The sequence below is a fragment of the Oscillospiraceae bacterium genome, from assembly GCA_031265355.1.
Taxonomy (GTDB): Bacteria; Bacillota; Clostridia; order Oscillospirales; family UBA929; genus JAIRTA01.
Window position 1 is genome coordinate 1 of the sequence record JAISCT010000049.1, and the last position, 57,671, is coordinate 57,671.

A 57,671-nucleotide genomic window follows, 5' to 3' on the forward strand; every position below is an offset into this window, starting at 1 on the left:
CCTGAGCGCGTTCCCGGACGCCACGTCCGTCTCCGGGTACGAGGACGCCCGCGCGTCCGCCGCGTGGGCCGTAGGCGCGGAGCTGCTCCGCGGCCGCGCGAGCGGCGTGCTGGACCCGCTCGGCACCGCCACCCGCGCCGAACTGGCCGCCCTGCTCCACCGCTTCCACCTCGCATTTGCCACGCCAGCAACTGACGAAGGGGGGTAAGGATTTATACAGTGTTTATAGTACACGGTGTGCCTTCGCAACATCCGCAGCAGACAAAGGGAAGTAAGGTGTTTGCAATGAAAAAGCTCATACTGCCGTTTTCCATTCTCGTCGCGGGCGGTTTGGCCGTGCTGCTCTATCTGGTTTTGAGCGGCGCTGCTTTCGCGCCCGCCGCGCCGGCCAAAACCGGGTCGGAAAGCGGTTACGCGCGCGCCGCGTTCGAGGGCGTTTCCGAAGATCCGGCGAAGGGTGAATCATTCCTTGTTTGCGGGACGGGCGGGAGACTCGACAGAATTTACGCCGACAAAAGCGTCAGCACTTTGTCGTCCGGCGTCGAAACGGATCTGACAAGCATCCTGGCCGGTTCGGGTATAACGATTGTCGGCGGCGAAAGAGGCGCCTTGCTTTACAGCCGCGACGGGGAGACGTTCGCGCGCGGCGCGTCGGGCGTTAAATCAGACATATTGGGGCTTGCCGCCTTTAAAGGCACGTACTACGCCTGTACGAGCGGCGGAGAGGTGCTGTCGTCTCCCGACGGGGTGAAGTGGAAAGTCCGGAGAGGGCTGGCGGCGAATCCGCTCATATCGATTGAGGCCAATGACGACTATATGATGGCAATTACGGCCGAAACCGATATCCTTGTTACATATGATGGCGAAGAGTGGACAGTAAGCAACTTTAATACGCAATACGACGGGTTCTATGAAAAGTACCTCTTTACAAACATGCGGAACCTTGGGCCGACGTTCTTCGTGCTCGGCCAAATTATGGAAAACCCAGGAACGCCCATCATTATGTTTACCGACAACGCGGGCGAGGTTTGGATGTTCAAGACGCTGATGGAGATCGACCAAAAACCGCCCGAGACGTATTATCCCCTGCACATCAACGACATAAGCGTTTTCACAGATCAGCTTATCGCCGTCTGCAACGGCGGACGCGTGCTGACCGTGACCGAATGCCCCGTGTGCAACACGGTACTGAGCGCTTCGGGCGCGGATTTGCGCGCATTGGCGATAGGCGACACGTTTATGATAGCGGCGGGCGGCGGCTTCGAATTCGCCGTGCTGAACAATCTGGAAACGCGTCAGGACACAATCAAGGCCGAACAGGCCCTGACCGATTTTACGAACGGCGCGGTGATCATTGATGTGCGCACGAAGGAGGAATATGATGAGGGACATATAAAAGGCTGCCTGCATATTCCGGTTGACGAGATAGAAAGCAGGCTGGCGGCGGAGGTACCCGACCGGCAGACCGAACTGATCTTCTACTGCAAAGCGGGTACCAGAGCGCAGGCCGCTGTGGAAAAAGCGCAGCAACTCGGATATCAAAAGGTGTTCAATCTGGGGGGGCTCAGTGATTGGCCGTATGATACCGAGTGAGGGGATGTAATGGGTAAGCGGGCGCGTGGATTTCGCGGCGCTTCCGGTGTCTGATGTAAGGGGGTGAGGCGGCTCAAAATATGAGCAGTAGGGGGAACGCAGTGATTTTAGGAGATGATTTGATTGAGGAAGTCGAAGTTTTTTGGAAGTGTATGCATACTCAGCTGCCTACTTGCGATGGTGATGCAGTCAGTTGTGTTTTCCGTGGCGGAAAGCGATGCTGCTGAACCTGTAACCGTCCATTTTAACTACAATTACACTGGCGCGCCTGCCGCCCCTGCTTCGTTTACAAAAACAACTGGCAATGATGGCAAGCTGGCCTCTTTCCCGGTTGAGCAGACGCTTCCGCAGGTTGGCGCACGGGCGGGCGGCAACGGAAGCACCGCCGATTACGGATTCGCGGGCTGGTACCGGAACCTTGACGGAACAGGCGAAAAAGTAACCCTTGACACGGTATTTATAGAGGATACCGAGCTGTACGCCAAATGGGAGAATGTCCCATCTCTGTACAAAGAGTATCAGGATTATTTCCTTTTCGGGCAGTTCGGCGCTTACAGCGCCGCAGGCCAAGTCGGAACGCAATATAACATCAACTGCCCGGCGAACGAGTTCAAGTTGTCAGGTCAGCTCGACACAAATAACTCCCGCAGTGATTTTACGGCTGCCAGGACAAGGATCAGCGCCGACGACTCGCTGACTGAGGAACAGAAAGAAGCGGCCCTTATCGAGGCGGCAGGGAAAGTCCGCATCAATGCCCAGGTGAACACCGGCGTAATGGCGACATTAAACAATATGCGCACCTGGAACAACACGCACCCCGATGACAAGAGATATGCCCGTTTCCACTGTGTGGCGTGGCACGGCGGGCAGCAGCCGAACCAGTTCTTCACGATGGGATATTCATATTCCAACGACGCGAACGGTTTGTCGCGGCCGCAGGACATTACGCTCGCTACGAACGACGACGCTTTCGCGACGCGTGAAATCATGAAGGCGCGCCTGGACGACTACATCAGGCAGCTTGTCGATAAGCTCGCCCCTTACAGTGATATTATCGTAAGCTGGGATATTATCAATGAACCAGTTGACGACTTCACCGGGCAGATCAGAAACGGTTCGGACTCCAATTCTCAGCGCGGCCAGTGGGGCCTTGTCTGGCACGACAAGAACCCGGCAAAAAATCCTGATGGCTCAAACAAATTCGGCACCGCGCCGGACGAGATGGGCGTCATTTACAACCAAGACAGGCTGTACGACGAGTCCGAATGGATGAGGCAGGCGTTTACTTCTATCGCTTATTATTCAGATAAGTGGAACCGGGAGCATCCAACTTCTCCTCAGCTTGCGTGGGGTTTTTATGTGAACGATTATATGGACAGCAACAAGCTGTATACAAAGCTTGAGCCAACGTTTGATATCCTCCGCTGGATCAGGCGCGACGTCGATCTGAAAGGCTTTAAACTTGGCTACGGGTTCCAGGGAAGGCTTGCGTGGGCATACCCGACAATCGACATGCTCAAGAAGCAGGCTGAAGACGCTCTTGAGATATGCGATGAGATCGCCGTCACAGAAGGCGATATCAGAAGCGATTTCGAGCCAAACCCGTTCTTTGACCCGACACAGCAAACCCGCCCCGTCCGCGCGGGCGATACGCCGAAATGGACGGCAGGCGACCTGAACAGCGGTTCGGGCAGCACGTCCAATCCGACCGCCAGCACCCTCACAAACACGTTCGACACACACAATTCGCCTGTGCGCCGGATTCCTGAGTGGGGTACGGGCAGCGGCATGACCGCAACCACCGACAGCAGCAGATATGACTGCACGGGCTGGCTGCCCATCAGTGAGGCTGTCATGAAAAAGCAGGCTGATTTCGCCGCCGACTGGATGGATATCCTGCTTTCGCACCCGGGTAAGGTGGAACTGTTCCAGTGGGACGGAACCAGGGACAATAGTACGTTTAACTCAAACAAAGGCGCGCATCTGTGGGTCAGCGGAATCACCGGCCGCACGGGAACCTTTGAGAAATATTCGTTCTACGCTGTGGCCGGCGCGCCGAACCGCTATAAGCTCAGCCAGGCGCTGCTCGCGGCACCGCAGGAATCTGAGGCCGGTCTTTACATCAAACCAGGCTGGAACGCTTACGTGGCGGCCCGCAAAGCGGCAGAGCCACTCGTGACCAAGCGCATTTATACGCTTGAAGGCGTAAATGACGTCAAAGCCGCGCTGGCTGACCTTAACGCCGCGGTCGCCGCGCTGAGGCGCAGAGACGGTACAATCAGCCTGGCCGCAGGGGGCAATACGGCGCAACTCATCAACGGCACGGATGGCACGGTTTCCGCCACATTGATTTTGGCCGGATACGACACCGCCGGCAGGCTTGCCTATCTTGAGCGCGTCGCCTGCTCCGCCGACGCGGCCGACCATGGCTATGTGACGTTTGCGATCGACAGAGCGAACTTCGCCGACGCCACGTTTACAGTGTTTGGATGGGATGATCTCGTCCCGCTTGCGCTTCCCGCAAGCAGTTTGTTATAGCGTTCAGTTGCCCTCTGACGGCGTACGGCGTAACAAGTCGATTCATCCAGCGCAAGCAGTACTCTGATCCTTGCGATCCGCGGCAATCAGATGCAGGAATCTCGGTTGTGGGCAAAGCCCACAGTTATTTGAGGAGGATGTAGTATGCTAAAAAACAAGGCTCTCAAAACTGTCTCCATGTTCCTTGCGGTGACTGTGGTAATCAGCACTGTCTTTAGTTTTTCTGCGACGTATTATGCGGCGCCTGTGGTTTCCAAAACACCCATTTACCGCGACTTCGAGAACTACAGTTTTGCTGAACGCGCGGCTGATATGGTCGCCCGTATGACTCTGGCGCAAAAGACCGCGAATATGGTATCCAGCACGACGACCGCCGTACCCGTAGGCGACGACGATCAAGGCACACTGTCGACTGGGATCAAGCAGTACGGATGGTGGGGCGAAGCGCTGCACGGATTGAACAGAAATGAAGGCAGCAATAGTCCCAACAACACGACATCGTATCCGATGCCTTACGCCATGGCCCAATCCTGGGACCCAAATCTGATATATGAAGTGTACTCCCAGGTATCAAACGAGGCGCGCGAACGGGTGGCCGATTTTTACCGCGGCCTTAACTTCTATTCACCTGTGGTCATGGAGCCGGCCCGTGATCCGCGTTGGGGCCGTGTCACCGAGGGGCTCGGGGAAGACCCTGTTTTAGGGGGCCTTTTGGGCGCACAAGTCTTTAACGGCTTCCAAGGGTTTGAGATGGACGGCAAAACGCTCATCGACCCCAATGGCTACTGGAAAGCCAACACCACGGCGAAGCACTATTTGGCCAATAGCAGCGAGGTCAATCGCTTAAACGGCGTGGCCAACCTCACCGAACAAGAGCACCGCGAATACTATGGCCGCCCTTATCGGGAACTCCTTCGGAGAGCCCAGCCGGCTTCGGTCATGTCGTCGTATAACCGCATCCAGATCAAACACACGGCTTACAGCCCGTTTTTGGAGATGCCCGGCGGGATCAATCATTATACGCTGGACACGCTGCTGCGCCAGACGTATGGCTTCACCGGCTACGTGACCAGCGACTGTGACTCCGTCAGGGTAGCCGGCCAAAACAGCAACCAGACCCGAGATACCAGGGAAGGACAAGGCGCGGACGGATACAGCGAAACAAACCACGGCTGGCGTGCACCTTCCTACAAATGGTACGGCGCCACGACGAATACAGCGGAAGCCATGTCTGCGTATATTCCAGACAACGCTTTGGCGGCATGGGCTGTTATGGGAGGCGCTGAACTCGAATGCAGCGGGGGTGTCAGCGGAGGCTTCCCCTATCGGGATCAACGTCCGGCTGCGGATGAAAACGCTGAGACAGCCCTCATTACGCCTCTTGGCCGCTATACCGAATCGGCTGTGGACGTCGCCATCGCCAAGCTGATGGAAGCTCGTCTCAGAGTCGGTGAATGGGACAGCACGGACAATTATACAGCGGCCCCGAGTGTTGCCCAATCAACGAATCGGGTTTCTTGGTATGACAATGCCAGAAACGGCGTGGCGGCGCTGGGAATTTCCATGCCGACGGGGGTTTCGCTCACGGCTTCGGCCATTGCTTCCACAGACGCGACGATGACGCCGGAACGCCTAGCGCTTGTCGGCAAAGCCGCAGGGGAATCGCTTGTGCTCTTGCGAAACGACATAGACGCCGTCGTCAATGGCGGAAAACCGCTCCTTCCGATGACGTTCCCGGAGGAAGGCGACATAACGATCGGCGTTTACGGTTCCATGCGCACCAACAACAGCCTGGGACTTTACTCTTCCGGCCGCAACGGCGGCGGTTCAGCCAAACAGGTCAACCCGCTCGCCGGGATAACCGCAGTGCTCCAAGCCAAATACCCGGGCAGAGTCACTGTGAATCAACATGCCACCGTTGGTGCGGAAGCCGCCGACTATGATTACGTCGTCGCTGTCGTGGGCGACGCCGGCCCCTCCAACCTCGCGTCGGAACAGTACGACAGAAGAACCTTTGCGCTCGGCCAAGGAGCAAGCAACGGCACGACCACCGACATCGCGACGGTTAAAAACCTATACGCCGCCAATAAGAAGCTGGTTGTGGTAGCGATCACGTCCGGTACGATCGGTGAGGCCACAACGGCCACGACTGTCGACAATCTATACGACAGCATCCCTGCCATGCTCTACGCCCCCTATCTCGGTGACCGCCCCGGCACGGGCATAGGCGATGTGCTTGTCGGCAATGTGAACCCCAGCGCGCGCACGGTATCGACCTGGTATCCGAAAAGCTCGCATTACGGTTCGCCCGTGGCCTTGGGCGCGGAGACGGACAACAGCAACATAAGAGACAGCTGGGGTTCGTTGAACCAAATCAGAAGCTACAGACTTTCGGCCGGCGTGGACGGGCCGTGGCAGAGCCCGTACGGAGACGCGATGACGACGCCGTACACATTCAATCCCAACGGGCCGAATCTGGGCCGCTCGTACATGTATTATACCGGAACAGGGGACAACGCCATACGCTTCCCCTTTGGGTTCGGACTTAGCTACACTACGTTTGCATACAGTGCGCCGAGCGTGAAAATCAATGGCGTCGTGCAGTTGGGCGACACGGCCATCCGTGTTGCACCCAACGACAAGGTAGAGTTTACCTTTACAGTCACGAATACCGGAAACGTAGCCGGCGCCGACGTCGCTCAGTTCTACGTAAAGACCCCGGACGATATTGTTGCCTTGAGCGACAAGGGGTCCTACGGCCAGGCGTACGCCTTCAAACGCCTGAAGGACTTCCAAAAAACAAAGATTCTCGCGCCTGCCGAATCCGACACCCTTACGTTGCGTGTTGAAATCCCGGATCTCGCCTTCTGGAGCAACACAGGTAAAAAGTTTGAGATTCTGCAAGGTTCCAATCCCTATTCGCTTCAAATCAGCCGTTCGAGTGCCGATGCATGGACGTATCAGGGACAGTCCTACGGTGTGATGCTCTCGCGTGAGATGTACGTTGACAACGCTGCTGGCTGGACGCCCAAGGTTTCTGTCGTGTCATTCAAAGCCAACACCCCGCGGGACGCGCTGAACGACATCCCGGAAAGGCTCCTTTTCGAAGCCGGCGATACGATCAACCCGAACCCGACGGTCAGCATGGCCAATGACGTGCTTTACGGGTATATCAACAGAATGTACAGCTCGGCGGACGCGCAGATGTATCCGATGCCTTCCAACATCACATTGTCGTATGTATCGAACAGACCCGCCGTCGTCGGAACCACTGACAGCGGGGAGCTCAAAGCCCTGAGCGGCGGCGTGGCCACCATTACCGGAACGGCGACCGACAGCATAACCGGCAGCTCGGTTTCGAGCGAGTTTGTCGTCTATGTACAAGGCTTGCCTGCGGATATTGACCATGATACAAAGCTAAAAGAGTTCAGCTATAACGGCGATACGTTCGAAGCCACTGACGACGGCGTGAAGGAGTTCGACGTGTATGTGCCGGGCGACATTACGAATGTCAACTTCACAGCCGAAAACATAACAGCCCGCTATCCGGACGACGTCACTGTGAGTGTCTCCTTACGCCCTGAAAACGGCGCGGTTGCTCCGGGCAGCCCCTGCGTTGCGACGGTGAAGATATCGAGCAATGAAGTCGTGTGGAGCGACACCTATACAATCAGCTTCGGGAGAATGACCCTCGCGTGGATGCCGGATGAGAACTATATGGGGTACAACACGCACGCCGATGTCCGCTTCAGCGACGGAGCGACAGGGATTCGGCTGATTCAGGCATGGTACGCGCAGAGAACCGGTTCTTTGGATACCCTCGTCACGAACACATTCGACGCCTTGCCGAAACATGGCGGGGGCAGGTTGGAATTCTTCTATCGTCCCGAAGGCCAGTCAGATACGATTCCCATGGAATGGCTGTCACAGAGGACGCTCAGCAAATTTATGTGGGATGACAACAACAACCCGCTTGCCGAGGCGGTCAGTACGGACTGGACGCCACCGGTATTGACCGACATTCGGGTTGCCGGCGCCAGCCTCCCCGATTTTTCCCCAGAAAAGCTGGAGTATGACTATGTTGTCCCGTTCGGAAGCGCTACCCCAACCGTGGCCGCGTCCTTCGACACCGCCAAAGCGAGAGCGAACATAGTGCAAGCGTCCGCCGTTCCGGGGTCCGCAACCATCACGCTGACCAGCACAACCGGGACGGCAACCAACGTATACAGAGTCAACTTCGCGCAAGGTGTAAACCCAAGCCGGGCGGTAGCCTATCGCGCCACACCCAGCGATTACCTGGATCCGAATGACTCCGTTTGGGCCGGCGCGCAGGAGATTGCCTTCAACAAACGTTCCACGACGAATCAATCGCCCACTATGCAAGCCGCGGGCAAAGCAAAGCTTTTGTGGGATGATGGATATCTCTACGCGCGTGTGGAAGTAACCAAGAACTACCCGCTCAATTCCACAGCCGCCGACGCACATTTAAAAGACTCCGTAGAGCTTTTCTTCAGCGAACAAAACTTCAGAGGATCCTATGGCAGCACGGTTGCGAACGGAAACCAATATCGTGTGAATTATCTGGGCGCTACCAGCCAAAAAACCGCCAGTTCCGGCTGGGGCGGCGGCGCCACGATTCTCACATCCCTGCCGGACGGACAATATGGCTATGTCCTGACCTACAGGATACCCTGGGTAGCCAGCGCTGTCCCCAAGGTGCCGGGCACGGTATTCGGACTGGATCTCCAAATCAACGCCATGCAGACTGCGACCACTCGGACTTGCTTCTCTTGGAGCGACGGGACAGACAATGGCTATAATTCTTCCCTGCTCTGGGGCGAGTTGGTGCTGGCTGCCTAAAGGCATGGAAGGCGTGTTGGCAAACACGCCATACAGGGAGGCTGTGAGCCTGCAAAACGTGAACCATCTCCTACGTCGGTGTGCGCTTCAGCGACGGAGCAACTTCGTACAAGCTGACACAAGCGTTCTACAAGAGCGACAGGCCCCCGGCGCCACGCCGCTTTGTCGTATGACCGGTGCAGCGGACATACGCGGCCAGTGTGGCAAACAGGGAAATTTATAGAGAACCATTGAGATATGAGTATGGTTGTCGGGTGGGTAAGCCGCCTCACGATGGCTGCCCACCCGGCTGCCGGTATAAGGTGGTGAGGCGGCCCAAAAACAAGAATCCAAGTTGTGGGCAAGAGCCCACGTTAGCTTGAGGAGGATTCGCAATGTGGAAGAAGAAGTTTCTCAGGAAGGCTGTCTCGGTTTTCCTTGTGGCTGTCATGGTATGCGCTTCCCTGGTGATGTCGGCCACCACCGCGCCCGTGACGGCCACCCCGCCCATTTACAGAAACACCGATTACTCCTTCGCGGAGCGCGCGGCGGACATGGTGGCGCGTATGACGCTGGCGCAGAAGACGTCGCAGATGGTGTCCAGCAAGTCGTCCGCCATTGCGGCGGGCAATGACGCCGCCGGAACGGTGGGCACGGGCATCAGGACTTACGGCTGGTGGAGCGAGGCGCTGCACGGGTACGCCAGCAACGGACTCAACGACAACGCGAACCCGACCGGGGTACAAAACGCGGTGTCTTATCCGATCTCGTACTCGATGAGCCAGACATGGGATCCGGAGCTGATGTACCGCGTCGCCAGTTCGCTCAGCGACGAGATCCGCGAGCTTGCGCCCGGTCTTGATTCGAATCTGAACTTCTACTCGCCGACGGTCAACCTCGCGCGCGACCCTCGCTGGGGCCGCAATACAGAGTCGTTCGGTGAGGATCCCGTGGCGGCGGCCAAAATGGCGGCGCAGTTTGTCAACGGGTTTCAGGGTCTGACGATGGAAGGCGAACCTCTCGACCCAAACGGCTATTATAAAGCCGGCGCGACGATCAAGCACTATCTCGCCAACAACAGCGAGAACAACCGCCTTCAGGGTGTGTCGAACATCACGGAGCAGGAAAACCGCGAATACTATTCGGCCGTCTACAGGAACATCATCAAAGAGACCAAGCCGACGGCGATTATGGCGTCGTATAACCGCATCCAGATAACGGACGCTCCGTACAGCCCGTTTGCGGAGATGCCCGGCGGCATCAACTTCTATACGCTGGACACGCTGCTGCGTCAGACATTCGGTTTCGAAGGGTTTGTCACCGGCGACTGCGACGCGCTGAACACGGCGGCCAGCACCGGCAACGGAACCGCCGGAACGTCGGCGACGCAGGGCGTCTCGGCGGGCAGCTACAGCGGCGTCGGCCACAGCTGGCGCGCGCCCGCCTATCAGTGGTTCGGCGAGACCACAGACACCTCCGCCGCCATGACCGCCACGATATCCAATCCGGTCCTTGCAGGTTGGGGCGTTATGGGCGGACAGGAGCTTGAATGCAACCGGGGCGTCGCGGCGGGCAAGACATATTCGAGCAACAACCCGACCGGAGCCGTGCTCACGCCGCTCGGCAGGTATACAGAACAGGCCGTGGACGTGGCGCTCGCGAAGCTGATGGAAGACCGTATCAGGTTCGGCGAGTGGGACGATAAAACGAGCTATACGGGCGCGCCCAGCGAGTCGAGCGGCAAAGTTTCATGGTATGACCAAGCCAAGAACAGACTGACGTCCTACGGTTTGGCCGTTCCGGCTACGGCGAGTGCACAGGCGGCGACAACAAACGCCATGACGATGACAAACGAGCGTCTCGACCTTGTGGGCGAAGCGGCGGCGAAATCCCTGGTGCTGCTTAAAAACGAGAAAGTCGAAGGCGTCAATGGCGGAGAACCGCTGCTTCCAATGAACATTCCCGATTCGGGAAGCTTCAGCGTCGGTGTTTACGGAAGTATGCGCGCCAGCACGATACTCGGGCTTTATTCATCCAGCAGGAACGTAAGCGGCACAACCAAACAGATAAACCCGTTCAACGGGATCAGCACGGCTGTCAAGACAAAGAACGCGGACGCGACGGTGGCAAACGTCGCCTCTTTTAACGCCGACGCCGCCGCGGAATACGACTATGTGATCGCCGTCATCGGAGATTCCACGGGCACATCTCTCGCGGCGGAACAGAGGGACAGACCCAATTTCGCGCTCGCGCCAGCGGATATCACGCTCATCAATCAGCTGGCCGGCGCCAACAAGAACCTGATCGTAGTCATGATCACCGCGTGCCCAATCGGCGAAGACGCCTCCGGCACCGCCAGTTTCTGGAACAATGTACCGTCCCTGCTTTACAGCAGCTTCATGGGCGATCGGCCCGGACAGGGCATCGGCGACGTGATTGTCGGCAATGTGAACCCGAGCGCCCGCACCAGCTCGGTTTGGTATCCGGTCAGCTCGCCCTACGGCGACAACAACAACACACACGGCGGATCGCTGAACCAGATCAGAAGCTACAGGCTTTCGCCGGGCACCGACGGCCCGTGGCAGAGCCCGTTCGGTTCGAATTTAGTTCCCGCGACGCCTTACACCTATGCCGGACCGGGCCGCGGGCGCACGTACATGTATTATAACGGCACCGGTGATCACGCCATCCGCTACCCGCTCGGCTATGGCCTGAGCTACACGACCTTCGGGTACAGCAGCCCGAAGGTGTACGTAAACGGAGCGTTGCAGCCGGACGGAACGGTGCAGGTCAACCCGAACGACAAAATCGACTACACGTTCACCGTCACCAACACAGGGTTGCTGGCGGGCGCCGACGTCGCGCAGCTTTATGTCAAAACGCCCACCAACTTTGTCGCGCCCGACGACAAATCCGCCTACGCCGTCAAGCGCTTGAAAGATTTCGTGAAAACGAGAGAACTCGTGCCCGATGAAAGCCAAGAAATCACATTGAGCGTCGAAGTGCCGGATCTCGCGTTCTGGAGCAACGCCGGCGGAAAATTCGAGCTTGTGCAGGATTTTGACTCGAATTACTATGCGCTTCAGGTCAGCCGGTCCAGCGCCGACTCCGGCAGCTATAACGGGCAGGAATACGGCGCGATGCTCAGCGCCGACTTGCACATTCGCAATGCGGCCGGGTGGAACCCCAAAGTGTCTGTTCTGTCGTTTAAGCCAAACACGCCGGCCGACGCCGCGAACGACATTCCACAGAGGCTTATTTATGACGTGAACGATACGGTGAACCCAAACCCGACGGTAAGTATGGCGAACGACGTGCTTTACGGATACATCAACAGAATGTACAGCTCAAGCACAGATCAGATGTATCCGATCCCGAGCAACGTCACAATCACGTATTCGTCCAACAGACCCAGCGTCGTCAACGTGCTGCCGAACGGAACGATCAAAGCCGCCAGCGGAGGCGTGGCCACGATCACAGGCACCGCCACCGATTTGCTGACCGGTTCGTCCGCTTCCGCCGAGTTTGTCGTTTATGTTCAGGGTGAAGCCGCTGACCATGACGCCTCGATACAAGCCGTCAGCTACGGCGAAGAGACGATAAATATCATCCCTGGATCCAGCGAAGTTGACGTAAACGTCCCGACGAGTGTGACAAACATCAACGCCGCTGATTTCACGAAGGTGAATATCACACCCAGTTACCCCGATAAAGTCAGCGTAACGGTCACGCTGCAGCCGAGTGACGGGACGGTGAGCACCGGAGCGCCCTGCACGGCGACGGTAACCGTGACGAGTATCGAAAATGCGCTGATAACACAGACGTATAAGGTGAACTTCGGGCACATGGAGGTCGTAAGCCTGCAAAACGTGAACTATATGGGCCTGAACTCCTACGCCAGTGTGCGCTTCAGCGACGGCGCGGCCTCGTACAAGCTGATACAGGCGTTCTACAAGGGCGGCAGGCTGATCTTTTATAACGTTACGGACGCGGCGCCACTGCCCAGGCACGCCGCCGGAACACTCAGCGGGCAGACGGACGGACCGCCCGGATTGAGCGATTTCACGGCGGGCGTATTCCTGTGGGATAAGGACGACAGGCCTCTGATCGACGCGATATCGGAGCAGATTGACCAAATTGTCACGTAGAGCGTATAAGGGGAAGCTCTCCCCTTGACGAGGGAATCAGGAGACAAGTAAACCGGGGAGGCAGCTCTACTTTCGTTTTGCTGCATCCCCGGTTTACTTTGTTCAGAAAAGACCGACGGCATTGTGGGAGTGACCGGTCTCGGCCGCCGGCGCCGCGCAGGCTCAGACGTGCGCTACCCGTTGTAAGTGAGCGGGGTTGACAGCGGGGTGAGGCTTTCACGCTCCCAGAAGAACAGCTTGCACACATTCGCGGCGTCGGACGTGGCCGGGGGCGCTATCTCTCGCGCTTCGCCCGCGGCAAACGTGAGAGTTTGCGCGGCGGTAAAGGCCAGCGTGACGGGACTGTATTCCGCCGAGATCATGGTGAGCGTCACATCCTCTTTGGCGACGAGGGTCAACTTGCCCTCCAGGTGGAATATGTCTATCTTCTCGCTCACGGAAATGTTGTCGGCGGCGTGGATGTGGAAGTTCTGAACCGTCATGGTCGTGTCGTTTTTGCTCAGCGTCAGTGTGTACAGGTCGCCGTCGACATGTGTGAGCGCGGGGGTGACGCCAAGTCCGGTGAGTAAGCCGTTTATCTTTGCAAGAGACAAGGAGATCGTCTCCGCGGAGGTGGCGCCCAGTTCTAACAGGCTCAGGCTGCTTCCTATGGTCTCGTCCGCCTGTAAAATAGCATGGGCGTCCGCCTCGCCGGGCTCCGCGGCTGCAATGTTTGTGAAGAGGGAGAAGAGCCAGTACTTTTTCATTACGCCGTTATAAATGAACCGCACAAGACCTGCGCCGCTGGTGGGGGCCTGCGTGATCAGTATTTTTACGCTCGGATCGCTCGCGGCCGCGGCGATGACAGACGTACCTGACGGGCGTGAAGCGGAAACTTGATAGCGGGTGAAATCACTGATGCCGTTGCTGTTGGAAGTGCCGGTCGCAAGAGCGCCGGTGGCATGATGGCCGTTGGAGGAGATCGGCAATACCGGTATGCTTTGCGCCGCTCCGTTCACCGAAATGCTGATTTCTGGCGGCACATGGCGCTCGATCGCATGCTCGTCCGAACTGAACCCAAGGCCGATGATGTCGCAAAGGGCGCCTGCTCCGCCGCTTACAACAAGGAAGATAGCGCGTTTTCCGTCCAGCCCGTCCACAGCGTCCGAAACGTCTACCGAGAACCGCGCGGGTGTTTGGGCCGAACCGGCGGGAACCTCTATCGCGCCAATCTGCGTGCCGTTCCAGGCGCCGCCGGCCCACGGACCATCCAGCCAGACCTGAACGGTGAAGGCGTTTGCCGTCCTTGGCGTGAGCCAAAGGTTGAATTTTGTGTTGCGCCCCGGCGCGGTTCCCTCAAAGGGTTTGACGCCTTTTGTGGGGGTGTCCAGTCCGCCGAAACCGAAGTACTTGTATCCGATTTTGTGGCCGTTTTGCACCCCGTTGAGAGGCTGGTGGTTATCCCACATGTCATATGAACGCGCCGGGAGCTCCATATAGTAGGGGCTGGCGGTTTCCGTCGGTACGGTGTTGTTGCCGGTTAGCGTAAAGCACGCGTATCCGGCGGAATAATACGCATAGGGGGCCAAACCGAATATATTGAAACCTTCGGACGTCACCTCAGCCCCGGTGTACTCATTGCCGTTGCCAGCCCTGGCGGTCCAGATCTCATCTTGCGCGTATGGATCATAGGCGCTGATGGTAACTTTTCCGCCTTCAGACACAGGGATCTCGTCAATTTCGACCTTGATCGGAGCAACCATCGCCTGGCGTTCGGTATTTGAACCAGTATTATAGGGGTTATAACTGGTGCTCCAACCGGTTCGCAGAGATCCTCTGGGGCATCTGTGATAGGTGATATACCACTGGCCGTTGATTTCTACCATGCCCCCGTGGGTGTTGTGCCGCCAAGAGGTCAGCATGAGACCGGAACCGGCCTGGTTTAAGACCGGAGCACCCGAGTCGACGATGACGCCGCCCATCTTCCAGGGCCCCAGCGGGCTGTCGCCGTAGCAGTAACGCAGTGCGGAGCCGGTGCTGCCCAGCCCATAGTCCGGGCCGGAATAGCCGCTGAAGACCGCTACATATTTGTTTCCGACCTTGCGAACCGAAGAGGCCTCAAAGAAGTTGAATGCGAGCCTATCGTTGTCGGCGTCGACAAGATACGGCCACGCAGAAGGTGAACTGGAGACCAGATTGCCGTAAGAGGATGAGGACGGGATATAGTGCTGAACCGCGCTTCCCCGTCCGGGTGCGCTTGGCGTGGTCTGGGGTCTGATCGCGTACATATTGCTCTGATTTAGTTCGGCAAATGACGCATATACGCCGCTTCCGCCTCCGCCGTAGTAGATGTACGCCCGGAAACCGATGTTGTAATCGGGGTCATTCGGGTCGTCGACGTAATCAACAAGCACGGACGGGTCGAAGCCCGATATGCCGCCTGTGGTGTTGACCGGCGTAAACGGCCCCACCGGAGTCGGACCTTTGGCCACCATCCCAAGTCTGCCCGACGCGCGGCTGTGGGGGTATAAGTAATATTCGACGAGGGTGCGTTCATCCTCGGGTGCTCTTCCCCTCGCGATGACCTCGGGGTCAAATCTTTTGAGCTCGACGACGTCCGGTGCGAAAAACCTGTCCCAATTGCTAGAGGCGTTCGGGCGGTATTGGAAGATGGGGCCCTCGTCGCGCCAGTCGTTCAAGTCCTCTACCGGTGCTGACCAGCACGTTATGTCCGCCCCGCAGTAAGCGTACTGATAGGTGTCATGCGAGCTGTAAAGATACATGCGGTATTTGCCCGGATTGTCGGGGTCCTCAAATACCTTTGGCTCGCCGTCGGGCGTTTTCTCCCACAGCGGCAGATAGGGGTTGGCCGCGGTTGCGCTTATAACAGGGATCGCGTTCATGATGATGACAGCTAGCAAAAACAGCGACAGAACCTTAGTGAACGTCTTCATGGCCATTCTTCTTCCCTTCTTAATTGTATTTGCGCCGCAGTGCGACCGAGCAAAAAGCCCGGTCACGATTCGCGCTGTCCGCGGCGGACGGGAATCCCGGGGCAAGGCTGTTTGCACAAACGGCCTTGCCGGCGGTCGTCTCCTCTGCACACAAAGGCGACCGCTCCGCTTCCGCATATCCCTCCGCGCGAAACCCATTGGGGTGCAGCCCTTTCAGCGCTTTCTACACGTCCCGCTATACTATACTTTTTTGAAATTGCCGTTTTTGGAAATTTGGTCTGCCAGATTTGGTCGAAACACATAAAAAAATATCACATCCGACCCTTGACATTGCGAATTGCGTGCAATATAATAAAAGTGCCGGCAGCTATGATGCGTTTTTGAAAACTTTTAAAAAGGTATACCTTATCAAAAACATCAAAAGGCGCCCTTTTCACCACGAAAACGGCGCCTTTTGATGTTTCACGCGGTTGTCTGGATTTATAGGCAGTTTCCAGGGGGAATATGTACAGATATCTTAAAGATCTCATAGCTTGACACAGGGCCGGTTTTATGGTATTTTGGGAGCGTGGCCGGGCGAGATGCCCCGCTGCGGCCCGGCAAAGGGGCCCTCATAACGAACAAAGGCGAGGAACAAGAGCAGTACCGGAGAGAAACGCGACAGAGACCGCCCGCGCGGCAGGCTGAGACGCGGCGGCGCGAACGCTTTGCGGGAAGAACACTTGGGAGCCGGCCCGTCGAAATCCATGGTTCAGATGACAGAAGTGTGTCTGCCGAAGGCCGAGTCGATTTTTTCGGCAGATGAAACAAAAAACACAGCGAATACTTTGTGTATTCGCGAGGCTTTTTGTGAAATGTGGCGGAATAAATCGCCGGCCAGCGGCGGGCGAGGCTTCTGCCACCTGAACCATCAAGTAGGCGGGTCCGCCCGCGCGGCGTTATCGCGTACGAGAGGACGGCGGCAGCCGTCAACTTTGGGTGGTACCGCGGATTCACACGGAATTCGTCCCGAAATGCCGGGGCGGGTTCTTTTTCTTTTTTCGCCACTCTGCACACAGTGCGGCGAAACCCCATGAAATCACAGCCGAGGGAGGAAATTGGTCATGACGACGGAAACAGGCGGCGCGCCCTTGAGCCGCACGGCGGGGCTGGCGGACAGGCCGGCGGAGACGCGGGTGGAGATAAACGGCATGCTCCACGCGGTGCGGGATATGAAGAGCTTTGCCTTTCTCATCTTGCGCGTCGAGGACGGACTCATCCAGTGTGTGTATGACAAGGCGGGCGAAGAAGAACCGCTGCCGCGGGAGGAGTCGGCCGTGCGCGTCGGCGGCGTGCTGCGCCCGGAGGCCAGGGCCGTGGGCGGCGTGGAACTCGTTGCCGACGTGCTCACGGTGCTCTCCGCGCCGTACGAGGCGCTGCCCGTGCCCATCGGGAAGCGCCGGCTGAACCTGCAGATCGAGACCGAACTCACACTGCGCCCGGTGACGCTCCGCAACGACGGCCGGCGCGCCGTCTTCAAGCTGCGCGAGGGGCTCGTGCGGGGGATGCGTCAGCATCTTGAGGAGAACGGCTTCACCGAGATCTTTACGCCCAAACTGGTCTCGGCCGGCGCCGAGGGCGGGTCCAATCTGTTTGGATTGGAATATTTTGGAAAGAAAGCCTTTCTCGCTCAGAGCCCGCAGGCCTACAAGCAGATGCTGATCCCCGTCTACGGGCGCGTGTTTGAGATAGGCCCTGTGTTTCGGGCGGAGAAACACAACACGCCGCGCCATCTGAGCGAATACATCAGCGTCGACTTCGAGATGGGCTTCATCGAGAGTTTTTACGACATCCTCCGCGAGGAGACGGACCTGCTGCGCCGCGCGCTGGCGATGCTGGCCGGGCCGTACGCCGAGTACACGCGGCAGCTCGGCGTGACGCTGCCCGAGATCGGGGACGAGATCCCCCGCCTGCGTTTTGCCGAGGCCAAGGAGCGGGTGGCCGCCCGCTACGGGCGCAAGATCCGCAATCCGTTTGATTTAGAGCCCGAAGAGGAGCGCCTGATCGGGCGGCTCGCCGAAGAGGAGTACGGCAGCGACTTCGTGTTCGTCACGCACTACCCGGCCAAGAAACGTCCATTTTACGCGATGGACGATCAAGAGGATCCACGTTACACGCTGAGTTTCGATTTGTTGTTCCGCGGCTTGGAGATCACGACGGGCGGGCAGCGCATCCACGACTACGCCGCGCAGGTGGAGAAGATGCGTGCGAAGGGCCTTGCGCCGGCGGACTTCGAGAGCTACCTGATGCTCCACCGCTACGGCTGCCCGCCGCACGGCGGTCTGGGGCTGGGTCTTGAGCGGCTGCTGCTACAGTTGCTGGGCGAACAAAACGTGCGCACCGCCTCGATGTTCCCCCGCGACACCACGCGCCTCGTGCCGTGATGAACAGGTGAGAATTGTTAACGGAAAATTTGAAGAACGACGAAGGAGGTTGTGGGGATGACGATTGATGACGAGTTGATACAATATTTGGAAGAGCTGTCGAAATTGCGGCTGACGCCGGCGGAGCAGGCGGCGGCGAAGGAAGATCTGGGGAAGATCTTGGGGTATATGCAGACGCTGTCAACGCTCGATACGGAGGGCGTCGAGGGGCTGTCGCACCCACTGGCGAATGAAAATGTCTTTCGGGAGGACGCCGCGCGCCCCAGCGCCGCGCGTGAGACGATCCTGGGCAATGCGCCGCGCCAAAAGGACGGCTGCTTTGTCGTCCCGAAGACCGTGGAATAGGAGGGGCGTCGGATGGATTTGAGAGACCACACCGCGCTGGAAGTCGGACGGATGGTGCGCGAGAGGCGGATCGGCTGTGAGGAACTCGCACGCCACGCGTTGCGTGCCATCGCAGAGACGGAGCCGGCGCTGAATGCCTGCGTCACTGTGCTGGAGGAGGAATCGCTCGCGGCGGCGCGGGCCGTGCAGGCACGCCTCGACGCGGGGGAAGCGCTCTCCCCTCTCGCCGGCGTGCCGATGGTGATGAAGGACAACATCTGCACCGCCGGGATTCCGACCACCTGCGGCTCGAAGATGCTGGAATCCTTCCGTCCGCCGTACAACGCCACCGTGTACGAGCGGCTGCTGGCGGCCGGGGCCGTGCTGGTGGCCAAGACGAACCTGGACGAATTCGCGATGGGCGGCTCCACCGAGACATCTCACTTCGGCGCCACGCGCAATCCGTGGGACACGGCGCGTGTCCCCGGCGGGTCCTCGGGCGGGTCGGCGGCCTCCGTCGCGGCGGGGCAGGCCTTCTATGCCCTTGGCAGCGACACGGGCGGGTCGATCCGCCAGCCCTGTGCCTTCTGCGGCGTCAGCGGCGTCAAACCCACCTACGGGGCGGTGTCCCGGTACGGGCTGATCGCCTACGCCTCCTCCCTCGACCAGGTAGGGACGATCGGACGCGACATCCTCGACTGCGCGGCCGCGCTGCGGCTGATCGAGGGTCGCGACGAGCGGGACTCCACCTCCGTCGCCCGCCCGCCGGAGGCGGAGGCGCCGGCCGGGGTTCGGGGGCTGAAAATCGGCGTCCCGGCCAACTACTTCGGCGAAGGACTTGACCCGGCCGTGGCCGCGCCGGTGCGGGCGGCCGCGCGGACCTTCGCGGCGATGGGGGCGGAACTCGTCGACGTCGCGCTGCCGCTGGTCGAGTACGCGATCCCCGCCTACTACGTGGTCGCCTGTGCCGAGGCGAGTTCCAACCTGTCGCGCTACGACGGCGTCAAGTACGGCTTCGCGGGCGCCGGGGCGGAGAGTCTGGAGGCGCTCTACCTGCGCACCCGCAGCGAGGGGTTCGGCATGGAGGTCAAGCGCCGCATCATGTTGGGCGCGTTTGTGCTGAGCGCCGGGTACTTCGACGCCTACTACAAGAAGGCCATGCAGGCGCGTGAGCTGATCCAGCAAGACTTCGACCGCGTGTTCACACAGTGCGACATGATTCTCTCCCCCAACGCGCCGACGACGGCCTACAAGATAAGCGAGAACATCGACGATCCGCTCAAGATGTACCTGGGGGACATCTATACGGTCTCGGTCAACCTGGCGGGGCTGCCCGGGGTGACGCTCCCCTGCGGCTTTGCCGGCGGGCTGCCGGTGGGTCTGCAGCTCATCGGACGCGCCTTCGACGAGGCGACCCTCTTTCGGGCGGCCGCCGCGTTCCAAGCCGAGACGGATTTCCACAGACAACGGCCGAACAGGCCCGGAGAGGAGGCGCGCGCGTGAATTACGAGATGGTTGCGGGACTCGAGGTCCATGTGGAGCTGTCCACGGCGTCCAAGATCTTCTGCGGCTGCGTCACCGACTTCGGAGGCGAACCGAACACGCATGTCTGCCCGGTCTGTACCGGGATGCCGGGCACGCTGCCCGTTTTAAACCGCACGGTGGTGGAATTTGCCGTGCGCACCGGGCTGGCGCTGCGCTGCGACATCACGCGCCGCGGCAAATTTGACCGCAAAAACTACTTCTACCCCGACCTGCCGAAGGCCTACCAGGTGTCGCAGCTCTACCTGCCTGTCTGCCGCGACGGCGCGCTGGACATCGGCGGCGGGAAGACAATAGGCATCCACGAGATCCACATGGAGGAGGACGCGGGCAAGCTGATCCACGACCCGTGGGAGGACTGCACGCTGGTAGATTTCAACCGCTGCGGCGTACCGCTGCTGGAGATTGTCTCCGAGCCGGACTTTCGCAGCGCCGGGGAGGTCATCGCTTACCTCGAGAAGCTGCGCGAGATCCTGCTCTACCTCGGCGTCTCCGACTGCAAGATGCAGGAGGGTTCGATGCGCGCGGACATCAACCTGTCGGTGCGCCCCGAGGGCCAGGCCGAACTCGGCACCCGCACCGAGATGAAGAACATGAACTCCTTCAAGGCCATCGCCCGGGCCGTCGAAAGCGAGACGAAGCGGCAGATCGAGGTACTGAGGGCCGGCGGGCAGATCCGCCAGGAGACGCGCCGCTGGGACGACAACAAGGACGCAAGCTTTGCGATGCGCTCGAAAGAGAACGCCCAGGACTACCGCTACTTCCCGGAACCGGATCTGCTGCCCGTGCACATCGACGACGCATGGATCGAACGGATCCGCCGGGAGACGCCCGAGCTGGCGGAGGACAAACGCCGGCGCTACCGGGCGGACTTCGGCCTGCCCGAGTACGACGCGCGGCAGCTCACCTCCGAGCGGGCATGGGCGCGTCTCTTTGAGGAGACAGCGGCCCGCACGGGCCGTCCCAAAGCGGCGGCGAACCTGATCATGACGGACATTATGCGCATGACGGGCGACAGCGGCCTGCTGCCGGAGGAGCTGACGCTGGACCCCGCAAAGCTGGCCGCGCTGATCGGTCTGATCGAGGGCGGGCAGATCAACCGCACCGTGGGCAAAAAGGTGCTCGAGCAGGTATTCTTCCACGACGTGGACCCCGAGGCCTACGTGAAGGCGCAGGGCCTGCTCCTCGTCGGCGACCCGGACCTTGTGCGCGCGGCCGTCGAAACGGTGCTGGCCGACAACCCGAAGTCCGTCGAGGACTACAGGGGCGGCAAGGAGAAGGCCTTCGGTTTTCTGGTGGGCCAGACGATGCGCGCCCTCGGCGGCAAGGCCGACCCACAGCTCATACACCGCCTGGTGCGCGAGGCCCTGACCGGCCGCGGCCTTGTCGACTGACGGAGGGCGCGGCGGTTCACCCGCTCGTTAAAAGCTGTGTGTTTCACTACGAGTTTGAGTTCATTCACCCGTTTTCAGACGGCAACGGGCGCATGGGCAGAATGTGGCAAACACTTCTGTTGTACCAGTGGAAGAAGATTTTCGCGTGGCTTCCGGTTGAAACAATGGTACACAACCGTCCAGAAGGCATACTATACCGCGCTCGGAAGTTCCAACGATGCCGGCGACTGTACGGAATTTATACGATTTATGTTACAGGCGATTTTGGATACGGATGATGCAGAATATAAAATTGTGCGCTTGCGGCGTTAAAGCCTTTCGCTGTAATATTTTTGGTTTCGGCTTCTCGGTTTGTTGGGAATGGTCATTTTCAGGCTGCCGTTTTCGAGCAGCGGGTCGACAAAAGACCGCATGGCGTAGTATGTGGTCTTGCCTAAAAATACAGCGATTTCCTCTCTTGTACGCGGCGTTTGGCAGAAATCAACCAAGCTGCTGCCCTCAGCTTTGATGTTGTTTTCAGGTGGCCGGGCATTGAGATTGTTTTTCAACGTAACCACAAAATTGCCGCGTTTGTTCTCAAAAATCGGTTCTGGCAATCCGAAAGCGGCCATTTCGACGCGCATGGTTGGAATGCCGGAGTAACGATGTTCGGCGACGCGCTGCATTTCAAGAATGTTCGCAAGCACTTGATTTCGCGTGTCGGCGTGTACCTTTCCAAGGCTGTCAATGGTGATTTTTCCGTATAAACCGCCATCGTTCCAAATTTCCAGGCGGTCATTGAACATGAGAAGCCTGACGGGCGTTCCCTCGGTATGAGTGCTGTAATCGCGGTGCATAACTGCATTGACAATCGCCTCACGCACGGCGTTGATGGGATATTCCGGCTTGTCGTTTCTTTGTCCGTCCACGACAATTGTTTTTTCACGCATGTTGCGTTCCACAAAAAACACGGCTTCGTCAACCATCTCTTTGATTGTGCCTTCAATGCGTTTGTTGGCGGCAAAACGCTCGCCGTCAATGCCCTTGTCCCCGACCTTAAGACCCGGTACAACAACAGCGGTGATGCAAAGCTGTGGAAATGCCGCCTGCGGATACGCTGAAAAACACAAGACCCCGGCCAACGTCGGCTTACCGTCTTTTACCACGCCCATCAAATTGAGGATCTGTTCGTCGGACAATTTTGCGATATGCGCCTTCTCTTTTTTAACGGCAACGATATATTGCTCGATTGTTTCGGAGTTGAACTGGGAGACATCCGCCAGATCGGAAATTCGCATATCGTCCCGAACGCGGCGGCGGTAGGCATCATAACTGTAAATTTCATATTCTGTCATCGGTTCATCCGCTTCGCCAACGCGTACAAATGAACCTTTGACCCTGCCGACGCCTTTATAATAAACAGGGCGCTCCGATATGTCCACGCCGGGGATTTCGGCGGACACGATGGTTTTTCCGTCCATCACAGCGACAGAGAAAAGAGGACGGACGGAGGGTTGCATTTGCTTGCATTGTTCCGCTACGCGGTGCTGCAAATCCTGTGGGTCGTAAACGCCAACGATTTCATAATCGCTCTTCTCGTCCACACCGAAAATGATGATGCCGCCGCCGTCCTGGTTTGAAAAAGACGAAAGCGTATCAAACAGCTTGCTAGGGCACCCCAGATGGGCAGCCTTGACCTCAAGGGTTTGCGTTTCACACTTCTGCGCCCGGATCTCAAGGACAAGTTTGACAAGAACTTCCGATTGCATATCGCACCTCCGACTTGGATTGCGACAGCATTATATCAAAATATTTTGATTTTTGCAAGCGTTAATCAAAATATTTTTTGCGATTTGGTGAAATTCAATAAATTTATTTTGATTAATGAGCTGTTAATCAAAATCATATATCTTGTTTTATTTGCAAGCTTGACGGACCGCCAGCTGATGTTCCTGAATGAGGGTTCGCTCTTGGACAGACCGCGATATTTGTGGATGCGCCAGATCCTCTGGCGTATCTTGTCAACAACGGTGAAGTCAGCGCGGCGGAAGCGGCGACCGTAGCTGGCCGCACCGCAAAAGGTGTCTGCTTGTGTAGTGCGAGCCCGCTGACGGAGAGAACTATGACGGCAGCCGGTGTAAACGACGGCGGATATGGTTCATCGGGTCGCGCCGTGCTTTTGACACAGAGGCGGAAACTTGCAAAAGATATTGTTCCGGGTCTATTATGCTGAGTTCGTCGAGCAGATAGGTATTGTACACGGGGCCGGCAAACGTCAGGCCGTTCCTGTCCGCGTATGCTGCCATGCGCCGGGGAAGGTCGTTCGTCCGGCCGTAATATCCCCGTGTATAACCCGTGAGATACAGTCCCTCGGCCATGATTTCGTTACCTTGCGGATCATATGAGAAAAAACGTGCTGGCCACGAGGGAGCGTCCAGAAACATCTCCATGCTGTCGAAATAGCCGCCGATAGGATAAGACAGATTCAATTCCGGCGTGTGCGGGGCGATGCAGAACCGGGTGAACGCACCGTAAAAGCCCTCGCCTTCCCTGTATTCGTTGGACTCGCCAAGCACAATTCGTCTTTCGGCGCCTTCGCGCACAAATATCTCCGATTCCTCCGCGAACAATCCTTCGGTTATGAAATCAAGGAACATGGCGACGACCGAATGAGCCTCCTGCAGGAAGCGAATCTCTTCCGCCAGCTCCTCTTTCCGCTTGCGGAGCAGTTTTATCAACTTCTCCGGCGTCCTGGCCACCGCCAGCGCCCGTATCGTCTTGAGCGGAATCCCTAGCCTGGTCAAGACGCGAATCATCTTGATCGTTGTTATCTGCATGGGTGCGTAGTAGCGATAATCGTTTTCTAAGCCAGTCCCCCGCACAGCAGGGGAGAAGATGCCTTTGTTGTCGTATACGCGCAGGGAAGTTGGGGTAATGCCGACAATCCGTGAGAATGCTCCGATGGAGAGATGATCTTCCGGTTTCAAGCAATCCCCTCCGTCCGTCAAGCGGATTACGCGATGAAAGAAAAAATAGACCAGTCCAAACGCCGTACGCACAGGCCACAAATTGTGACGGCGGATGATATCTTTCTACTGTCTGCGCTCTCTATTAATTTATATCGTAACATCGACCGCCTTTATTGAGCGGAAAATGTGAAAGTCCTCACCGGGCACCAAGTGCTCGATGGGGACAGGATGTTGCTGAGAACAAAGTTTTCAGATTTATTCAGGAGATTTATGAGGCGGTAAGTTAAACCTGGTTTTGGCTTGTTCAAACAATTCATTTATTTCACTTTGGCGTTCTTGCAGCAATGATTTCGCTGACATCGCCCACTCTATAGACGCCCCCATGTTTTTATTCGTATCGTATTCCATATTCTCATCAACATAGACCATATACCCCATCCCGCCATCGTCTTCAATGATGAGACCGATTTCTTGAATCTCTTTACACATCAAGGTCGGCCAAATGATAATGGAGTTAGCCTGGTCAGCACTGACGGCATAAAGATTTCCTCCATAGGTTAAGTATGGAGGCTTTTTGATGCCAAAATGCGTTGGCTCTGTCTGATCGAAGAAGCTTGTTAAAGAACCGGACAACATTACAAATTTATCGTCAAGGAATTTTTTGTATGATGCAAAATGTAAAAACCATAAAATGTTAAAAATCAAAAAAACAAAAAACACAGTGATTAAAACGCTGCAAATCACCTTCTTGCGCGTAGTAAACCTAGTCATACATCTATCTCCTTCAGTAGCCTTTGAGACATGAACACCCATTATAAGCTGATGACTCTGTCACACACTTGCTTAATGTTACTGTCATGTGTCACCAGTACGACGGTCTTCCCCTGTGTATTTAGCGTCTTTAGAATGTCTATGACAATCTTTGCGTTGTGGCTATCCAAAGAGCCGGTCGGTTCATCGGCAAGAATAATGTCACATTTTTTGATAAATAACCTGGCCAATGCCACGCGTTGTTGTTCTCCCCCCGAGAGAGTATATACTTTGCTTTTGACTTTTTCAGAGATTCCCACATTGTCCAACGCTTCTTGAATGGAAATATTCTGCCGATTGCTTTTTCTGACAAGTGCCAGATTTTGCTCCACAGTTTTGCCCTCAACCAAGGCAAAGTTTTGAAAAACAAAACCCACCTTCGTGCGAAAGAAGTTGAGCCGTTCTCCATTCGTCCGTATTTCCGAACCGTCAAACAAAACTTTTCCGGCTGTTGGCGGCTCGATCATGCCCAATATATTAAGAAGCGTAGTCTTCCCCCTTCCGCTTTCTCCAGAAAAGCAGAAAAACTCGCCGCTGTCAATTTGAAAGGATAAATTATGAAAAAGCTCTTTTTCGCCAAAAGACTTACAAAGATCAATACACTCAATCATACTTTTTTGCCTTTCAATATCGAAGTAGTTTTGATTTTATTTGTTCGTATACACTGTAAAGTAACAAACAAGACTTCTATAGCAAATATAGCCATTCCGCACAACAGCACATAAAATGCATCCCCATAGCCAATAAGCTTCACAACAACAATGGCGCACACAGTATAAAATGGGAGCAGTACACAAGGCAATGCAAACAGGCGTTTATTTTGCTCAATCAGACTATAACCGAGAGTCTTTTTTACAGACATTTCAATTCCATTTATTGTATATTCAAGTCTGACAATAAAAGCAATCATTAATATTTCCAAGAGCATAATCAATGCTGAAACGGCACTCATCAATTTGAGAGTTCTTTCTATCCCAGCTCGATTGTAAAGATATAGTTCCCACGCATTCGTAGCTCTTACAATCATATTTTCTGAATTGGAAGAGGTATTAATGAATTGTTCAAAATCCAAATCCGGAACACTGTATAAAAAATCATTGGCCAAATACAATGGATTTAAACAACGCTTTATATAGGATTCTTCCATAACATCGAAGATAACAATCGGATTTTTAAGAAAAACACTTCTATACATATTGCGTCCGCTATTAACCCCAAGCAGGTACGAATTTTTCTCATATACATCTGTTGTAAGATGCTCGTTTATATCACCTTGAATATTGTGCAAAAAAATCCCGGCCGTCATCTCTATTGTCTCTGAAAATGTCTTCAAATCATAGTCTTTTGGGAAGAAAACAAATATTTTTTCTTCCCCAGATGCTTTTGCCAATTCGACCTTTTGTTCCAAATCCGCACCGATATAGGGCAACATCAAATCCATTGCATTGCTATTTAGCAACACAACATTTCGGCCATAGGAGTCGGAAAGATCAAACAAATGAAGTGAATTGTTTCCAAAGCGTGAATCAAATTTATACCACAATCCTTTCTCATCTTCCGTGACTTTTTTAAGATCATCAGAGTTTTTAATTGTTGTTGAATAATTGAGTTTATAGTAACCATAATCTTTTTGTGTTTCAAAGAATTTTTCCTGTTTAAAACAATCAAATGCTTCAACAATAATTATACAATTTGCGGACAGTACAACGAATGCCATGAGTGTGCTAATGGATTTAACAATATACGTAGCTGTCAAGATTCCTTTGTGGTTCAAAGAATTCGAAAGATCTTTTTTTAGAGATATCCTTGTTGTTAACAAATTAATCAGTGCATTGAGAGCGAGCATAGAAAAAAACATGACAAGAATATATCCAAACTTATAATGCACATGTGCAAATTGTTCCAATATAAAGGCTAAAACAAAGAAACATACGGAATAGATTGTTGTATCTAATATTACGTTAAAAGAAAACTCGCGAAGGGGATTATCGCCAAGAGTCATTCGAATCATCATTTCTTTTCTCGAAATAATGGTCTGATATAATGTGAGAAAAAGTACCAACAAAAAGGCTGTTCCCCAAACAAGAATCAGTGTGGCATAAACACCAGATTCACTCCCATTGACGACTTTTAATTCTTTTACCTGATAATACTCAGCCAACTCACTGGCTGTAATATTTTTAAAGGATGCCGCTTGTTCAAGTGTGCCAATATAATAAAATACATCACTCTCGTATATATTTTCAATCTCGGAAAAATCTTTGAAGATTATTTCAACTTCTCCGATGAACATACTCTTATACACTTGTGGTACGATGCCCCGCCTGCGCAACTCTTCAAGCGCTCCTCTTGTGCCATATATAATTTTTTCTTCTTTGAAATCAGACAAATATCTTGTGTCAATTCGAAATACATCAAACGTATTTTCTTCCAGCGCGCTTGCAATTTTGTCCTTTGTCAGGGCAGTTGATCCCTTTTGTCCGTATAATTCATACTCAAAAGTCATCCCGCTAAAGGTATTCTCAAAATGGACAAGATGATATATAAACCGCTCTCCTGTCGCAAGAAACGCAATCAATAATAAAAATAATGTAATCACATATTTAATTGCTCTCATATCACTCGTCTCCACTGCTTGTCAAACTATCGACGGCTGAACCATAGATGTGTTGTTGTGCACCGTTACATGGTTTCGTCAATAACCTCAACCTCAAAAGAGATCTTCTCCGACCCGTCGTTGTTCCATGTAAGTTCGAGCGTGACGGACTTCGCGAACCCAGCCAACCCTGCGGGGTCGAGGCCCAATGCCTGCAGTTTATCATCGTCCGCAATTGTGGAGTTGGATGAGGCGTTTAAAGCCGGGCCTTGACCGGCCTTGAGAGGACGTTTGGTGCGGGGGCCGATGTCCACATCGCCAAGCATGACAATTCCAGAGGCAATATAGTTCTGCATTTCTTCGCTCAGTACACAATAGGCCCTGAAGTTGTCGAATTCTGTCTCCGTCTTGTTCAAAAAGAAAAACTTGTAGCACAGCCTTTTGACATCTCTGTCCATGACAATACGAGCCGGATACACGGTGATTTCAAAATTTTCTGAGAGATCCACATACGTTGTACCTCCTAGATCAGGCGTCGGCAAGACGCTCTGTTCAGGGGACTCGATTGACGCCTCCGAAGGCGTCGGTTCGCCCCCAGACTGACAGGCCGTTAAGAAAAGGAAGGAGAGCAGTAGCGCTGTGCTCAGCGCATAAATTAGGCCCGTTTTTATTCTGATTTTTAGGCAATTACCACACTGTTTCATTTTTAATTCCTCTGTTTCTTTCCGTATAGAAGCACCCCATCCACGGTGAAAGTTTATCAGATAAAGGGTACAGACGTCAAGGGGATTTCGAAGAAAGTCGGAATCGAACAGTTGTGCGAGAGGGCCAGCCGGGGGTTGCCGCAACTGAGCATCTCGCTGGGATTGGACGTGGTGAGGGACATGATGGAGGCGGCGGAAGGGGCGACGTGCGCTGGGCCTAGGGGCAAGCATAATACGCCCGAGCGGACTGGGTACCGACGCGGGCGATCGCTACGGGCGGCATCTTCGGGGATTTAGGGTCTGTCGGGAAATAAAGTGTGCAGTTGGCGCAGCAATTTTGTGTCCCGGCAAGGCGCCGGATTCCGCGAATACTTGTAGTATTCAAGGGTTCCAGCAACGCGGCCGGGGCGCAAAAGGGCAAGTCAAATGTACAGGTTATTTTTCGACAGACCCTAAGGTTTTAAAATCGATGGATGGAGTGTGTTACCTCAATATACGACAGTGATCCAGCGGACATACTACGCTCATCACCATCGTGTCAGAAAGTAATTTTTCCACTCCAAATATTCCGTCATAATCTCATCGTTTGTGGTAATAATTTCGGCATACATAAGATCAGCATAGGTGCAACTGACACCTGCCTGCAACACATCAAGAGACGGTTCAGGCCATTTCTCTGCCGCGTACTTGCCCCAACAGCCGCCCTTGATTAAGTAGGACATATCGTCAGCCGTTCTTTTGTATCCCTCTGGAAATTCTCTCAGCGATAGAAAGAGCAAATATTCTCTTTCTGCCATCATGATCGCATAATGCGGTTGCCCGGAATACCAGCGGCCACCTTTCTTCGTATCGTGAAAGCTGGCTGGTTCCAACACGGACAATCGATCTCCCTCGATTGACATATTGCCTTTGACAACGCGATTAACGACAACCTGTGATTCCACATACCCTTCCTTCATGCGGCGCGAACCCGTGGGTGTTGCAAAAAGGATCAGCTCAGATGCGGATTCCAACGCATCGGGACGGTTATACTCTCTTCTTTCATTTTCTTTTTCGACAGAGTCCTCAGAAAGATATATGGTGTATGCGGCCAGAGACTCCGTGGTCAGCACGATTGTTTTTCGTGTAAAACGAAACAGAAGCGCGACGCAAACCCCTAAAAGGAGAATGGAGAAGAAACAGAGAGAAAATATCTTTCCTTTCACGGTCATATCCCCCCCTCTGCATGGGAACATCTTCCTTCCTCCATCAGGAAAATATCATCGCACAACAGGCGGATATCCTCTTTGTTATGGCTCGCCATGAGGATCAATGCGCCGCGCTGTCTTTCTTCGTTCAATATGGCCCGGAACCCGTTTACCGTCGCCTCATCCAAACTATTTGTCGGCTCATCCAACACGAGCAGGCGTGGTTTTTCCATGATCGCCTGCGCGATCAGCAATTTTTGTTTCATCCCCAGGGAATACTGTCTAAAGGTCCGCCGGTCCCGCCAGTCCAGCCCCACGCGATCCATGGCCGTCTGCATGTCCTGCTCCGAAGCGACATTCCGAATCGACGCCAAAAGCTGCAGACACTTATACCCCGTATACTGCGGCCACAGCCCAACACGATCAAACAGGATGCCCATCTCGGGCGGGAAGGAGACGTCTTTTTGCAATTCCTGACCAAAGGCGACGACATGCCCGCTGTCCGGTATGACAAGGCCGGACAGCACCTTGAAAAGCATGGTCTTGCCGGACCCGTTGCGTCCATAAAATCCGTAAATTTGTCCCGCATCCAGCGAGAGATGGATGTCTTTCAAGACGTGATTCTTTTTTATGTATTTGTTGATGCCGCTGAGAAGAAGATCGGCCATCATACACACCTCACTTTGCCAAAAGATCTCCTTTGTTCAAACGCTTCAACCCGATGACAGCGGTAACTGTGACACCCAACACAAGATAGAGAAACGAGTATGCCCAAGACATCCCGCCCGCGCTCTCAATGGATTGCAAAGTGATATCCCGCAGCGACGGAATATCATGCAGAGAAAAAATGAACTGGGCCGAGGGCCAAAAACGCAGCAGCTTTTCGGGAAGGCTGGCGTATAGCAACAAAAACAACGGCATATGAAAGACCCACAGAAACAGAGGAGCGAGCGCGTGACCGGCCAATAACGACATGATATTGGCGGCCAACAAGTATAACAACTGCACGCCAAAGCCCAGAGAGAACAAGTAGGCCATTGTACAAAGCAGATGATTCAATTGACCGATGGAAAATCCGAACGCAAACAGGCCAATGAAAAAAGAAGCCGCCAATTGAAACGCGTAAGAGGCGAACAAATACAAAAAGAGCTCAACACATTTGTTGCGATACCACCGTGTCCGGCTTCCGTTTCGCGTGAAAACGTATGTCGAGACACAGTCCCAGTCCTCTGTAAACACCTGAGAAAAGAGCAGCAGATTGATTAAAAACGGGATGGAAAGCAACAGGCCATGCAAAAAAAAGCCAAACAGTCCGCCGTCTTTCGGGATCCATCCCCCCAGGGTAACCATCAGGAAAACGCTCAAATCTGCTTCGCCCCTGGGAACGGGCAATAAATTCACGGAGAACAGGGCGCTCACAGCGATAACCAAGTTGCATCCGAACGCCGTCATCATTTTGCGGCGGTCAACGCGCACGCTCCCGCATTGGTTACTTCCGCACATAATATTGACTCCCAATAAACCCCACAGACAAAAGAAGTATCGCCATCGTTTTGCCCACACAGACAATCCATATTGCCCACACCTGCTCAAGAGGGATCGTCCCTGTGTACCACAATGCCCCCGTGTTCATAGCCAGGACACCTGACAGATCCCACACGTGACTGGACCGCCCCAGTAAACCTGTGAGATCCACCAAGGCGAGCACAAAAACAATCGCCGCGCCTATCCGCGTCATATCCAGTACAGAAAACATCAGCACAAACACGCCGACAAAAAGAAAGGCGATATACTGAGAAAAAAGAGTTATCAGTACAACCGACCAAGGGAGGGGGGCGCCATTTCCGAGACAAGCGACGGATAAAAGAAACAGCAGCAACCGAATCAGCGGAATGAGTGAACTCTCAAGAGCAAGCATCTTCAAGCGTTCCCCATAGGCACGCCTCCAAGAGACATATCTCACCAGCGAAAACACTGTGAACACACACCGATTTGCTTCACGTGCCAACATGAGCGACAAAGGAAGAAACACCACGCCATCCAGCACAAAAAAGTAGTGCGCCGTATAGAGAGAAGGCGTACCGCTGATGTGACTGTTGAGGTAGATTAAATTGGCTGCCGCCGCGATAAGCACGGCGAACAAGAGAACAAACCGCAATGCCATGTTCCCGACCAGCGTGCGCACAAACAGTTTCATCGCAGATCATCCAACCTGCCGCGGGATTGATACCACAGGCTTCCCGCGCAAAGCGACACCGCAACCGCGCACACCAACATGAATGTCTCCAATCGCAACCCAACCGTAATCGGGACGGCCTGAATGTAGTTTGTAATCGTAAGAGAGGGAGACAGATTGTCCCCGATAAAATAAAAAAGTATTGTGACGACTGTCGTTGCCCCAACCACGACAATCCGATTTTTGCGCAAATAAAACGAGATGCAATATGTCAGAAGAGCCATGACAGCACCCCACACCCCCGCAATGCCGATATGGGCAAGGTTATCCACATAAGGAAAGTTTATAGACAAATTGGGAAATAGTGCCCTTTGCAGGTATATGTCCGGAAGAGGGCCACCGATCGCATATGCATCACCGAAAAAAGAATTGTGATTTCGCCAGGGAAAAGCAAGGAGGCAAAACACTTGGTTTAAGACAAATGTCCATATCACCAGAAAAAAGCCGCTTGCCGCCGCCACAATGGCCTTGGCGCTCACATACATTCTCCGCTTTGTTCTGGCAAATTGCAAAACATCGACTCCAGACTGCCGCTCCGTAAAATAACTGTCGGCATAAGCGACAGACACAAACAAGGGCAGCAAATATGCCATAAAAAGATAACCGAAGGTCCCATCATAAACCATCCCCATACGAAAAGCAGGTTTGAGACTGGAAACGTCGGTGGACAAGAAAAGGATCACGTTTTCCAACATACCCAGCACGGCAGCCAGGGAAGACGCGATGAGTAAAACACGAAACTCAAAGTGGGAGAACAGTTTTCTTATTTCAAGCTGGATAAAAGTCCTCACTCTCAATCCCCCTCGCCGGATGGCGGGGCGAAACTCGCCCCGCCATCTCTGCACGGATACACAACAGCAAAACCTTATATACGATATAACCGGCTTAAACGCTTTACTCTCAAGTTTGATTGAACGTCCATTTATATTTCGCCATTGCAATATTTTGAAATGAATTCATCCATATTTCCGGCCGTCCAAGTTCGATTATCATATTCATGATCCCAAAAAAATATGTTATATGCACAGATGCCTGCTTTTCTAACTTGGTATCCATAATAATCACCGCACCCATTGCCAGCGAAAAATAACAAGCAGTCCAAAGGCATATAATCTTCAAGCGAGCGAAGCCGTTTATTCGTTTCTATTATTTCATTAACAGAGAGCAGTACACAACCGTCCCCGTTGAGTTCCTTAAGGAGTATAACAAGGTCGCTAGGAATTTCTCCCAATAATTTCTCCAAGTTTTGGATTTCTGTATCTGTTGCAGGGGCCTTAATATCTATTAATCTTATGGTTTTTGCATATTTTTTTATTTTTTCAATCCACATAATCAGAACTCCTTCACACAATAGGTCTGGCGAAATCGCCAGACCTATTAGTAGTATTGTCTCTATAGAAAATCAAAACGAAAACGAAAAATTAGTAATTTGCCCACCACGTATTGACTGTAGTATGTACTGATGTTTTCAACGGCATAAGATTCGAATTAGCATGCGTTCCACCATATGCTCGCGGCTTTATATGGTGAATCTGAACATCATTCCAATTCAAGGAGTTTCCATTATTGTACGTCTGCTCATACCACGCTATATAAGCATTTCTTTGAGCAGTGGTTAATGCAGGGAGCGGAGCTGACACTTTCGCCCATGATGATGATGAAGGGACAGTCATAAATACATTTCCAAAACAATCTGTAATATCAGGATATTCAACAGCCTTTTTATTAAATAGCAAGTCATACGTCGAGTAATAAAAAGACTCTCCATCCATTGTTCCAGTAATAGTCACATCCCAAAACTTACTAGCTGAAGGTGTTGAAGACACTTGAGTAGAACCAGGCCAGGCGGTGATATTTGTTGTGTTAACAGATGTGATTTTACTCGACGCAACTGTATTCCCAGCCCATAATGATATCTCCAAATTGTGGGCTGGCAAAAATCCCAAATGCCACACTTTTCCAACAACTTTTCCTCCTGAGCCTTGGATAGATACATCAATATAAAAGAGATCTACCGCTGCTGTTACATTAGAAATAGACGTTTCATCTTCAAGCGCTGACTGAGCAGCATCCGTAGAAACAGGAATAGCAATCTTGAATTGCACACCATTTTCGAGGGGCTCTTCCGACACCTTGTATGCGTGGATTATGTGGTCAGAAGCCTCGATGGAAATCTTTTCTATCTCCGTAGATACGCTGACAACCGAGAATGTTTCGACATTTTCTGTGGCAACTGCCGGGATTGCGAAGCATGTAGTAATCAGGGAGAACATCAAGATTACGGCCATAATTACCTTCGAATTGCGCAATATTTGCATTTTTAGCCATCCCTTTCTTGTCTTGCGAAAGGCACAAAAAGTTGATGAAACCGATGCGCCTAACGCTACAATAAAATTTTAGTATAGCCTGGTCCTGAAGGAACAAACACGCTATAAAATGTATGGAAGAGGGCATGCATTACAGAACAGTAGAGCTACCATTATATCTTGTCTGCCGACATTAACAAATTGCCTCTGACACGGCTTTCACAAAGATCACAACAACCTCCATGCCGCCACTGGTGCTGTGGCACAAATAATAATGAAAATAAAGGGCGCCACGTGTCGTTTTGCGCCACATATCGTTTCATGATATAATGTATTCGCAGAGAAGGCAACTACAAAGCACGGTGAATTAAGTTGCGGACTATCTCCATGGATACAAGGCAGAATAACAACCCGTGTAAGAGCCGTCTATCAAGCACAAATAAGTGGTGCTTACATGTCAAACGACAGGCAAGTAAGAGCGCCGACGACAAGAAAGTGACAGAATAAATACGGAAGGTGAGAACAGGAGCGAAAACAGCGTAACGCGAAGCGCAACCTGTTTTCGCTGAGGAGGATCCGAAGACGGGAGCAAAGCAGCAGACGGACATTTTGGTGTCGTTTGGCGCAGTTGGTGACATCGCAAAGTCACTGGAATCTTATCTACGCTAAACTTAAGGGGAATTTAGGCTCCAACAAATTTTCAAAAACGAGAGATTTAGAATCATCAAATAGCTACGCCATGTCGTTCGCTGTCCGAAATCTTAATTTTGAATACTGTAGCCATCAGAGGTGGTACACATATTCCAAAATTGTATATCCCGTTAGGGATAATCTTTAAACGCCCCACGCATCTCCCCTTTCATGCAATATTGAGCCCTTTCTCCACCCCAAGCCTATCGCTCGTCAAGCGGCCCCTTATCCGAAGCTTATAATACATCAAGGAGAACATACTTGTCAATAGCAAATTTTATTTAGCAGTAATAAATTATAAAATTTGACGAAAATCGCCTTAATTCATCCCCAAACACATCCTCTCTCGCACCGAATCACACACAGCTGCAAACACTATCGAAACCCATAATACACCAAGAAAACATATTTGTCAATAGAAATCATAGTTGACAGCACACATTTTTTCTGATATAGTTTTCCTGAAGTCAAAATCTGTTGTCCAGAGACAGTGGGCTGGCCGTGAGGGGCAGAAGGGAATATCCAATTAATGGAAAATAATCCACAAATTGGGGACAAGCATTGGGGAAGAAAATTCACAAGACGAGGCGATTATGGACAAGACACCGGACACCAGTTCAAATAGAAGCGGAACGTCAGCCAGTATTAAGGACTTGCTCAAAAAAGCAACGACAGAGATGCTGGTGCTGTTTGTGTTGCGTTTTAAGCCTATGTACACGTATGAAATGATGAATCTGATTGAGCGAATCAGTGGCGGTGTCCTTACTTTCAATACCCTGTACCAAGCCGTATACAGATTGCAGAAGTTCCGATATATCTTTGAGTCTAACAAGACCATCTCTGAGGACAATAGATTGCGTGTCTACTTTTCTATCACCAAGGAGGGCAAGGTATACTTTGAAAAATTGGTTGCAGAATATCGGACTGTAACAGATGTGATTGACAAAATTCTCGCGCAGGACACTCTGGATTTGACAAATTTGGAGGGAGAAGATCAGGGATGAAAGCATTAAACCGCTACTACAAAACATTGCGAAAGACCATGATATGCTCCCGCGCTTCTAAAACGCGTTTCCTTAAGCAGACGGATGCGTTCGTGGAGGATTTTCTGAAGGACAAGCCAGAGGCTACATTTGAAGATCTCTCCAATTTGCTGGGCGACCCGGCGGCTCTTTCGGAAACATTTATGGAAACATTAGATCCTGCAGAAATACAACATCATAAGCGTATGCAAAACATATGGAAAATACTTCTTGTTGCTTTGCCTATCGTAGTCATCGTTCTTCTCTGCATATTCGTTTATTATATAGGTCAGGCACATCTTGACATTGAGCTGACCGAAGAGACCGTAATTTACCTGTATCCGTGACGGCGATCTTATAAGCAAGATTAATATCACGGATTTGGGCAATTTATATTTACTAAATTGGAGGAATCTGACAATGAAGAAGGTCAAAGCGTTTATCTGCTGCTTCGCTATGCTGTGCGTCATATCCGCGCCGGTATCTAGTTATGCCGCCGAGTTCGGGGAGGCTCAAACAACCGACATTGAATACCTTGGCGACGGCATCACGGTTGAAACGACCATAACAGTCCATAGTTCTTTGCTGAGAAGCAGCACCAAAAGCGCCACGCGCGCATCCACGTATAAGGACAACGGCACCACCATAGCAACCGTTACGTTGAACGCCACGTTCGGATACGATGGTTCGTCCGCCTGGGTTGTCAGCGCGTCCGCCAGTCATTGGGTCGCCAGCAACTGGACCTATGAGAACCAGAGCATTTCGACGACAGGCGCAACCGCGCGCGTCACAGCCACGCTGAAGAAGTGGCTTGGATCTACTTCAACCGGCACCGCTTCCGTGAATAGTGCGCTGACGTGCAGTGCCGGCGGAACGGTCAGCTGACGGGTTGTCTGGCGACAGTGTGTTGCGTACAAGTGCAATGCAATTGCAGTAGATGAAGGCAAAAAGAGGCGCGATGCGCCTCTTTTTGTTGTAAATATATGGGAAAATTTGCAAGACACTCTTGCGAAGACAGCGGCAGGCCCTGCCTCGCCGCCCGGCGCCGGGGTGTGCCTGGGACCCGCTTCGCGGGATTTGTGCCGCAACAGGTAAGTCCGCTCCTCATGTTTTGCGTTTTTCTTTCGATTTATTTAATGGGGAAATTTACACCTGAGGGATTACATCGCTCACCGGACGGGCGTCCGGTGAACACAGTGAGGAGAATCTGTATGCGCCTTGTAAAAAATATGAAAGTCTCGGTGAAAATCCTGTTGTCTTTCATGATTGTCATCGCATTGTCCATCGTGATCGGCCTGATCGGCATCGTCAGTCTGGTTACGATCAACCGGGAGAGCACGGAGCTGTATGAGGAAAACACCCTGCCGATGGCCGACTTGGCTACACTGTACGATCTTCTCGGCGGGCAGCGCATATGCGCGGACAATGTGGTCATCTTCTATGAAGCGGACCCGGACTTGGCCGAAGCGGAATACAACGACTTGGCCGATAAGGAAAGCGATTTTGAGGCGGCTCTTTCCGCCTACCGGGCCACCATTGCGGAGGGCGATACCGCAAAAATGAGCGGCTATGAGACGATCGCCAACCAATACGGCGGCGCCGCTTTTACAAGTGCCAAGGCCGACCTCCGCGCCGCCTATGCAAGCGGCGATCTTGAGGCGCTGACGGCCGCCGCCAGGGAGATCGACAGCGCCGGCTCGGATATTTCGGATACGATCGACGCGGCGTTTGCGTACAACAAAACCCAGGCGGGCGACAAAGTGGCTACCAACGACACCCTGTTCGGCTCAAGCACCGTCATCATTGTCGCCATTGCGGTCGTGACGCTGTTGATCTCGCTCTTTTTGGCCATTTTAATCTCCAAAATCATCGCCAATCCCGTCAACCGCATCTTGGCGGTGGCCAGGCAGGTGGGCGACACCGGAAGCCTTGCGCTCTCCGAGGAGAGCGTGGGTGCGGTCAAACAGGACGCCGCCTTTAAGGATGAAATCGCCCAAATGGCGGGCGCTTTCGCCAAGATGATGGACGGCATGATCGACAAGGCCAAGACATTGGAGGTCGTGGCCGGCGGCGACCTGACGCCGGCCGTAAATCTGGTCGGCCCAAAGGATACGCTGGGCAACGCGATCGCCGCGATGATCGACAGCCTCAACCGCATGTTCGGCGACATCAACGGCTCCGCTTCGCAGGTCGCGGTCGGCGCCCGGCAGATCGCCGACGGCGCCCAGACGCTGGCACAGGGCTCCACCGAGCAGGCGACCTCCATCGAGGAGCTGTCCCGATCCATCAGTGACATCGCCGACAAAACCAACAAAAACGCCCAGTTGGCCGGCCAGGCCGCCAGTCTGTCGGAAACCATCCGCGCCAACGCCGAAAAAGGCTCCGGCCAGATGGATCAGATGACAGAGGCCGTACAGGAGATCAACGTGGCTAGCCAGAACATCAGTAAAGTCATCAAAGTGATCGACGACATTGCCTTCCAGACGAACATCCTGGCCCTCAACGCGGCGGTGGAGGCCGCGCGCGCCGGCCAGCACGGCAAGGGGTTTGCGGTGGTGGCCGAAGAAGTCCGCAGTCTGGCTGCCAAAAGCGCTGCGGCCGCCAAGGACACCACGGGGCTGATCGACAACTCCATGGCCAAGGCGCAGCTCGGTTCTCGCATCGCGGAGGAGACCGCCAGTTCGTTGAAGAAGATCGTGGAGGGCATCAACGAGAGCACCGTCATCGTCGGCAACATCGCCCGTTCCTCCGAGGAGCAGTCGAGCGCCGTCAAGCAGATCAACATCGGCATCGACCAGGTGGCGCAAGTCGTACAGCAAAACAGTGCCACCGCCGAGGAGAGCGCTTCCTCCTCCGAAGAAATGACCGGTCAGGCCGATATGCTATCCCAGCTTGCCTCTCGGTTCAAGCTGCGCAGGGACGCCCTAGCCTCTCTGCCGTCGTCACCGGCCGCCGCTTTCGCCGGCGGAGGGTCCGACCAGTGGCCGGCGGACCACTTTATCACATCGGGCGGCATGGGCAAATATTGAGCGCCGCATCGGGCGGGTTGTTTTTGTTTTTCAAAGAGGAAAAAACAGGCGGGGCAAGTCGTTGATTTGCCCCGCCTGAATCTGGATTTTCCTAAATTTTATCTTTATTTTACCTGTTTTTGATAGCGCGATTCTCCACTGTCTGTTAGAATTTTCTTCAGGAGTTTGGGTAAAAATGGACGCCGAAATTTTATTGTGGAGGATTACAATGATGAAAAAAGCAAAGAGAGTCCTTGCCCTGGCTGTTTGTCTGCCGATGGCTGTTGCCGCTATCGCCTTGACGGGCATGGCAGCGATAGCGGCCCCGTCCAACCCCATTGAAGCATTTGCGCCCAAAACAGGGGTCAGGTTTGGCGTCATGAGCGATACGCATATCGGCGCTTCCGCGCTGGCCTCGCTTACAAATGAAGCGCGCTTGGTAACCGCGTATCAGACCTTTGCGAAAATCGATTCCACGATGGATGCCATTGTCACAGTGGGAGACATCACGGAAAGCGGCACGCTACAGCAATTCAACACATATAAGGCAATTATGGACGAAAACTCCAAGGCACAGGAAAACATCTTGTCGTTGGGCAATCATGACAACTATCAGGTCAACGGGCAAGACGTTTTGAAGCGCTTTGAAGACGTCTTTGGATTCTCGGCCAACCATGATAAAGAGATAGGCGGCTACCACTTTATCACCGTGAGTACCCTGGACAGGGAATACAATACCGCGACCTACGAGCAGCACAGAGAATGGCTGGAAGCGCGGTTGGACGCCGCTCACGCAGAGGATCCCGCAAGGCCTATCTTTGTGTTTATCCATCATACAATGGTTGACACTTGTATCGGCTCGCGGCAGTCGCAGGCGGATCCGGCGCATGATTTGCGTGGAGTACTGAGCAAATATTCTCAGGTCGTCACTTTTTCGGGGCACTCCCATGTGTCTCCGATCGACCCGAGGAACATTTGGCAAGGGGATTATACCGCGCTTAACTGCGGATCCGTATATTATGTCGCGCTGGATTTTACCAATCCGCTGACGGCCGGCCAGACAAACAACACAAACATCGGATATTCCCCCGTCAACCGCGGCGAGTCCAGCACGGGCATAGTTGTGGACGTGGACGGATCGTCCGTGACCATTCGCCGCGTCGACATGTATTACGGAAAAGAGATCGCCGCGCCGTACGTGTTCGACACATCGGCTGACAAAGCCATGCTTCCCTATCGCCAGGACAAACGCATGGAAGAATCCCGCGCGCCCGAATTTGTACCCGGCGCCAAAATCGCAGTCTCCAATCTTGCCGATACAGGTTTCACCTACACCTTTGCACAGGCGGAAAACAAGAGCGAAACCATTCCGGACGATGGAGCCTTTGTCTATACCGTGGAAATCAGTGAATCGGAAACGGGCGCTGTCGCAGATACAGCCCGTTTGCAAGCAAACTACTTTATGCTCCCACAGCCCGAAACTGTCTCCTACAGCACAAATAAGCTGAAAGAAAACACCTCTTATCGCATCAGCGTCACGCCGATCGGCTTCTACGGAAAAGAAGGCGCCGCTCTGACCGGCACCTTTACGACAAAAGGCCCGCTGAGTATCACCTGCGATGCGAACCTTGTGAAAAAAGGCGATTACTTCCGGGTGGCCGCGGCCTTTGTCGAGACAGTCCAGAGCAACGCCGCCATTCTCGATTATGCCTTCGACACCGAAAAATATGCATTCAGAGGCTTTACGCCCTCCGAAGGCATGAGCGTGCTCAATACGGCCACAAGCGAGAGCGGCGTGAGGATTGCGGTCATGATGCCCGGTTACGGCGCCAAAGAGCTCGGCCAGGTTCTCTTCTCCGCCAGAGAGGACGCCGCACTTCAGAACGAGGACAATGAAATCAAACTGACGCTACACTATGTTGTGAAAGATGAAGCCGGCGGTAAACTAATACGCGTTGCGGCCGCCGATACAGCCTTCACCTCCAGCGGCGGAACGCTCGGAACCGGAGAGAATGGCGACGTCACCCTGATTGATCTCTCCAATGTCATCGACATGTTCGGCGCGGACACCGCCCACGCAAATTGGAGCAAATACCGCTTCTACGACTACAACAACAACGGCGCCATCGACATCCAGGACATCGCGGCCGTTGCCAAGATGATAAAAACACGATAGCGGGTGTATGGTGCCTTGAACGATTGTAGTCAATCGAACCGCTGCCAGACGAGCCAAAATTCAGGCCGGAGCTGTTTGGCAATAGCTGTTTTGACGGCAGTGCTCCGAAAGATGGCAAAGGGCGTTGAAATTTGGGGGAATTTCGACGCCCTTCGTTTTGTCCTTTTGCGGCCCCGCAAACCGTCGCATCGGGCGCCGCGTCTGTGCGGAGCCCGCCGGCGGGGACCGTCTTGAGAGACTTCCAGATCGTAGGTGTACCAGGTGCTGTCTTTTTCCCACTAAATTCGGCTGCCCGTGAGAGCAAGTGACCGGTTCAACTTGCTCGCGATCGACTAACGCCCCAAATCATACTGGAAAAATCGAAGAGATATGCTATAATGGGGATAAGAAACACCGGGAGAGCGGTGCTTCTCCGAGACGGATGGGAGGGGATCAAATGCCTGAAATTGATAAGATTCGGCAGGTGGCTGCCCGCTTGGCCAAGGACTACCCGATCAAGAGCTTGTCGTGCTTTGGCTCATATGCCAGCGGTTCCCAGACCAAGGACAGCGACATAGACCTCTTGGTCGAGTTTACGTCGCCTACGATTTCCCTGATCAAGCTGTCGGGACTGAAACAGAGGCTGGAAGAACAACTTGGACTGTCTGTGGATCTGATACATGCCCCAATCCCCGTCGAGTCATACATTAAAATTGACAAGGAGATTTTGCTCTATGAACGAGCGTGACCAATTGAAAAAGGATAGCAGCCATTTTGTCAGGGGCCCCAAGGAGATCTCTGTAATCTGTCGCAATCCGATCGTTGTACTGAAATTTGAAGCGGAGGGGCAAATCGACGAGTTGCCCCTCCAAAATTTTGTCAATCGAACCACTGCCAGACGTGCCAGAATTCAACGTGCCGGGCCGCGAGGGCGAGGGCGGTGTAGCCGAGGGTGAAGAATCCGGCGAAGGCGGCCAGCGAGACGGTGACGAGACCGCGGAGACGGCGGCGCAGGGGCGCGCGCAGCAGGGGGTGGATACTCACCGGCGGGTAGCGGGTGCCGCGCCATGTGTTTCGGTGCCACCGCCGGTAGGCGCGCGCCGTGTTCGCCGCGAAGGCGTGACAGCACGCCGTCAGCGCGGCGAACACGCACCCGAGCGCGAGGAGCGACAGCCCCACCGCCGCGTCGCCGAGCGCGTCCAAAAAGACATCTCTATTCATCGGGACACTCCTCCTTGCTCATCGTCCACCCGGATCATATCGTCCACCGCCCGCGCGAAGGCGAGCCACTCCGCCCGGCGGCGGCGGTACTCCGCCCGGCCCGTCGACGTGAGCGAATAGTACTTCCGCGGCGGGCCGCCGCTGTCCTCGGACAGATACGCCGTCACGAGTCCTTCGTTCTTCAACTTCCGCAGGATGGGGTAGACCGTCCCGTCTGCAATCTCGATCCTGCGCGACAGCGCCTCCGACACATCGTACCCATACCGGTCTCCCCTGTGCAGCAGCGAGAGCACGCAGAGGTCTAACACACCCTTTTTATACTGACTGTTGATGCGGACACCTCCCTGCGACGATTCGTATTGCGTCACTATTGATTATAATATAGTAGTGTTTGTTTGTCAATAGCTGCCTTGGAGGAAGCGTCGGCGCGCCGCCCGCTCTGCGGAGGGGGCGCGGGGGGCCGGCGGGGCTTGCGCGCGGTGGTGTTTTGTGGTATACTGGGCGCGAACGTATCGTGAACATACAAGGAGGAGAAACAATGCCTGAACTGAAAGGCGCATGCATCATCGGCCAGTCGGGAGGTCCCACTTCGGTCATCAACGCCAGCGCGCTCGGCGCCATCCGGACGGCGCTGGATACAGAGACCATCACAAAGGTCTACGGCGCCGCGCACGGGATCCGCGGGGTGCTGGACGATGTGCTCTACGACATGGACTACGAGGATTCACAGGAGCTTGAGTATCTGCGCCACACCCCGTCCAGCGCGCTCGGTTCCTGCCGCTACAAGATGAAGGACCCCGACGCGGACGACACCGACTACCGCCGCATCCTTGACATCTTCCGGAAGTACGACGTGCGGTACTTCTTTTACAACGGCGGCAACGACAGCATGGACACCTGCAACAAGATCAGCAAATTCATGCTGAAGGCCGGCTACGAGTGCCGTGTCATGGGCATCCCCAAGACCATCGACAACGACCTGTTCGGCACGGACCACTGTCCCGGCTACGGCAGCGCCGCCAAGTATATCGCCACTTCCTGCGCGGAGGTCTATCAGGACGCGCGCGTCTACGATACCCCCATGATCACCGTCGTGGAGATCATGGGCCGCCACGCCGGCTGGCTCGCCGGGGCCAGCGCGCTGGCCTCCCTCGTGGGCGCGGGCCCGGACCTCATCTATCTGCCCGAGGTGGCCTTCGACATGGACGCGTTCCTGCGCGACATGACGGCCATCTACAAAAAGTCCGGCAAGGTCGTGATCGCGGTGAGCGAGGGCATCCACGACAAGGACGGCAGATTCATCGCCGAATACGGTTCCGACATCGCGCAGACCAAAGACTCCTTCGGCCACGCCCAGCTCGGCGGTCTGGCCGCGACGCTGGCCGCCCGCGTGAAGCGGGAGACAGGCGCCAAAGTGCGGGGCATCGAGCTCTCGCTCCTCCAGCGCTGCGCCGCGCACGAGGCCTCGGCCACCGACATCGAGGAGTCCTACGCCGCCGGCGCCGCCGCGGTGAGCAACGCCGTCGCGGGGATCACCGATAAGATGGTCGGGTTTGAGCGCGTCATGGAAAACGGCCGATATTCCTGCCGCATCAAGCTGCTCGATCTGTCAATCGTGGCGAACACAGAGAAGAAAGTGCCGCGCGAGTGGATCAACAAAGCCGGCAACGGTGTGCTGCCGCCTTTCATCGAATATGCGCTGCCCCTGATTCAGGGCGAGACCGCGCTCTCCCGCGAGAGCGGCCTGCCCCGTTTCGCGCGGCTCAAAAAGGTGCGCGCGCACAAGCTGTGAGCGCAAAGCCGTTCAAAGTGGCCCTTCCGGGGATGCGAATTGTCAAGACGGGCCTGTGTGTGGCGATCTGCCTCATTTTGGGCCTTGTCGCCGGGTATCCGACACCCATCTATGCCTGCATCGCCGCCATCCTCGCAACGCGGCCGACGCTGGAGATTTCGTTTCGGTCCGGCCTTGACCGCCTGATGGGCACCGTGGTGGGCGGCCTGCTGGCGATTGGCGTGCTGTTCTTCGACCTCTCTAGCATTCACCCTTACTTACAGGCCGTCCTCATCGGGCTCGGCTGCGCCGCCACACTGTATTTTTGCGTGCTCATCCGCAGCGTGGACGCGGCGGCGCTGTCCTGTGTCGTCTTCCTCATCATTGTCTCGCAGCACCCGCAGGACAAATATCTCTTCGCCGTCACCCGTGTGCTGGAAACCCTGGGGGGGATTCTCGTCTCCATTGGGGTCAATAAATTTGTAAACATTCCCTGGAAACGCCCTCCCGCCAAAGACCCCTCCGAGGACGGCGAATAAACGCAGGCACGATACGGCTCCCCGCCGGGCAAACAGTGCGTTTCGATGCACTGTCTGCCCGATGGGGAGCCTATTTGTGACGTTTAGTTCTCCTTCGGCGGCAGGACGGGCGCGTATGTCGCGCTGTCCCAGAGGAACGCTTTGGCATAGGCGGCGGTTCCTTTGTCGAGGCTGACGCTGAGCTCACTCGGTTCGTAAGCCTGCGCCGAGGCGCTCACCGTGTTTGCGGCGAGCAGCCGGTCGTCGGCGCCGTAAAGTGCGAGGATGATCGTCACGTCGGCCGGCTCGTCCTGACCGGGGTTGTAACGCGTCGAAGCGGTGACGACACCGGATTCATCAGTGAGGAACAACTCGCTCGACGGCGCGGCGGACTCACTGTAAATCGTTTTCGACCACGCCATCGCCGCGCCGGCGTCAAACGGACTTGTGCCAATAAACGAATAATTGTACGCAAACGTCTTGCCGCTGACATAGATCCGCGCCTGCTCCGGGGTGCCCTCGTGATGTACGCCGCGCGACGCGAGATTTATCTGGAGGAACGTGTCGTCCGAAGCCGCGATTTTATAGAGATGTTCCTGGCCGCTTCGCGAGCTGGTGAGCGACTCCTGCGAATAGTGCAAGGCGTTGAACTCTACAAGCCCGTCGGTACACTCGCTTCCGGCGAGGAACACGTCGCCCCCCGCGTGATCGCCCGCTTTGACGATGAGACCGTACCCGCTCTCGTCGGTCAGCGCCAGCCAGCGCGTCTCCACCTTGTTGCCGCTCTCCTGCGGTTTGAGATGGTTTAAGTAGTTGTCGGTCACGGTTGTGTTCCAGACGCCGACGGGGGTTCCGAGTTTGCGATCGGCGTAGGACTCGCCGGAACCGCCCCCGCGCCCATACCAGGTTATGTTCTCCAGGCCGCCTTTTACCACCATGGTGGAGCCGATTTCCGGCGCCTCGTCGTTTGCCGCCGCGCCGAACGAATACGTCTCGCTCACCTTGACTTCGCCGTCCGCGTAGACTGTGTACGTCGTTTCATAGGCGCCGTTTTTGGACGGGAACGCGCCCTTGGCCGCGATCACCGCGACGCTCTCCGTCGATGCGACCGTCACCGACGTGACGGTGCGGCCCGCCGCGACATCGCGCCATGTGTCCATCGTACCGCCCCAGTTCATGTCGTCGTCGGTCGGCGCGCGCCAGAAGTTCGGCTCGGGCCCTTGGACAAGCAGCGGCCGCCCGTCGTAGCGGTAGGAACCGACGACGCCGCTTGTCTTGTCGACGCTCAGCGCGAATCGGCCGCCCGATACGGTCACCTCGCCGGCCGATTCGCTGACAGTGAGACGGCCCGACGGCACCGGAACAAGCGTTTTGCCCGGCGCGCCCGCGAAGTTGACGGGGATCTGGCTCAGGGACACGACATGCCCTGCGTCCGCCCACGGTGTCGCTTCTTTTGTCTTGAAGTAGATGTTCAAAAGATAGTCCGCGCCTGGCTTCAGCGTTTCCGGCCGGACATACGGTACGGGTGCCTCGAGCTTTGTCATGGTCTCCTGAGAGACGCCGGACGGCGCCGGCGCGAGGTTTAGGGAGAGCCCGCGGCCGCTTTGGAGGACCGTGCTGTCTTCCAAAAATTCCCAGTACATCTCAAATTCGTTGGCGTTCGTGAACAGATATTTGTTGCTGAACACGAGCACGTCGTCATACGTCGTCGACGTCGCCGACGGAATGAACAGGAAGACGGCGCCTTCCGCGTCGGTGGGTTTCGAGGCGCCTATCTCCTCGGCGCTGAGCGCCTTGTTCAGAAGGCGCGCGGACGCGATATAGCCGTCGTACGGCCTGCCGTAACCGACGGAATAACCGAGCACCACGCCTGTGCCCGACGCCCCGATCGAACCGCTGTCGGTCCTGCTGCCGATCTCCGCGCCGTCCAGGTACAGCCGCATCGTGCCGTTTGTGTATGTGGCGGTGATGCGGTGCCAATTGTTCACGTATCCGGCCGGCTGCGGGATCGTCAGGCTGCGCCAGCCGGCGTTCGTGCTGATGGTGAAGTCGATTTGACCGGCGTGCTCGCGGATCATGAACTGTTGGTCGTTGCCCTTTTCAAAGATGTTTTTTGTGCCGCTGTCGCTCGTGGGGAACACGTATACGTCCATGGTGAAATCGGTCCGAAGGTCGTAATCCGGAAGATTCGGATACAACCGCGTGCCTTTGAGCGCGCCGCCCGTGTGGCCTTGCGGGTCCTGGACGATGCCGCCGCCGCCCGTCGGAACGCTGTCCGGGTGGATGATGTCCGCGTCGAACACCACGGTTTCGTTTTTGGTCTCGGCCGTCAGCATGCGGTATTGATACTTCATCTCGTCGACCTGCGGCTTGACCGTGCGGTCGGTCAGAATCATGCCGTTGCCGCTGAAATTGTTGTCGTTGGGGTTGTCGCCCCAGTCGCCGCCGTAGGCAAGATAGTTCTCGGCGTCGTACGGCGAAACCCATTCGGGCTGCTCGATGGTGATGATGTCGCCGCCCGTCGGCGCGAAGAGAAACACGACGCCGTCGCCGTCGTCGGAGGGCGAGGAGGCCGCTATCTGCTCCTTTGTCAGCACCGTGTTCAGGACGCGCGCCTTGGCGATATAGCCGTCGTAATTTCGGCTGTTGCTCCAGTTGCGGCCCAGCAGCATCCCGACACCCGAGGCGCCTGTGGCCCCGCTGACCGCCCGGCTGCCGATCTCCTCGCCGTCCAGATACAGGCGCATTGCGCCGCCGCCGTACGTCGCCGTCAGGCGGCGCCAGCTGTCGAGATAGCCGGCGGGCTGCGGCACGGTGACACTGTACCACGTGTCGGTCTTGATGGTAAAGTCGAGCTGGCCATTTACCTCGCGTACCATAAACTGGTCGTCGTTGCCCTTTTCAAAGAGATTTTTGACGCCGGATCCGCTGGCGGGGCGGACGTACAGGTCGACGGTGAAGTTGTCCGTCAGCTGATAGTCGGCGACGTGCGGGAAGACGACTGTGCCCCTCAGCGCCTTGCCGCTGTAGCCGCTGGGGTTTGTTTCGATGGTGCCGCTTGTATCCGACACGGCGTTGTCCGTATGTTTTAGATCGAGCGCGAATGGCGCGTACCGCTGCTCGCCGTAAAGCGCGAGCTGGAACACCGTGTCGCCGTTTGGCGTCGCCGGGGTGCTGGCTTGGATCTCGGCCTCGGTCAAGGCGCGCTTTAGCACGCGCGCGTTGCCGATATAGCCCGAATACCGCCGCCCGCCGCCTTCCGCGCCGACATGGAGGCTTTGCGCCTGTTCGGTGATCTCGTTGATCGTCGCGCGCTCGCCGACTTTCACGCCGTCAAGGTACAAGATCAGCTTGTGATCGGCGTATGTGCCGGTCAGTCTGTGCCAGTTGTTGGCATAATTGGCCGGTTTGACAAGGGAGACGGTCTGATAGCCGTTGTTATCGTCGCCGCCCGTGTTGCCGGCCTTGATGAACCACTGGATATAATTCGCGTATTCTTTGATCATCCACTGGGTGTCGCCGCCCTTGCCCAGGATGGAGTAATGTGTGCCGGACGCGTTGCCGGTGGAGTACACGTCAACGTCCACCGTGATGTTGTCGGTCAGCGAATACGCGCTGTTGGACGTGAATCCGACCCAGCCGGACAGCGCCTTGCCGCTGTAGCCGAAGATATCCCTGTAGACGTACCCGTCCGCGGCTGCGGTCGCGCTGCCGGGGTGGACGGCGTCCCCCGCGATCTGCTTGACTTTCGCGAGCGGCGTTCGGATGGACTGATCGACCCAGTCCCACTCAAAGCCGCCCATGGACATCGGATATTTGTCGAAGATCTCGGTATAGGCCCCCCAGCCGCCGCCTGAGTTGCCCATCGAGTGCATGTACTCGCACAGCACGGCGGGTTTGCTCGCACTGGCGACCGTGCCGTTCCAGCTGGCCGCGGTCGGGTACATCTGGCTGATCATGTCGTAGGGGGCGCCGGAATCGAATTCGCTGTGAATCGGGCGGGACGGATCGCGCGATTTGATCCACGAGGCGGTGTACGCCTGGAAATTCGCGCCGCCGCCGGACTCGTTGCCGACCGACCACACCACGACGCTCGGATAGTTCTTGTCGCGCTCGACCATGTTGGCCTCGCGGTCGCGCAGCATAGGCCCGTAGGCCGCGTCGTTGGAGATGTCGCGGTTGCCGTGGCACTCGATGTTGGCCTCATCCATGATGTAGAGGCCGTATTCGTCGGCCAGATCGTAGTAGCGCGTGTCATGCGGATAATGCGCCATGCGGATGGCGTTCACGTTGTATTGTTTCATCAGTTCTATGTCGCGTCGGATCAGACCGAGCGTCAGGGTCTTGCCTTTGTCCGGGTTGATCTCGTGGACGTTGACCCCGTAAAACAGGATGCGAGAGCCGTTGATCAGCACGCGCCCGTCCGCGCCGGTTGTGAAGATCATCTCGCGGAAACCGATGCGGATGGCCGTCACTTCGTCGCCGCACTGAAGGACAAGGTAGTACAGATTCGGGTGTTCGGCCGACCACGGCTTCGCGTTTGGCACATCGAAGCTGAAATCGATCTGCGCGCCTTCGTACGACAGGTTTCTGTAGCCCTGCCCGAGCGTGAGCGCCCGCCCTGTCGCCGTCGGCGTCGTGATTGTCTGGAATGTGCCCGTCTTCGCGCCGCTCGCGAGGAGCGCGGCGCCGTCGTAGAGCTTGACGGACACGGGCTTGCCGTCGCGCCCCGCCGTCTGGCCGCTCCGCGAGAAATCGCGCAGGAGGACGGACACGTCGAGTTTCCACGCGCCGTCGTAGACGCCGGGGCGCGCGGGCGTCGTCTTCACCTCGAAGTCGAACAGATCGACCGTCTGGCGCGCCGCCAAGTAGACGCTGCGGAAGAGGCCGGACAGATCGAGCATATCCTGGTCCTCGAACCAGCTTCCGTCCGACCAGCGTATGACCTGCACGGCGACGGTGTTGGCGCCGTCGTAGTCTATGTAGGGCGTGATGTCGAACTCATGCCGCGTCATCGCGTCCTCGGAGTAGCCGGCGGCGTGACCGTTCACCCACAGATAGAACGTGTTCGCGCCGTCGAAGTTCAGGAACACGGAGCGGTTCGCCGTTTTCCATTCGGCGGGCACCGTGAACGTCCTTCGGTAAGTTCCTACGCCGTTGTACGCCGCGGGCGTATTCGGAGCGCTTGCGCTGTTGCCGTACCCGCTCCACGGGTATGTGACGTTTGTGTAGATGATCCTGTCGTACTTGAACGTACCGTCTTCGTTCCAATTCACCTGCCAATTGCCCGGAACCGCGATGCTGTCCCAGCCGCTGTCGTCGAAGCCGGGTTTTTCGAAATCCTGCTGGACGCCGCCGCCGGGCCACGGGCGGACGCTTGGATTGGCGGCGAAGTGGAATTTCCACACGCCGTTTAGCGATTGAATGAACGGAGAATTGGATGTGACCCCTTCGTCGGAGAAGGGTGTGAGCGTGTGGTGCGCGATTGCGCTCTCCTCATCTGCGTACGGGTAATAATTCGCGCGGGGGTTCTCGCTGCCCAGCGCGAACGTGCCGAGGCCCGCCGCGCCGGTAAACTCCTGCCCTGTAAACGTCGCCCCGCCCGCCGTCTCGGCGAGACCCGTCAACGGCTCGGCCAGCAGCGGCGTCGTCACCATCGTCAGCGCCAGACACACCGCCAGCCATTTCCCAATCTTACCTCTCATATTCAATGGCCCCTTTCTCCCTCTTGTCTAGCCCCCGGCGGCCTGTTTGTTCTTAAACGCGCCGATCAGGTATAGTACGGGGAGCACCAAACCGAGCACCAAGCTTTGGACGCTGAAATTGATGACGTTGCTCACCACGGAGAGCGCCGTCACGATGATGCCCATGACGATGCAAGTTCGCGCCTTGTCCGACCGTTCGGCGTACAGCACGCCGAAGATGCCGGCCACCAACTCGACCGCACCGCCGATCAGAGCCAAAATGGCCGCCGCAACGAGAAGACCGCCCACGCCCAGGACGTTGCCGATGAGACTGCCAAACAGAGCGATGAACCCGAAGAGGATGCTGAGCGCGCCGCCGATGATCATGAGAATGCCTGTGACCCGAAGAAATTTCCTGCCATCCATGTATTCCACTCCTTCCGATTTTGCTGGGAACAGAATCAGTGTACCATGGAAAGCTCTTTTATGCAATCCTTTTGCCAGATTTGGTCACATTTCAGGCCGCTTTTGGGGGTCGCTCGGAATGCGGCGGCGGACATAAAGGTAGCTGCCGGCCGAAATCACGATGCCGGCGGCCCAACCGAGGCCGTAGGAGTAGAACATGGCGTCCGGACCGAAAAACGCCGCCAGAGAATAGGCGGAGAGCACGCGCACCAGCAGCATCGACACCAGCATCGACACCATCGGCACCACGGCCCGCCCGCTGCCGCGCAGCACGGCGTTGAGGACGTACAGCACCGCTTGCAGCACAAAGAACGGCAGCACCGTCCGCAAGAAGACGACGCCCATCCGGATCACGCTCTCCTCGTTGACAAACAGGCTCATGAGATCCCCGCCGAACGGCAGCGCCAGCACGCCAATCACCGCCCCGTAGCCGCCGGCCATCAACAGCCCGGCTCGCAGGCCGCGCCGCACGCGGTCGAGACGGCCCTGCCCAATGTTCTGGCCGGTAAAGGTGGTCACGGACGTGTCTATACTCTGGATCGGCATCGTAGCAAAGGTATTCAGATGGTTGGCGCCGGTGAATCCGGCCATGAACAGCGTGCCGTACTCGTTGATGAGCCGCTGCATGAACACGTTGCCCAGAGAGAACAGCGACTGGCTGATGCCGGTGGGCAGACCGACGCGCGCGACGTGGGCGAGCAGCTTTTTGTCCACGTCGAATTTCAGCAGCGTGAGATGCAAAAACGAATACCGCCGGTTGATGTAGACGATACCCGCCACCCACGAGAATGTCTCGCTGATGACGGTGGCCACGGCCGCGCCGACCACCCCCCAGTGGAATAAAAAGACAAAGATCAGATCGAGCACAATGTTCATCCCGCAGGCGAGGCACAAAAAGAGAAAAGGAACCGTCGAATTGCCCATGCTCTGCAAAATCCCGGCGTTCAGATAGAACCCGAAGGAGCCGAGAAATCCGGGGATGACGATCATCATATACAGACGGGCCATCGTGAAGGTGTCCCCGGCCGGCACGTGGAGCAGACGCAGCAGCGCGCCGGCCAGGGGCAGGCTCACGGCCGTCAGCACCGCGATGATCGGCAGTAGCAGCGAATAGACGGATGAGACGAGCCGGCGCACCTTGCCTAAGTCCCCCGCGCCGTAAAACTGCGACAGCAGCACGGAGGCGCCGAGACCCATGCCCGCAAACAGAGAGGTGATCAGCGTGACGATGGGCACCGTGGTCCCCACGCCGGCCAGCGCCATCCCGCCCACGGCCTTGCCCACGACAATCGCGTCCACCATGCTGTAGAGTTGCTGAAAGACGTTCCCGGCCAAGATAGGCAAAGCAAACACAAGGATATGCCGTCTGGGGCTGCCCACCGTCATGTCGGTGGTGCCGCGGGCCTGATTGGAAATCTCTTCCATATCCACTTTCCTCCGTCCCCATGGCACGCCGCTCCTTTGCGCGCGGACCGGGGACTTTTTTGAAACCCACCCGGGGTGTCGCGTCGCGTCACACGCTGTGCGCCAACGACGCCATGCCGGCGCGCAGGCCGGCCAGCAGGGCCTCTGTGTCCGTCGGCGTGTTCTCCGGCGAAAGACTTACCCGCAGTACGCCCGCGGCCACCGGGCCGGGCAGCCCCAGGGCGCGCAGGCCTTCGCTCCGGCGGCCCCGGTGGCAGGCAGACCCCGTTGACACATACACGCCGCGCTCCGACAAAAAGCGCAGCATGACCTCGCCGGGGTACCCGGGCAGGGAGACGCTCAGAATGTGAGGCGCGTCGTGTCCGGGCAGCAGCACGGCCCCCGGCAAAGCCGCGAGCCGCGCGGCCAGTGACTCTTTCAGTGCGTTCATGCGGGTCGCGTCCGTCTGCCAGGTCTGCGCGCGCGCCGCCGCCGCCGCGCCGAACGCGCACAGCGCCGGCATTGCCTCCGTGCCGGACCGAAGCCCTGCCTCCTGGCCGCCGCCCTGGACCACCGGTGCGAGGCGTACCCCCGGCCGCCGCCACAGCGCGCCCGCGCCCTTGAGTCCGCCGATCTTGTGGGCGGACAGGCTGAGCAAATCGACGCCCAGCACGTGCGGCCGGCTCTCCACTTTCAAAAAACCCTGCACCGCATCCGTGTGGATCAAAACGTCGGGCGCGCGCGCCCGGATCTGTGCGGACGCCTCGGCCACTGGGCCGACGGTGCCGAATTCCCCCGCCACGAGCCCCACCGACACCAGCACGGTGTCCGGCCGCAACGCTCCGACCAGCGCGCCGGCGGAGATCCGTCCCGACGCCGGCGGCAGAACGGTGACGTCAAACCCTTCGCCACCCAGTGCCTCCAGCGTCTTCAGCACCGCCGGGTGCTCCAGCGCCGTCGTGACGATGTGCCGACCCCGGCGGCGGCGCGCCTGCGCCGCGCCGCGCAGGGCGAGGTGCACCGACTCGGTGCCGCCGGCCGTGAAAATCACTGCCTCCGGCGCCGCCGCCAGCGCGCCGGCCACTTGCGCGCGCGCCGTCTCCAGCCGCCGCCGCGCCGCCCGCCCGGCCTCGTGCAGGGAGGCGGGGTTTGCCCAGTCTGTCTCCATGCACGCAAGGGCCGCCTGCAGCGCGGGCGGGCAAGGTCTCGTGGTTGCGGCGTTGTCCAAGTAGTGCATGCATCGTCGCCCTCCGAGGCCGGCTCCGCGCCACGATACCAAGCGGACCCGGCGTCTTAATCTTACGATTCTCAATCTGGCGCGGTCCGGCGCCGGCGTCGGGGCGCGTCAGATCTCCGCCGTCGTCTTGACCGTCGTCTTGCCGGTGCCATTCTTTATGCATATCCGGTAATCTCCCGTTCCACCCCGCCGGACCGCTGATTGCAGGAGTTATACACATTATCCCCCAAGTTGTCCCACAGTATTATGTAAACTGGGATTTTTTGGGATGCATAGAGGCGTTATTCCCCAAATCCCTGCGGGGGCAGGGGCTTGGCCAGGGGCTTCTCCGCTGCCGCGCGGGCCAGTTCCAGAGCGGTCTCGTAGACGGCGTCGAAGGGGCGGCCGCGTTCGAGCTGTCGGTCAGTCTCCGTCAGCAGCACCCGCAGTGTATCCACCCCGGCGTAGGCGGTCTCCGTCAGGCGGTACCGCTTCTGGAAGAGCCCCAGGGCCCAGCGGGTGTAGGCGTCGAACGTCTCGTCCGGCGTTCCGTAGAAGAAACCCAGCAGCGCGAGGCGCTGTTCCAGCCCCAGCACCCGGGCGGAGCGGGCGGTGGGCAGCACCGCCGCGCCGGCGGACAGGGGCGCCAAGGTCTCCTCATAGGGACGGTACTGCCGCTCCGGCACGGGGATGTCCGGCGTGATGCCCTCCCCGTCGTAGGCCATATGTTTCGGCAGCAGGGCGCGCAGCGCCGTGACAATGGCCACCGAGTCGTCGCTTAAGTTGAACACATACTGGCCGCGGCCCTTGCCGTAGGTCTGTGCGCCCACGAGGGTCGCGAGCTCCAGGTCCTGCAGCGAACCGGCGAAGAGCTCGGCGGCGCTGGCCGTGAATTCGTTCACCAGCACCACCACCCGGTTGGGCGTCCACTGGCCGGCGCCGGTGGACTCAAAGAGCTCGGGGAGCCGGTTCTTCCCCTCGACGGCGAACAGGATCTCTCCGGCCGTCGGGACCATCGCGTTCAGCATGTTGTACATCACCTGGGTGTCGCCCCCGCCGTTGTCCCGCAGGTCGATGATGACGGAACGGATCCCCTCGTAAGGGATCCGTCGGTAGGCCGTGGTGAAGGCCGCGAAATCCTCCAGTGTGCCGAAACCGGATATGGAAAAATAACCCACGCCGTCGCCGAGGTCCGAGTAGGAGACGTTGGAGGCCTGCAGCGCGGCGCGGACCACCGTGAAAACGCGTTCCGCCGTCTCGTCCGCCCGGCGCACGCCGAGCGTGACGGACGTCCCCTCCTCGCCGCGCAGCAGCTCCGCGGCGGCCTGCCACGGGAAGAGGGAGATGTCGACGCCGTCGATCCGCACAATTCGGTCGTCCCCCCGGAGCCCGGCCTCTTCGGCCGGACTGCCCGGCTGGACGACGTCGATGTAGAGGCCCGGGCCGCGGGTCGCGTCGACTTGGAGCCCCACGCCCACGAAGGGTTGTCCCGTCGGGTACTGCCGCTCGAACTCCGCGCGGGTCAGGTAGCGGGAGTAGACGTCGAGGTCTTCGTACATGACTGACACGAGCTTGTCAAACAGAGCGGGGTCCTCTTCGATCAGCGCGGCCAGCGCGTCGCCCAGCGGCCACTCCGACTCGCTGTCCAGCGCGTACAGAGCGATGATCTCGGAGAGTTGGGTCAGCGTCTCCAGCCGCCCTTCCCCGCCCGCGTCCCCCGCGCCTCCGTCCCCCGCCGCCCGCGCCGCCGCGCTCAGCGGCGCGGCGCACAGCAGCAGCACCGCCAACCAAACGGCCACCACCCGCCGCCCCGCGGCTCTGCAACGCACAATGCACAGGAAATTCTGCATTCTCAATTCTCCATTCTCCATGGGGTGAACCGCCCGCGAAGACGCGGGCGGTTCACCTCTACATGCTCTCGGGCGCGGAGATGCCAAGCAGCGTCAGGGCGTTCTTCAGAACCTGCCGGGTGGCGCCGGCCGCCGCCAGCCGGGCGCGCGCCGTCTCTGCCCCGGCGCCGCGGATATGGCAGGCATTATAAAAGCGGTGGAAACATCCGGCCAGCTCGACGGCGTACCGGTTGATGGCGGCCGGCTCGAAGGCCTGCGCGGCCTGCCGGATCTCATCCGGGTAGCCGGCCAGTTTGCGCAGCAGCTCCCGCTCCTCCGGGGCCGTGAGCCGCGCCGCGGCCGGGACGTCCGGCGCCGCCGGCGTGAGGCCCTCGCCCGCCAGCAGTTTTAGCAGACTGCAGATGCGCGCGTGGGCGTATTGGACATAGTAGACGGGGTTCTCGGCGTCTGTTCGCACGGCGAGATCCATGTCGAACTCCAGGTGGGTGTTCGATTGGCGCTGGTTAAAAAAGAAGCGCGCGGCGTCCACCGGGATCTCGTCGAGCAGGTCGGAGAGGGTGATGGCCCGGCCGGTGCGTTTGGACACGCGCACCACCTCGCCGTCGCGCGTCAGGCGCACAAGCTGCATCAGCACAAAGCGCAGCCGCGCGGGGTCGATGCCCAGCGCCGCCATGCCCGCCTGAAAGCGTAGCGTGTGCCCGTGATGGTCCGCGCCCAGCACATCGACGGCGAGATCGAAGCCGCGCTTTTCAAATTTGTCCCGGTGGTAGGCGATATCGACGGCGTAATAGGTGTAAAAACCGTTCGATTTTTGCAGCACGTCGTCTTTGTCGCCGCCGAACGCCGTGGCGCGAAACCAGAGCGCGCCGTCCTTTTGATAGGTGTGGCCCCGGGCGGTGAGCAGGTCTATTGTCTCCTGCACATACCCGCTCGCGTGCAGTTCGCTCTCTGGGAACCAGCGGTCATAACGGATGCGGTAGCGGGCGAGATCCGCTTGCATCCGTTCGATGTTCTTCGGGAGACCGAAGGCGATGAGCGCGTCGCGCCGCGCGCGCGGCGGCGCGTCCACATAGGCGTCGTCGTGCGCCTCGGCAAACGCCTCCGCGACGGCGCGGATGTCTTCGCCGTGGTAGCCGTCCTCGGGGAAGGGGCAGGCGTCCGGCCCGCGGCGCGCCTGTAAGTAGCGCGCCTCCAGCGAGGCGCCGAACAGCTCGACCTGGTGGCCGGCGTCGTTTAAATAAAACTCGCGGGAAACCGCGTAGCCCGCCGCGTCCAGTACGGCGGCGAGGGTGTCGCCCAACACGCCGCCGCGCGCGTTGCCGATTGTCATGGGTCCGGTGGGGTTCGCCGAGACAAATTCCACCACCACTCGCCGGCTCCGTCCGACGTCCTGCCGGCCGTATGCGTCGCCCTCCGCGGCGATATCGACGAGCACGGCGTCGTACCACGCGTCGGACAGCCGGATGTTGACAAAGCCCGCGCCGGCCGTTTCGACGGACGAAAAATAGGAGCCGGCCGTCTCCATCCGAGAGACCACCGCCTCCGCAATGGCGCGGGGCGGCCGGCGCAGCGTCCGGGCCGCCGCCAGGGCGAAGCCCGTCGCCCAGTCCCCGTGGGCGGCGTCCCGCGGCGCCTCCACCTCGGGCGCGGCGGCGCCGGGCGGCAGCGCGCCCGAGGCCACCGCCGTCTCATAGGCGGCCGTCACCAGCGCCGCGAGCTGCGCCCTGGCCGCCTCCGGCAAATTTGACATGTTCATCTCTCCCCTGCGTCAGGTCTGTGCGGAGACTAACGTGGGTTGACCTGCAACCCACAACCTAAATTTTTGTTTTTTGTTGCCGCTTCGCGGCAACAAGGTACTACAGTGCGGGCGCTCCGCGCGCGACACGCGATTTGGCGGCGTTCGCTGGCTCAGTGTACGCCGGGTTCCGAGACCACCACGCGGATGCGGTTCTCGCCGGTGAGGGCCTCGCCGACGTCGATCTCGTAGTCCACCTCAATCTGTCCGCCGGCGTCGTCCAGCCGGGTCTTCACACGGCGGGCGCTCACGCCGATGGTCAGCGGCCCCTCCTTGGTGTCGTAGTGAGAGAAATGCCGCCGGCCCTGTTCGAACACCATAAAAGAGCAGACAGGGCCCGTGCGCGACAAA

General features: G+C 56.7%; 41 protein-coding genes and 1 pseudogene (1 of these 42 running past the window's edge). 18 read left to right on the forward strand and 24 right to left on the reverse strand.

The window, feature by feature from the left end:
• The 5 genes from LBK75_07605 to LBK75_07625 all read left to right on the forward strand — a co-directional run.
• Window positions 1-208, forward strand: a 208-nt coding sequence (locus tag LBK75_07605) for a hypothetical protein (protein ID MDR1158156.1), incomplete at its 5' end; no start/stop codon positions are given.
• Window positions 209-285: 77 nt separating this feature from the next.
• Entirely contained in the window at window positions 286-1,593 is a 1,308-nt protein-coding gene (locus tag LBK75_07610) for a rhodanese-like domain-containing protein (protein MDR1158157.1), read from the forward strand.
• Between the two features lie 123 nt (window positions 1,594-1,716).
• Window positions 1,717-4,131 (forward strand): endo-1,4-beta-xylanase, encoded by a 2,415-nt coding sequence (locus LBK75_07615; GenBank protein MDR1158158.1) that lies wholly within the window; start codon window positions 1,717-1,719, stop codon window positions 4,129-4,131.
• Window positions 4,132-4,275: 144 nt separating this feature from the next.
• Window positions 4,276-8,991, forward strand: a complete 4,716-nt coding sequence (locus LBK75_07620) for a glycoside hydrolase family 3 C-terminal domain-containing protein (GenBank protein ID MDR1158159.1) — start codon at window positions 4,276-4,278, stop codon at window positions 8,989-8,991.
• Window positions 8,992-9,365: 374 nt separating this feature from the next.
• The gene (locus tag LBK75_07625; GenBank protein MDR1158160.1) at window positions 9,366-13,118 is read left to right on the forward strand and encodes a glycoside hydrolase family 3 C-terminal domain-containing protein; all 3,753 of its coding nucleotides are present in this window, start codon (window positions 9,366-9,368) and stop codon (window positions 13,116-13,118) included.
• Between the two features lie 173 nt (window positions 13,119-13,291).
• Here the strand turns inward: LBK75_07625 and LBK75_07630 are convergent, their stop codons facing one another.
• On the reverse strand, window positions 13,292-16,057 hold the full coding sequence (locus LBK75_07630; protein ID MDR1158161.1) for a hypothetical protein: 2,766 nt from the start codon (window positions 16,055-16,057) through the stop codon (window positions 13,292-13,294).
• A gap of 1,097 nt (window positions 16,058-17,154) precedes the next feature.
• Between LBK75_07630 and aspS the strand changes: the two genes are divergently transcribed.
• The 5 genes and pseudogenes from aspS (at window position 17,155) to LBK75_07655 (ending at window position 22,046) form a co-directional block, all read left to right on the forward strand.
• Complete coding sequence (aspS, locus tag LBK75_07635) at window positions 17,155-18,474, forward strand: aspartate--tRNA(Asn) ligase (GenBank protein ID MDR1158162.1); 1,320 nt, start codon at window positions 17,155-17,157, stop codon at window positions 18,472-18,474.
• Between the two features lie 51 nt (window positions 18,475-18,525).
• A complete protein-coding gene (gene gatC / locus LBK75_07640; protein ID MDR1158163.1) occupies window positions 18,526-18,819 on the forward strand; it encodes an Asp-tRNA(Asn)/Glu-tRNA(Gln) amidotransferase subunit GatC in 294 nt (97 codons plus the stop codon).
• A gap of 12 nt (window positions 18,820-18,831) precedes the next feature.
• Window positions 18,832-20,301, forward strand: a complete 1,470-nt coding sequence (gatA, locus tag LBK75_07645) for an Asp-tRNA(Asn)/Glu-tRNA(Gln) amidotransferase subunit GatA (protein ID MDR1158164.1) — start codon at window positions 18,832-18,834, stop codon at window positions 20,299-20,301.
• A gap of 8 nt (window positions 20,302-20,309) precedes the next feature.
• Window positions 20,310-21,734, forward strand: a complete 1,425-nt coding sequence (gene gatB / locus LBK75_07650; protein ID MDR1158165.1) for an Asp-tRNA(Asn)/Glu-tRNA(Gln) amidotransferase subunit GatB — start codon at window positions 20,310-20,312, stop codon at window positions 21,732-21,734.
• A 17-nt stretch (window positions 21,735-21,751) separates the two neighbouring features.
• Window positions 21,752-22,046: pseudogene (locus LBK75_07655) on the forward strand (Fic family protein).
• On the opposite strand, the gene LBK75_07660 reads toward LBK75_07655, so the two are convergent.
• From LBK75_07660 to LBK75_07720, 13 genes are all read right to left on the reverse strand, one after another.
• Window positions 22,043-23,482 carry a putative DNA binding domain-containing protein gene (locus LBK75_07660; protein MDR1158166.1) on the reverse strand — a complete coding sequence of 480 codons (1,440 nt, stop codon included), beginning with the start codon at window positions 23,480-23,482 and terminating at the stop codon, window positions 22,043-22,045. The pseudogene LBK75_07655 and the gene LBK75_07660 overlap by 4 nt on opposite strands.
• Before the next feature lie 351 nt (window positions 23,483-23,833).
• Window positions 23,834-24,700, reverse strand: coding sequence for a MerR family transcriptional regulator (locus LBK75_07665; GenBank protein MDR1158167.1), 867 nt, complete (start codon window positions 24,698-24,700; stop codon window positions 23,834-23,836).
• 237 nt (window positions 24,701-24,937) lie between these two features.
• A complete protein-coding gene (locus LBK75_07670; GenBank protein ID MDR1158168.1) occupies window positions 24,938-25,453 on the reverse strand; it encodes a hypothetical protein in 516 nt (171 codons plus the stop codon).
• A gap of 41 nt (window positions 25,454-25,494) precedes the next feature.
• The gene (locus LBK75_07675) at window positions 25,495-26,103 is read right to left on the reverse strand and encodes an ATP-binding cassette domain-containing protein (GenBank protein MDR1158169.1); all 609 of its coding nucleotides are present in this window, start codon (window positions 26,101-26,103) and stop codon (window positions 25,495-25,497) included.
• Window positions 26,100-28,109, reverse strand: a complete 2,010-nt coding sequence (locus LBK75_07680; GenBank protein ID MDR1158170.1) for a hypothetical protein — start codon at window positions 28,107-28,109, stop codon at window positions 26,100-26,102. Before LBK75_07680 ends, LBK75_07675 begins: the two co-directional genes overlap by 4 nt.
• Window positions 28,110-28,174: 65 nt before the next feature.
• Window positions 28,175-28,597, reverse strand: coding sequence for a hypothetical protein (locus LBK75_07685; protein ID MDR1158171.1), 423 nt, complete (start codon window positions 28,595-28,597; stop codon window positions 28,175-28,177).
• A gap of 722 nt (window positions 28,598-29,319) precedes the next feature.
• Complete coding sequence (locus LBK75_07690; GenBank protein MDR1158172.1) at window positions 29,320-29,997, reverse strand: hypothetical protein; 678 nt, start codon at window positions 29,995-29,997, stop codon at window positions 29,320-29,322.
• Between the two features lie 2 nt (window positions 29,998-29,999).
• Window positions 30,000-30,647 (reverse strand): ABC transporter ATP-binding protein, encoded by a 648-nt coding sequence (locus LBK75_07695; protein ID MDR1158173.1) that lies wholly within the window; start codon window positions 30,645-30,647, stop codon window positions 30,000-30,002.
• Window positions 30,648-30,657: 10 nt separating this feature from the next.
• The gene (locus LBK75_07700) at window positions 30,658-31,482 is read right to left on the reverse strand and encodes a DUF2705 family protein (GenBank protein ID MDR1158174.1); all 825 of its coding nucleotides are present in this window, start codon (window positions 31,480-31,482) and stop codon (window positions 30,658-30,660) included.
• A complete protein-coding gene (locus LBK75_07705; GenBank protein MDR1158175.1) occupies window positions 31,469-32,176 on the reverse strand; it encodes a hypothetical protein in 708 nt (235 codons plus the stop codon). The genes LBK75_07700 and LBK75_07705 overlap by 14 nt, the downstream gene beginning before the upstream one ends.
• Window positions 32,173-33,006, reverse strand: coding sequence for a hypothetical protein (locus LBK75_07710; protein MDR1158176.1), 834 nt, complete (start codon window positions 33,004-33,006; stop codon window positions 32,173-32,175). Before LBK75_07710 ends, LBK75_07705 begins: the two co-directional genes overlap by 4 nt.
• Window positions 33,007-33,137: 131 nt before the next feature.
• Complete coding sequence (locus tag LBK75_07715) at window positions 33,138-33,545, reverse strand: SMI1/KNR4 family protein (protein ID MDR1158177.1); 408 nt, start codon at window positions 33,543-33,545, stop codon at window positions 33,138-33,140.
• Between the two features lie 91 nt (window positions 33,546-33,636).
• On the reverse strand, window positions 33,637-34,503 hold the full coding sequence (locus tag LBK75_07720; GenBank protein ID MDR1158178.1) for an HNH endonuclease: 867 nt from the start codon (window positions 34,501-34,503) through the stop codon (window positions 33,637-33,639).
• A gap of 1,301 nt (window positions 34,504-35,804) precedes the next feature.
• Between LBK75_07720 and LBK75_07725 the strand changes: the two genes are divergently transcribed.
• From LBK75_07725 to LBK75_07740, 4 genes are all read left to right on the forward strand, one after another.
• A complete protein-coding gene (locus tag LBK75_07725; protein ID MDR1158179.1) occupies window positions 35,805-36,215 on the forward strand; it encodes a PadR family transcriptional regulator in 411 nt (136 codons plus the stop codon).
• Window positions 36,212-36,580 (forward strand): hypothetical protein, encoded by a 369-nt coding sequence (locus LBK75_07730; protein MDR1158180.1) that lies wholly within the window; start codon window positions 36,212-36,214, stop codon window positions 36,578-36,580. Before LBK75_07725 ends, LBK75_07730 begins: the two co-directional genes overlap by 4 nt.
• Window positions 36,581-36,653: 73 nt before the next feature.
• The gene (locus LBK75_07735; GenBank protein ID MDR1158181.1) at window positions 36,654-37,118 is read left to right on the forward strand and encodes a hypothetical protein; all 465 of its coding nucleotides are present in this window, start codon (window positions 36,654-36,656) and stop codon (window positions 37,116-37,118) included.
• Between the two features lie 326 nt (window positions 37,119-37,444).
• On the forward strand, window positions 37,445-39,262 hold the full coding sequence (locus LBK75_07740; GenBank protein MDR1158182.1) for a methyl-accepting chemotaxis protein: 1,818 nt from the start codon (window positions 37,445-37,447) through the stop codon (window positions 39,260-39,262).
• Window positions 39,263-39,292: 30 nt separating this feature from the next.
• Here LBK75_07740 and LBK75_07745 read toward each other — a convergent pair whose 3' ends face one another.
• A complete protein-coding gene (locus LBK75_07745; protein ID MDR1158183.1) occupies window positions 39,293-39,622 on the reverse strand; it encodes a hypothetical protein in 330 nt (109 codons plus the stop codon).
• Between LBK75_07745 and LBK75_07750 the strand changes: the two genes are divergently transcribed.
• Together LBK75_07750 and LBK75_07755 are read left to right on the forward strand one after the other, a co-directional pair.
• Window positions 39,621-41,417, forward strand: coding sequence for a metallophosphoesterase (locus LBK75_07750; protein MDR1158184.1), 1,797 nt, complete (start codon window positions 39,621-39,623; stop codon window positions 41,415-41,417). The two genes, LBK75_07745 and LBK75_07750, sit on opposite strands and share 2 nt — an antisense overlap.
• A 436-nt stretch (window positions 41,418-41,853) precedes the next feature.
• Window positions 41,854-42,144, forward strand: coding sequence for a nucleotidyltransferase domain-containing protein (locus LBK75_07755; GenBank protein ID MDR1158185.1), 291 nt, complete (start codon window positions 41,854-41,856; stop codon window positions 42,142-42,144).
• A gap of 131 nt (window positions 42,145-42,275) precedes the next feature.
• Here the strand turns inward: LBK75_07755 and LBK75_07760 are convergent, their stop codons facing one another.
• Window positions 42,276-42,617 carry a hypothetical protein gene (locus LBK75_07760; protein ID MDR1158186.1) on the reverse strand — a complete coding sequence of 114 codons (342 nt, stop codon included), beginning with the start codon at window positions 42,615-42,617 and terminating at the stop codon, window positions 42,276-42,278.
• Window positions 42,614-42,925 (reverse strand): PadR family transcriptional regulator, encoded by a 312-nt coding sequence (locus LBK75_07765; protein MDR1158187.1) that lies wholly within the window; start codon window positions 42,923-42,925, stop codon window positions 42,614-42,616. Before LBK75_07765 ends, LBK75_07760 begins: the two co-directional genes overlap by 4 nt.
• A gap of 230 nt (window positions 42,926-43,155) precedes the next feature.
• Between LBK75_07765 and LBK75_07770 the strand changes: the two genes are divergently transcribed.
• Together LBK75_07770 and LBK75_07775 are read left to right on the forward strand one after the other, a co-directional pair.
• Window positions 43,156-44,409, forward strand: a complete 1,254-nt coding sequence (locus LBK75_07770) for a 6-phosphofructokinase (protein MDR1158188.1) — start codon at window positions 43,156-43,158, stop codon at window positions 44,407-44,409.
• A 32-nt stretch (window positions 44,410-44,441) separates the two neighbouring features.
• On the forward strand, window positions 44,442-44,927 hold the full coding sequence (locus LBK75_07775) for an aromatic acid exporter family protein (protein ID MDR1158189.1): 486 nt from the start codon (window positions 44,442-44,444) through the stop codon (window positions 44,925-44,927).
• Window positions 44,928-45,010: 83 nt separating this feature from the next.
• Here LBK75_07775 and LBK75_07780 read toward each other — a convergent pair whose 3' ends face one another.
• From LBK75_07780 to LBK75_07810, 7 genes are all read right to left on the reverse strand, one after another.
• Window positions 45,011-50,611: a DUF4981 domain-containing protein gene (locus tag LBK75_07780; protein ID MDR1158190.1), complete on the reverse strand. Its 5,601-nt coding sequence runs from the start codon at window positions 50,609-50,611 to the stop codon at window positions 45,011-45,013.
• Between the two features lie 27 nt (window positions 50,612-50,638).
• On the reverse strand, window positions 50,639-51,016 hold the full coding sequence (locus tag LBK75_07785) for a hypothetical protein (protein MDR1158191.1): 378 nt from the start codon (window positions 51,014-51,016) through the stop codon (window positions 50,639-50,641).
• An 84-nt stretch (window positions 51,017-51,100) separates the two neighbouring features.
• Entirely contained in the window at window positions 51,101-52,480 is a 1,380-nt protein-coding gene (locus LBK75_07790; protein ID MDR1158192.1) for an MATE family efflux transporter, read from the reverse strand.
• A gap of 88 nt (window positions 52,481-52,568) precedes the next feature.
• Window positions 52,569-53,696, reverse strand: coding sequence for a cysteine desulfurase (locus LBK75_07795; protein ID MDR1158193.1), 1,128 nt, complete (start codon window positions 53,694-53,696; stop codon window positions 52,569-52,571).
• 281 nt (window positions 53,697-53,977) lie between these two features.
• On the reverse strand, window positions 53,978-55,525 hold the full coding sequence (locus LBK75_07800; GenBank protein ID MDR1158194.1) for a PDZ domain-containing protein: 1,548 nt from the start codon (window positions 55,523-55,525) through the stop codon (window positions 53,978-53,980).
• 58 nt (window positions 55,526-55,583) lie between these two features.
• Window positions 55,584-57,275: an arginine--tRNA ligase gene (argS, locus tag LBK75_07805; protein ID MDR1158195.1), complete on the reverse strand. Its 1,692-nt coding sequence runs from the start codon at window positions 57,273-57,275 to the stop codon at window positions 55,584-55,586.
• Between the two features lie 158 nt (window positions 57,276-57,433).
• Window positions 57,434-57,671 carry the 3' portion of a DUF1934 domain-containing protein gene (locus tag LBK75_07810; protein MDR1158196.1) on the reverse strand. It continues 185 nt past the right edge of the window, so only the last 238 of its 423 coding nucleotides appear in the window; its start codon lies off the right edge, out of view; it ends in the stop codon at window positions 57,434-57,436.

Excerpts from the sequence above, each read along its gene's own strand:
- LBK75_07675 (MDR1158169.1), bottom strand. The coding sequence starts at position 26,103 with ATGATTGAGTGTATTGATCTTTGTAAGTCTTTTGGCGAAAAAGAGCTT.
- LBK75_07760 (MDR1158186.1), bottom strand. The coding sequence starts at position 42,617 with ATGAATAGAGATGTCTTTTTGGACGCGCTCGGCGACGCGGCGGTGGGG.
- LBK75_07695 (MDR1158173.1), bottom strand. The coding sequence starts at position 30,647 with ATGGCCGATCTTCTTCTCAGCGGCATCAACAAATACATAAAAAAGAAT.
- LBK75_07755 (MDR1158185.1), top strand. The coding sequence starts at position 41,854 with ATGCCTGAAATTGATAAGATTCGGCAGGTGGCTGCCCGCTTGGCCAAG.
- LBK75_07630 (MDR1158161.1), bottom strand. The coding sequence starts at position 16,057 with ATGGCCATGAAGACGTTCACTAAGGTTCTGTCGCTGTTTTTGCTAGCT.
- LBK75_07680 (MDR1158170.1), bottom strand. The coding sequence starts at position 28,109 with ATGAGAGCAATTAAATATGTGATTACATTATTTTTATTATTGATTGCG.
- LBK75_07705 (MDR1158175.1), bottom strand. The coding sequence starts at position 32,176 with ATGAAACTGTTTGTGCGCACGCTGGTCGGGAACATGGCATTGCGGTTT.
- LBK75_07700 (MDR1158174.1), bottom strand. The coding sequence starts at position 31,482 with ATGTGCGGAAGTAACCAATGCGGGAGCGTGCGCGTTGACCGCCGCAAA.
- LBK75_07610 (MDR1158157.1), top strand. The coding sequence starts at position 286 with ATGAAAAAGCTCATACTGCCGTTTTCCATTCTCGTCGCGGGCGGTTTG.
- LBK75_07735 (MDR1158181.1), top strand. The coding sequence starts at position 36,654 with ATGAAGAAGGTCAAAGCGTTTATCTGCTGCTTCGCTATGCTGTGCGTC.
- LBK75_07790 (MDR1158192.1), bottom strand. The coding sequence starts at position 52,480 with ATGGAAGAGATTTCCAATCAGGCCCGCGGCACCACCGACATGACGGTG.
- argS (MDR1158195.1), bottom strand. The coding sequence starts at position 57,275 with ATGTCAAATTTGCCGGAGGCGGCCAGGGCGCAGCTCGCGGCGCTGGTG.
- gatA (MDR1158164.1), top strand. The coding sequence starts at position 18,832 with ATGGATTTGAGAGACCACACCGCGCTGGAAGTCGGACGGATGGTGCGC.
- LBK75_07770 (MDR1158188.1), top strand. The coding sequence starts at position 43,156 with ATGCCTGAACTGAAAGGCGCATGCATCATCGGCCAGTCGGGAGGTCCC.
- LBK75_07785 (MDR1158191.1), bottom strand. The coding sequence starts at position 51,016 with ATGGATGGCAGGAAATTTCTTCGGGTCACAGGCATTCTCATGATCATC.
- LBK75_07730 (MDR1158180.1), top strand. The coding sequence starts at position 36,212 with ATGAAAGCATTAAACCGCTACTACAAAACATTGCGAAAGACCATGATA.
- LBK75_07660 (MDR1158166.1), bottom strand. The coding sequence starts at position 23,482 with ATGCAATCGGAAGTTCTTGTCAAACTTGTCCTTGAGATCCGGGCGCAG.
- LBK75_07625 (MDR1158160.1), top strand. The coding sequence starts at position 9,366 with ATGTGGAAGAAGAAGTTTCTCAGGAAGGCTGTCTCGGTTTTCCTTGTG.
- LBK75_07750 (MDR1158184.1), top strand. The coding sequence starts at position 39,621 with ATGAGCGATACGCATATCGGCGCTTCCGCGCTGGCCTCGCTTACAAAT.
- LBK75_07720 (MDR1158178.1), bottom strand. The coding sequence starts at position 34,503 with ATGGCCGTAATCTTGATGTTCTCCCTGATTACTACATGCTTCGCAATC.
- LBK75_07725 (MDR1158179.1), top strand. The coding sequence starts at position 35,805 with ATGGACAAGACACCGGACACCAGTTCAAATAGAAGCGGAACGTCAGCC.
- aspS (MDR1158162.1), top strand. The coding sequence starts at position 17,155 with ATGACGACGGAAACAGGCGGCGCGCCCTTGAGCCGCACGGCGGGGCTG.
- LBK75_07670 (MDR1158168.1), bottom strand. The coding sequence starts at position 25,453 with ATGACTAGGTTTACTACGCGCAAGAAGGTGATTTGCAGCGTTTTAATC.
- LBK75_07780 (MDR1158190.1), bottom strand. The coding sequence starts at position 50,611 with ATGAGAGGTAAGATTGGGAAATGGCTGGCGGTGTGTCTGGCGCTGACG.
- LBK75_07745 (MDR1158183.1), bottom strand. The coding sequence starts at position 39,622 with ATGACGCCAAACCTGACCCCTGTTTTGGGCGCAAATGCTTCAATGGGG.
- LBK75_07795 (MDR1158193.1), bottom strand. The coding sequence starts at position 53,696 with ATGCACTACTTGGACAACGCCGCAACCACGAGACCTTGCCCGCCCGCG.
- LBK75_07775 (MDR1158189.1), top strand. The coding sequence starts at position 44,442 with ATGCGAATTGTCAAGACGGGCCTGTGTGTGGCGATCTGCCTCATTTTG.
- LBK75_07740 (MDR1158182.1), top strand. The coding sequence starts at position 37,445 with ATGCGCCTTGTAAAAAATATGAAAGTCTCGGTGAAAATCCTGTTGTCT.
- LBK75_07620 (MDR1158159.1), top strand. The coding sequence starts at position 4,276 with ATGCTAAAAAACAAGGCTCTCAAAACTGTCTCCATGTTCCTTGCGGTG.
- gatB (MDR1158165.1), top strand. The coding sequence starts at position 20,310 with ATGGTTGCGGGACTCGAGGTCCATGTGGAGCTGTCCACGGCGTCCAAG.
- LBK75_07800 (MDR1158194.1), bottom strand. The coding sequence starts at position 55,525 with ATGCAGAATTTCCTGTGCATTGTGCGTTGCAGAGCCGCGGGGCGGCGG.
- LBK75_07715 (MDR1158177.1), bottom strand. The coding sequence starts at position 33,545 with ATGTGGATTGAAAAAATAAAAAAATATGCAAAAACCATAAGATTAATA.